At 57.4% G+C, this 57671-nt stretch carries 48 protein-coding genes, 2 tRNA genes and 7 pseudogenes (2 of these 57 running past the window's edge); 21 read left to right on the top strand and 36 right to left on the bottom strand.

What is annotated here, in order from left to right:
• The gene (locus tag ACJ2A4_RS02215; RefSeq protein ID WP_275877879.1) for an IS5 family transposase occupies positions 1-34 on the bottom strand; it reaches 723 nt to the left of the window's first position. Within the gene, positions 1-34 belong to an annotated coding region that runs on past the window's edge; the region does not span the whole gene.
• A 298-nt stretch (positions 35-332) separates the two neighbouring features.
• On the opposite strand from ACJ2A4_RS02215, the gene ACJ2A4_RS02210 reads away from it, so the two are divergent.
• Positions 333-2810, top strand: a complete 2478-nt coding sequence (locus tag ACJ2A4_RS02210) for a phosphocholine-specific phospholipase C (RefSeq protein WP_408873437.1) — start codon at positions 333-335, stop codon at positions 2808-2810.
• Between the two features lie 290 nt (positions 2811-3100).
• Here the strand turns inward: ACJ2A4_RS02210 and ACJ2A4_RS02205 are convergent, their stop codons facing one another.
• The 9 genes and pseudogenes from ACJ2A4_RS02205 to ACJ2A4_RS02165 form a co-directional block, all read right to left on the bottom strand.
• Positions 3101-4555 (bottom strand): PepSY-associated TM helix domain-containing protein, encoded by a 1455-nt coding sequence (locus tag ACJ2A4_RS02205; protein ID WP_408873436.1) that lies wholly within the window; start codon positions 4553-4555, stop codon positions 3101-3103.
• Positions 4552-4854 carry a hypothetical protein gene (locus ACJ2A4_RS02200; RefSeq protein WP_408873435.1) on the bottom strand — a complete coding sequence of 101 codons (303 nt, stop codon included), beginning with the start codon at positions 4852-4854 and terminating at the stop codon, positions 4552-4554. The genes ACJ2A4_RS02205 and ACJ2A4_RS02200 overlap by 4 nt, the downstream gene beginning before the upstream one ends.
• Positions 4838-7029, bottom strand: a pseudogene (locus ACJ2A4_RS02195) (TonB-dependent siderophore receptor). Before ACJ2A4_RS02195 ends, ACJ2A4_RS02200 begins: the two are co-directional and overlap by 17 nt.
• A gap of 179 nt (positions 7030-7208) precedes the next feature.
• A complete protein-coding gene (locus tag ACJ2A4_RS02190) occupies positions 7209-7982 on the bottom strand; it encodes an SDR family NAD(P)-dependent oxidoreductase (RefSeq protein WP_408873434.1) in 774 nt (257 codons plus the stop codon).
• Positions 7983-8000: 18 nt separating this feature from the next.
• Positions 8001-9103: pseudogene (locus tag ACJ2A4_RS02185) on the bottom strand (ABC transporter ATP-binding protein).
• A 53-nt stretch (positions 9104-9156) separates the two neighbouring features.
• On the bottom strand, positions 9157-9984 hold the full coding sequence (locus tag ACJ2A4_RS02180) for a carbohydrate ABC transporter permease (protein WP_062508894.1): 828 nt from the start codon (positions 9982-9984) through the stop codon (positions 9157-9159).
• Position 9985: 1 nt separating this feature from the next.
• Positions 9986-10894, bottom strand: a complete 909-nt coding sequence (locus ACJ2A4_RS02175; RefSeq protein ID WP_408873433.1) for a carbohydrate ABC transporter permease — start codon at positions 10892-10894, stop codon at positions 9986-9988.
• Positions 10895-10919: 25 nt separating this feature from the next.
• Complete coding sequence (locus ACJ2A4_RS02170) at positions 10920-12248, bottom strand: ABC transporter substrate-binding protein (protein ID WP_408873432.1); 1329 nt, start codon at positions 12246-12248, stop codon at positions 10920-10922.
• 82 nt (positions 12249-12330) lie between these two features.
• On the bottom strand, positions 12331-13977 hold the full coding sequence (locus ACJ2A4_RS02165) for an FGGY-family carbohydrate kinase (protein ID WP_408873431.1): 1647 nt from the start codon (positions 13975-13977) through the stop codon (positions 12331-12333).
• 286 nt (positions 13978-14263) lie between these two features.
• Between ACJ2A4_RS02165 and ACJ2A4_RS02160 the strand changes: the two genes are divergently transcribed.
• From ACJ2A4_RS02160 to ACJ2A4_RS02150, 3 genes and pseudogenes are all read left to right on the top strand, one after another.
• Complete coding sequence (locus tag ACJ2A4_RS02160) at positions 14264-15034, top strand: SDR family oxidoreductase (protein ID WP_408873430.1); 771 nt, start codon at positions 14264-14266, stop codon at positions 15032-15034.
• 133 nt (positions 15035-15167) lie between these two features.
• A pseudogene (locus ACJ2A4_RS02155) lies at positions 15168-16510 on the top strand (gluconate:H+ symporter).
• Between the two features lie 301 nt (positions 16511-16811).
• The gene (locus ACJ2A4_RS02150) at positions 16812-18284 is read left to right on the top strand and encodes a sugar porter family MFS transporter (protein ID WP_408873429.1); all 1473 of its coding nucleotides are present in this window, start codon (positions 16812-16814) and stop codon (positions 18282-18284) included.
• Between the two features lie 238 nt (positions 18285-18522).
• Here the strand turns inward: ACJ2A4_RS02150 and ACJ2A4_RS02145 are convergent.
• Positions 18523-18597, bottom strand: a tRNA-Val gene (locus ACJ2A4_RS02145).
• 75 nt (positions 18598-18672) lie between these two features.
• Between ACJ2A4_RS02145 and ACJ2A4_RS02140 the strand changes: the two genes are divergently transcribed.
• Positions 18673-19551, top strand: coding sequence for an N-formylglutamate amidohydrolase (locus tag ACJ2A4_RS02140; RefSeq protein ID WP_408873428.1), 879 nt, complete (start codon positions 18673-18675; stop codon positions 19549-19551).
• A 23-nt stretch (positions 19552-19574) separates the two neighbouring features.
• Here ACJ2A4_RS02140 and ACJ2A4_RS02135 read toward each other — a convergent pair whose 3' ends face one another.
• The 7 genes from ACJ2A4_RS02135 to ACJ2A4_RS02105 form a co-directional block, all read right to left on the bottom strand.
• Positions 19575-20585: a DUF4105 domain-containing protein gene (locus tag ACJ2A4_RS02135; protein WP_408873427.1), complete on the bottom strand. Its 1011-nt coding sequence runs from the start codon at positions 20583-20585 to the stop codon at positions 19575-19577.
• Positions 20582-21373, bottom strand: a complete 792-nt coding sequence (locus ACJ2A4_RS02130; RefSeq protein WP_408873426.1) for a hypothetical protein — start codon at positions 21371-21373, stop codon at positions 20582-20584. Before ACJ2A4_RS02130 ends, ACJ2A4_RS02135 begins: the two co-directional genes overlap by 4 nt.
• A complete protein-coding gene (locus tag ACJ2A4_RS02125; RefSeq protein WP_408873425.1) occupies positions 21340-21870 on the bottom strand; it encodes a hypothetical protein in 531 nt (176 codons plus the stop codon). Before ACJ2A4_RS02125 ends, ACJ2A4_RS02130 begins: the two co-directional genes overlap by 34 nt.
• Before the next feature lie 141 nt (positions 21871-22011).
• Positions 22012-22497: a hypothetical protein gene (locus ACJ2A4_RS02120; protein WP_408873424.1), complete on the bottom strand. Its 486-nt coding sequence runs from the start codon at positions 22495-22497 to the stop codon at positions 22012-22014.
• 217 nt (positions 22498-22714) lie between these two features.
• The gene (locus ACJ2A4_RS02115) at positions 22715-22924 is read right to left on the bottom strand and encodes a DUF2945 domain-containing protein (RefSeq protein ID WP_408873423.1); all 210 of its coding nucleotides are present in this window, start codon (positions 22922-22924) and stop codon (positions 22715-22717) included.
• Positions 22925-22928: 4 nt separating this feature from the next.
• Entirely contained in the window at positions 22929-23408 is a 480-nt protein-coding gene (locus ACJ2A4_RS02110) for a hypothetical protein (RefSeq protein WP_408873422.1), read from the bottom strand.
• Positions 23409-23419: 11 nt separating this feature from the next.
• Positions 23420-23863 (bottom strand): hypothetical protein, encoded by a 444-nt coding sequence (locus ACJ2A4_RS02105; protein ID WP_408873421.1) that lies wholly within the window; start codon positions 23861-23863, stop codon positions 23420-23422.
• Between the two features lie 255 nt (positions 23864-24118).
• Between ACJ2A4_RS02105 and ACJ2A4_RS02100 the strand changes: the two genes are divergently transcribed.
• The gene (locus tag ACJ2A4_RS02100) at positions 24119-25633 is read left to right on the top strand and encodes an MDR family MFS transporter (RefSeq protein ID WP_408873420.1); all 1515 of its coding nucleotides are present in this window, start codon (positions 24119-24121) and stop codon (positions 25631-25633) included.
• Between the two features lie 31 nt (positions 25634-25664).
• Here ACJ2A4_RS02100 and ACJ2A4_RS02095 read toward each other — a convergent pair whose 3' ends face one another.
• Both ACJ2A4_RS02095 and ACJ2A4_RS02090 read right to left on the bottom strand, forming a co-directional pair.
• Complete coding sequence (locus ACJ2A4_RS02095) at positions 25665-27260, bottom strand: cisplatin damage response ATP-dependent DNA ligase (RefSeq protein ID WP_408873419.1); 1596 nt, start codon at positions 27258-27260, stop codon at positions 25665-25667.
• The gene (locus tag ACJ2A4_RS02090; RefSeq protein ID WP_408873418.1) at positions 27257-28279 is read right to left on the bottom strand and encodes a ligase-associated DNA damage response exonuclease; all 1023 of its coding nucleotides are present in this window, start codon (positions 28277-28279) and stop codon (positions 27257-27259) included. Before ACJ2A4_RS02090 ends, ACJ2A4_RS02095 begins: the two co-directional genes overlap by 4 nt.
• A gap of 71 nt (positions 28280-28350) precedes the next feature.
• Here ACJ2A4_RS02090 and ACJ2A4_RS02085 point away from each other — a divergent pair, with 71 nt between their 5' ends.
• Together ACJ2A4_RS02085 and pdeM are read left to right on the top strand one after the other, a co-directional pair.
• Complete coding sequence (locus tag ACJ2A4_RS02085) at positions 28351-30774, top strand: ligase-associated DNA damage response DEXH box helicase (protein ID WP_408873417.1); 2424 nt, start codon at positions 28351-28353, stop codon at positions 30772-30774.
• Entirely contained in the window at positions 30771-31436 is a 666-nt protein-coding gene (gene pdeM / locus ACJ2A4_RS02080) for a ligase-associated DNA damage response endonuclease PdeM (protein ID WP_408873416.1), read from the top strand. Before ACJ2A4_RS02085 ends, pdeM begins: the two co-directional genes overlap by 4 nt.
• 33 nt (positions 31437-31469) lie before the next feature.
• Here pdeM and ACJ2A4_RS02075 read toward each other — a convergent pair whose 3' ends face one another.
• From ACJ2A4_RS02075 to ACJ2A4_RS02065, 3 genes are read right to left on the bottom strand one after another with little or no spacing between them, the layout of a single operon-like run.
• Entirely contained in the window at positions 31470-32924 is a 1455-nt protein-coding gene (locus ACJ2A4_RS02075; RefSeq protein WP_408873415.1) for an efflux transporter outer membrane subunit, read from the bottom strand.
• A complete protein-coding gene (locus ACJ2A4_RS02070; protein ID WP_408873414.1) occupies positions 32921-34099 on the bottom strand; it encodes an HlyD family secretion protein in 1179 nt (392 codons plus the stop codon). Before ACJ2A4_RS02070 ends, ACJ2A4_RS02075 begins: the two co-directional genes overlap by 4 nt.
• Positions 34100-34150: 51 nt before the next feature.
• A complete protein-coding gene (locus tag ACJ2A4_RS02065; RefSeq protein WP_408873413.1) occupies positions 34151-35704 on the bottom strand; it encodes an MFS transporter in 1554 nt (517 codons plus the stop codon).
• Between the two features lie 401 nt (positions 35705-36105).
• Between ACJ2A4_RS02065 and ACJ2A4_RS02060 the strand changes: the two genes are divergently transcribed.
• Complete coding sequence (locus ACJ2A4_RS02060) at positions 36106-37842, top strand: PAS domain-containing protein (protein WP_408873412.1); 1737 nt, start codon at positions 36106-36108, stop codon at positions 37840-37842.
• Between the two features lie 235 nt (positions 37843-38077).
• Positions 38078-38473: pseudogene (locus tag ACJ2A4_RS02055) on the top strand (transposase); the annotation flags it as partial.
• A gap of 23 nt (positions 38474-38496) precedes the next feature.
• On the opposite strand, the gene ACJ2A4_RS02050 reads toward ACJ2A4_RS02055, so the two are convergent.
• The 4 genes from ACJ2A4_RS02050 to ACJ2A4_RS02035 all read right to left on the bottom strand — a co-directional run bounded on the left by ACJ2A4_RS02050 (position 38497) and on the right by ACJ2A4_RS02035 (position 43288).
• Positions 38497-40404 (bottom strand): hypothetical protein, encoded by a 1908-nt coding sequence (locus tag ACJ2A4_RS02050; protein WP_408873411.1) that lies wholly within the window; start codon positions 40402-40404, stop codon positions 38497-38499.
• Positions 40405-40448: 44 nt separating this feature from the next.
• Complete coding sequence (locus ACJ2A4_RS02045; protein ID WP_408873410.1) at positions 40449-40859, bottom strand: hypothetical protein; 411 nt, start codon at positions 40857-40859, stop codon at positions 40449-40451.
• A 98-nt stretch (positions 40860-40957) separates the two neighbouring features.
• Positions 40958-41753 (bottom strand): IS5 family transposase gene (locus tag ACJ2A4_RS02040; protein WP_408873290.1). Its coding sequence is split into 2 segments (ribosomal slippage): positions 40958-41414 and positions 41413-41753, totalling 798 coding nucleotides; the frame shifts between segments, so codons are not numbered across the junction.
• Positions 41754-41920: 167 nt separating this feature from the next.
• Positions 41921-43288 carry an MFS transporter gene (locus tag ACJ2A4_RS02035; RefSeq protein ID WP_408873409.1) on the bottom strand — a complete coding sequence of 456 codons (1368 nt, stop codon included), beginning with the start codon at positions 43286-43288 and terminating at the stop codon, positions 41921-41923.
• Positions 43289-43389: 101 nt separating this feature from the next.
• Between ACJ2A4_RS02035 and ACJ2A4_RS02030 the strand changes: the two genes are divergently transcribed.
• Complete coding sequence (locus ACJ2A4_RS02030) at positions 43390-44007, top strand: TetR family transcriptional regulator (protein WP_408873408.1); 618 nt, start codon at positions 43390-43392, stop codon at positions 44005-44007.
• A 234-nt stretch (positions 44008-44241) separates the two neighbouring features.
• On the opposite strand, the pseudogene ACJ2A4_RS02025 reads toward ACJ2A4_RS02030, so the two are convergent.
• Positions 44242-44322 (bottom strand): annotated as a pseudogene (locus ACJ2A4_RS02025) (3-oxoacyl-ACP reductase); the annotation flags it as partial.
• Here ACJ2A4_RS02025 and ACJ2A4_RS02020 point away from each other — a divergent pair.
• Together ACJ2A4_RS02020 and ACJ2A4_RS02015 are read left to right on the top strand one after the other, a co-directional pair.
• Complete coding sequence (locus ACJ2A4_RS02020) at positions 44321-44617, top strand: hypothetical protein (RefSeq protein ID WP_408874175.1); 297 nt, start codon at positions 44321-44323, stop codon at positions 44615-44617. The pseudogene ACJ2A4_RS02025 and the gene ACJ2A4_RS02020 sit on opposite strands and share 2 nt — an antisense overlap.
• A gap of 272 nt (positions 44618-44889) precedes the next feature.
• Positions 44890-46236, top strand: a complete 1347-nt coding sequence (locus ACJ2A4_RS02015; RefSeq protein ID WP_408873407.1) for a PQQ-dependent sugar dehydrogenase — start codon at positions 44890-44892, stop codon at positions 46234-46236.
• Positions 46237-46317: 81 nt separating this feature from the next.
• On the opposite strand, the gene ACJ2A4_RS02010 is transcribed toward ACJ2A4_RS02015, so the two are convergent.
• A complete protein-coding gene (locus ACJ2A4_RS02010; protein ID WP_408873406.1) occupies positions 46318-47433 on the bottom strand; it encodes a metallophosphoesterase in 1116 nt (371 codons plus the stop codon).
• 111 nt (positions 47434-47544) lie between these two features.
• Entirely contained in the window at positions 47545-48474 is a 930-nt protein-coding gene (locus tag ACJ2A4_RS02005; protein WP_408873405.1) for an SDR family NAD(P)-dependent oxidoreductase, read from the bottom strand.
• A gap of 172 nt (positions 48475-48646) precedes the next feature.
• Between ACJ2A4_RS02005 and ACJ2A4_RS02000 the strand changes: the two genes are divergently transcribed.
• The 4 genes from ACJ2A4_RS02000 to ACJ2A4_RS01985 all read left to right on the top strand — a co-directional run bounded on the left by ACJ2A4_RS02000 (position 48647) and on the right by ACJ2A4_RS01985 (position 51098).
• Positions 48647-49228: a TetR/AcrR family transcriptional regulator gene (locus tag ACJ2A4_RS02000; RefSeq protein WP_408873404.1), complete on the top strand. Its 582-nt coding sequence runs from the start codon at positions 48647-48649 to the stop codon at positions 49226-49228.
• 138 nt (positions 49229-49366) lie between these two features.
• Complete coding sequence (locus tag ACJ2A4_RS01995; protein ID WP_408874072.1) at positions 49367-49726, top strand: LysR family transcriptional regulator; 360 nt, start codon at positions 49367-49369, stop codon at positions 49724-49726.
• A complete protein-coding gene (locus ACJ2A4_RS01990; RefSeq protein WP_408873403.1) occupies positions 49704-50234 on the top strand; it encodes a LysR substrate-binding domain-containing protein in 531 nt (176 codons plus the stop codon). The genes ACJ2A4_RS01995 and ACJ2A4_RS01990 overlap by 23 nt, the downstream gene beginning before the upstream one ends.
• 102 nt (positions 50235-50336) lie before the next feature.
• Positions 50337-51098 carry an SDR family NAD(P)-dependent oxidoreductase gene (locus tag ACJ2A4_RS01985; RefSeq protein WP_408873402.1) on the top strand — a complete coding sequence of 254 codons (762 nt, stop codon included), beginning with the start codon at positions 50337-50339 and terminating at the stop codon, positions 51096-51098.
• A 206-nt stretch (positions 51099-51304) separates the two neighbouring features.
• On the opposite strand, the gene ACJ2A4_RS01980 is transcribed toward ACJ2A4_RS01985, so the two are convergent.
• Positions 51305-52552: an alpha/beta hydrolase gene (locus tag ACJ2A4_RS01980; protein ID WP_408873401.1), complete on the bottom strand. Its 1248-nt coding sequence runs from the start codon at positions 52550-52552 to the stop codon at positions 51305-51307.
• Between the two features lie 431 nt (positions 52553-52983).
• Between ACJ2A4_RS01980 and ACJ2A4_RS01975 the strand changes: the two are divergent.
• Positions 52984-53670 (top strand): annotated as a pseudogene (locus ACJ2A4_RS01975) (IS5 family transposase).
• On the opposite strand, the gene ACJ2A4_RS01970 reads toward ACJ2A4_RS01975, so the two are convergent.
• The 5 genes from ACJ2A4_RS01970 to ACJ2A4_RS01950 form a co-directional block, all read right to left on the bottom strand.
• Positions 53641-53919 carry an Arm DNA-binding domain-containing protein gene (locus ACJ2A4_RS01970; RefSeq protein ID WP_408873400.1) on the bottom strand — a complete coding sequence of 93 codons (279 nt, stop codon included), beginning with the start codon at positions 53917-53919 and terminating at the stop codon, positions 53641-53643. The pseudogene ACJ2A4_RS01975 and the gene ACJ2A4_RS01970 overlap by 30 nt on opposite strands.
• Before the next feature lie 114 nt (positions 53920-54033).
• Positions 54034-54124: transfer RNA gene (locus ACJ2A4_RS01965), tRNA-Ser, on the bottom strand.
• An 18-nt stretch (positions 54125-54142) separates the two neighbouring features.
• Positions 54143-54799 carry a phosphoribosylanthranilate isomerase gene (locus ACJ2A4_RS01960; RefSeq protein ID WP_408874071.1) on the bottom strand — a complete coding sequence of 219 codons (657 nt, stop codon included), beginning with the start codon at positions 54797-54799 and terminating at the stop codon, positions 54143-54145.
• Entirely contained in the window at positions 54799-55509 is a 711-nt protein-coding gene (gene pyrF, locus ACJ2A4_RS01955) for an orotidine-5'-phosphate decarboxylase (protein WP_408873399.1), read from the bottom strand. The genes ACJ2A4_RS01960 and pyrF overlap by 1 nt, the downstream gene beginning before the upstream one ends.
• Before the next feature lie 8 nt (positions 55510-55517).
• Complete coding sequence (locus ACJ2A4_RS01950; protein WP_194259941.1) at positions 55518-55856, bottom strand: LapA family protein; 339 nt, start codon at positions 55854-55856, stop codon at positions 55518-55520.
• Between the two features lie 84 nt (positions 55857-55940).
• On the opposite strand from ACJ2A4_RS01950, the gene ACJ2A4_RS01945 reads away from it, so the two are divergent.
• The 3 genes and pseudogenes from ACJ2A4_RS01945 to ACJ2A4_RS01935 all read left to right on the top strand — a co-directional run.
• Positions 55941-56312 carry a hypothetical protein gene (locus tag ACJ2A4_RS01945; protein WP_408873398.1) on the top strand — a complete coding sequence of 124 codons (372 nt, stop codon included), beginning with the start codon at positions 55941-55943 and terminating at the stop codon, positions 56310-56312.
• A gap of 117 nt (positions 56313-56429) precedes the next feature.
• Positions 56430-56950: pseudogene (locus ACJ2A4_RS01940) on the top strand (protein-export chaperone SecB).
• 45 nt (positions 56951-56995) lie between these two features.
• Positions 56996-57671: the start of a glycosyltransferase gene (locus ACJ2A4_RS01935; RefSeq protein ID WP_408873397.1), read on the top strand. The gene runs 2417 nt beyond the window's last position; only the first 676 of its 3093 coding nucleotides appear in the window; its start codon is at positions 56996-56998; the stop codon falls past the right edge of the window.

The following is a 57671-nucleotide window of genomic DNA, read 5'->3' as shown; positions in this document are numbered from 1 at the left end:
TCTGCTCCTCCGTCAACCAATACAGGTCACTCATCTTCAGTCTCCTCACAGAGGCTGAATTAGATTTCCGCAATCATATCAATGGGTCCTGAGCCTAAAGACTTCGATCAACTTCTGATCGCTGGGAGCAACGCAGCTTCCGGACTGGCTGGAACGGGCGGGCATGGGATCGGTAAAACGGTCCTGCGCCCGCCCGTGTCCTATTGGGGGATGAAGTTTTTATGAAGCTGCGGAACCATGGGATGAATTAGGGCGCAAGGGCGATTACTGTTGCCGGGATCACCTTCTTTTCCGCGCAAAATGCATCCTTATGGTTTCAGGCAACGGTTGATATGTCCACTCGCAGAACCTTCCTCAAATATGCCCTGTTCGGTGGCACCGCCGCTGCAACCGAAGGCCTGCCCGCTGCAATCCGCCGCGCCCATGCCATCGCTCCCGATCCGGGGACGACCTACCTGAATGCCGAGCATGTCGTCATTCTCATGCAGGAAAACCGCTCCTTTGATCATATGTTCGGCACGCTGGCCGGCGTTCGCGGCTTCAACGACAGACGGGCGATGCGCCAGAAAGACGGCAGTTCCGTTTTCGTGCAGTCGGGCAAAAGCGGTGAGACCTATACGCCCTGGCGCCTGAATATTCATGATACGAAAGTTACGTGGATGGGTTCGATCCCCCATTCGCGCGACAGTCAGGTCGATGCCTGGAACGGGGGGCATCATGACCGCTGGATTGACGTCAAGCGGCCCCACAAGAAGGAATATAAGCAGTATCCGCTGACCATGGGATATTATACCCGTGAAGATCTGCCATTCTATTATGCGCTGGCCGATGCATTTACGGTCTGCGACCAGAATTACTGCGGCGCGATGACCAGCACGACGCCAAACCGGCTCATCTTCTGGACCGGAACCGTGCGTGATCAGCAGAATACGGCGTCAAACGTCTATATGCGCAATCCGGAAATCCTTGAAGGCGGCATGACCTGGACGACCTTTCCGGAGCGGCTGGAAAAGATCGGCGTCTCATGGAAGTTCTACCAGAACGAGATCAGCCAGACGGGTGGGTTGTCGCCGGCAGAGCGTTCCTGGCTGTCCAATTTCGGCTGTAACGTGCTGGAATGTTTCGACAGCTTCAATGTCAGCTCCAATCCGGGCTTCGAGGCGTGGATAGCGGAACGGATCAGGGAATGTTCGGAGCATATCAACCGGCTTGAGAAGCTTGAAATGCTGGTCTCCGGCAGTCGGGAGGAGCAGCTTGTCGAGGCGAAGGCCCTGATGGACGTTCTGCGCCGGCGCCAGAAGTCTGCAAAAGGATACGAGAAGCTGACGCCCGAAGAGCGCGCGCTTTTCACCAAGGCTTTCGTGACCAACCGTGCCGATCCCGACTATCACACGCTTGAAGACCTGGCATTTGCGGACGACCCGGATGCAAAGGGCATGAAGGCGCCGAAAGGGGACGTGCTTTACCAGTTTCGCAAGGATGTGCGGACAGGCCAGCTTCCAGCAGTGTCGTGGATGGCAGCGCCCGAGCATTTCTCTGATCACCCGACATCGGCCTGGTACGGAGCCTGGTACGTCTCGGAGGTCATGAACATCCTGACCGAAAATCCGGAGGTCTGGAAGAAGACCATTTTCATCCTGACCTATGATGAAAATGATGGATATTTCGATCACTGCTGTTCCTACGCCGCACCAGACCCCCAGCGTCCGGAGACGGGTCGCTCATCGGCAGCAATTGGTCCGGACGGGCTGGAATATACGACGGCCGAAGATGAGACCCGCCGTGGTGTGCCGGAGCGTCTTGCCCGCAGCGGGCCTATCGGGCTCGGCTTCCGCGTGCCGATGGTTGTGGCGTCTCCGTGGAGCCGGGGCGGGCGGGTCAATTCCGAGCTTTTCGACCACAGTTCAACATTGCAGTTCCTGGAACATTTCGTTGAGAAGAAGTTCGGCAAGCCTGTGCGGGAGACCAATATCTCGCCGTGGCGTCGGACCATCTGTGGCGATCTGACGTCCTGTTTCCAGCCCCATGATGAACCGGCACCATCGCTGGACTATCTGGACCGGAACACGCATCTGCGGGCAATCGAGGACGCGCGGGATCGTCCCATGCCGGGCGGTTTCCATTCCCTGTCCACTGATGAAATCGCAGCACTCAGGGCCGAGCCAGAGCTGTTGCACAGGACAGTGCGTCAGGAGACGGGGACGCGCCCGGCCTGTGCTCTTCCGTACGAACTCTATTGTGACGGCGGTTTTGACGTGGGACAGGGCCGGGTTGGCCTGACACTGCGGGCCGGGCAGACGGTTCATGGACAGCGGGCCGCCGGTGCGCCGTTCAATGTCTATGACTATCGCAATGGCGGCCGGGATCTTCAGGCGGGAACGTACGCGGTGGCTGCCGGAGATACGCTGGATGTCACATTGCCGGTCGTGGATGGACTGTATGACGTTGCGGTTCATGCGCCCAACGGCTTTTACAGGGCCTATCGCGGGCATCATGACCGGGTCGCACTGCGGTCGGCCTGCCGGTACGAAATTGGTGGCAAGGGAAAGGCGCACGGAATTGTTCTCTCGCTGAGCAATGGCGGAAAGGTTCCGCTGACCGTTCAGTATCGGACGGGAAATGCCGGACCGCTGCGAACGGTTGTCGTGAAAGCTGGCGGTCATCAGGAGATCAGGCTGGATCTGTCGGCCACTCATCAGTGGTATGATGTGACGCTGACATCCCCGTCAGATCCTGACTTCAGACAGGTTCTCGGAGGCCGGATGGAAACGGGACAGTCGACAGTCAGCGATCCGGCGATGGCTGGCTGAGTATCCCCCGCGTCATGATCGCGGTTTGCGCTCCCACAAGGAGCAGGCGAGAGCCGCGATCATAGTTTCGGGCCCCAGAAGCAGAACCCATTCGATGATCGTCAAAGCGGGTGGACCGTCAGACGAAACCTGAAGAGCAAAACTGAGGACCAGACCGGCGGCGGCACAGGATTTCAGGATAAATCGTTGCTCATCCATAAGCCTGTTCTGCCAGAATACCCGGTTTCCTCGTATGGAACCCGCGACCAGAAACAGCATGGCGCATTGTCCGCACAGGAGCGAAATCCAGCTCATCTTGCTTTCCGTACCGTGCGGACCATGGCGCAGGCAAAGGCTCCCGACAGGGCAAATGCCGTCATGCTGACGCCGGCAATGACCGGGCTTTGCCAGGGCAGACTGAGCAGGGCGACCAGCAGACAGCTCAGGGCGTTGCCGCCGAGCAGCTCCGGCCAGCTTCGGTCCGGACGCCGCAGGAGCGTGTAAAGCAGGGCAGCGCCCCAGACCGCGAATACATTTACCACTTCGATATGGGCCCGGTGGGTAATCGTCACGGGAAGAAGCCTGTTTGCGATGAAGAAGGCGGAGAAGGCGAGCGGGGTGCCTATCAGAACGCCAACATTCATCTGGGCGACAATGCGGTGCCCCAGATGGTGCGGGCGACGCAGCCGCTTGAGCGTCCACAGATGCATGCCGCTCCCGATGACGGCAGCAAGTGCAAGGCCCGACAGGAAATAGAGCCAGCGGGTCAGGCCAGGTGCAAACCGTCCGACATGCAACCCGTACAGGAAGGTGTAAGCCCCGATGACAGGACGGTTCTCGATATGCTCCCTGATGATCTGTCCTGAAGGGCCATCAAAAGTAATGACATGTGATGCGGTGCTGACAGTCCCGGTATTGCCCGCAATCATCGTGACCAGAGCGTTCTGGTCGGACGGGTTGAACACATAGATCTGTTCCAGACCTGTCCCGCCAAACCGTCTGTCGGCTTCCTGCAACATCGGAAGGACTGGTGCAAGGTGGGCCGGGTGTCCGCTGGCGGGGCGAGAATAGAGGGCTGCGTTCAGTTCGGTGTAGGACGCTGTCAGATCGTGCCGATAGAGGGCCTGTGTGCTCCAGGGCAGGAGCAGGGAGCCGAGTGTCACGGCGCCGGTTAGTGAAATCATCAGGTGAAAAGGCAGAGCGGCGACGCCCAGCAGGTTGTGCATGTCCAGCCAGCTTCTCTGGCCGCGTGACGGACGGAACGTAAAGAAATCCGCGAAAATCCGCCGATGGATGATGATCCCGGTGACCAGTCCGACGACAAGTGCCAGAGCCGCAACTGCCGCAATCAGCCGCCCCCAGGGATAGGGAAGCTGAAGCTCGAAATGGAAGCGATAGAAGAACTCGCCACCCAGCGTATCCCGGATGCCATCCGGACTGCCGGTGATGGGATCGAGGACGCGCTGGATGTAGGGGCCTTTTGCATCAGGCCAGAGCGCGCTGACGATAGGGCTGCGGTCATTGGCGCTTGCGACATACCAGGCGTTTGCGGTGGGGGCATCGCGGCTCAGCCAGTCCAGCGCATGCGTGTCTGCCACAAGGGGATCCGGGCATGAAACGGAGATCTCCGGTCTGGCCCAGAGGCTGATCTCCTGCCGGAACACGCTCAGTGCACCTGAAAGCGCGATGGCAAACAGAACCCAGCCGGTAATAAGGCCCAGTGTGGTGTGGACCAGAGCCATGGAGGCGCGGAAGGTGTTTCTCATGGGCGCCAGCCGCCACCGAAAGCCAAAGCGGCCACAAGAACCGCTAGGACAAACAGCCCTGCTGACAGTCGCCGGATGCTGCTGAAACCGAAGGACGCCATGAAAATGACGGGCCAGAGGATCAGGCCGAGAAAGATTCCGGCCATGGCGGCGTCTGCTCTGGAAAGGGGGAGCCAGAAGGCGATGCAGATCCCCGCCAGGGCGGAGAGGGCGTAACCGACCGGTAACGCCACGACGAGGCGCAGGGCGATGTCGTAGCGTGTGGATCTTTCGGGCTTTGGTTTACCAGCTGAAGCCAATATTGGCCTGCGCGTTACGGCGCTCTCCGTAGTAGCAGTATTCCTGACCGTAGGAGGCATAGCTCAGGCAGTTGGCGACGAAGTTCTTGTCAAAGAGATTGCGGACGCTCGCCCCCACATTCCAGCCGCGCAGGCTGTGGGACAGGTTGGAGAGATCGTACCGCACGGAGGCATTGAACACGGCATATTGTGGCACCCAGACACTCCCGTAAGATGCTTCACCACCATAGGATTTATTGGAATAGCGCATGCCGCCGCCAAAGCCGAGTCCCTTCGCTGGACCGGACGGCATCGTATAGAATGCAAACAGCGAGGCATTGCCTTTTCCGGACTGGATGAGCGGCTTGCCGGTTGAGTTGTCATGGACCTTCTGGATGCTGACGGCGGCTGTCAGGACGAGGTTGTGGAACGGCTCTGCATGGGCTTCGAACTCGAAACCATCCGAATGGACCAGTCCGCTTTCGGCGCTGTAACCCGTGTTGCCAACACCGACGAGGACATTGGTCTGCTCGATATGGAAGCCTGCTGCGGTAAGAAGCAGCGAAGTACCCGGAAGCTGGTATTTCAGGCCGCCTTCAAGCTGCTTGCCAAGGGACGGATTGGCCTGACGCACGGTCTTGCCGCCATCCGTGGAGACGCTTCCGGACTGCGGCTGGAACGACGTCGAATAGCTGATATAGGGCGAGAGGCCGAAGTCGAAATGATACAGGCCCGAGGCGCGCCAGGTGATCTGGCTCGGACTCTGGTTGGTCGTCGTGTTGTACATGTTGTCGGTCTGATGGGACCGGTACCAGTCGTTCCGGATGCTGCCCGTCAGGATCAGGCGGTGCCAGTGGATCTCGTCCTGCCCGTAGATGCCGGCCTGATGGGAGTCGGTATTGTAGTTGACCCAGGGTGAGGGAGTGGGGATGGCCATCTGATAGTTTGGGTGGAACACGTTCAGATCAGGCGCAGAACCATAATAGCCGACTTCCGAGGCGCTCTGCTGCATGTAGTCGAAACCGAACATCATGCTGTGACGCAGCGGTCCGGTCCGGACATGGCCCTTGAACTGGCTGTCGAAGGTCAGGTTGTGCGTATGCTCATTGGTGGCAATGGCCGAGCGGGCGAGTGTATCGTCCGAGACGTAATAACCGCTGTCATAGACGCTGCGGTACTGGGTCTTGATGTCGTCGTAGCGGCCGCGCGTGCTGAAGCTCCAGTCATTGTTGAAGCGGTGATTGAAGATATAGGTAATTGCACCATGACGGCGGTTGTATTTTTCGAATGATGAGTTGCCGTCATAGAAATTGCGGGGCAGATACCCAAAAGACGCGCGTTTGAGCGAACCGACGAGCGGGACACCGCCATAGGTGCCGTTTTCAGGATCGTACTGATAATTGCCGAGGATCGTCAGCGTCGTAGGGCCATCGCCACCGAACGTGAAGGACGGGCTGATGGAGAAGCGGCGGCTTCCAGTACGACTGAGCTGGCTGTGCTGCCCGTTGACCGTACCGTTAACGCGATAGCGGACAAAGCCGTTATCCGTCACATAGCCGCCGACATCGGCATCCACGCGATACAGATCGAACATGCCGCCGGTCGCGTTGACGCTGCCATAGGAGCGCTGATCCGTGGCGATCTTGCTGGACAGCGCGACAAGGCCGCCTGGGCTGGACTGACCATAAAGGGCGGAGGCTGTGGGCCTTTGAGGATCTCGACCCGATCCAGGCGCGACGTGTCGGTCTGGGCGACGGCATAGCCGGTGGGGCTGTCCTGAAGCTTCAGGCCATCAAGAAAGGTGGGAGCGGAGAAGCCGCGCAGGGCGAACTGGTCGTAGCGGCTGCCAACGCCGCCGCCGCGAAGATCCGGTGTGATGCCAGCGGTATAACGCACGGCCTGATTGAGGTTCAGGACATTGCGGATGTCCATCTCATTGCGGGTAATGACCGTGACCGACTGGGCCGTTTCGATCAGCGGTGTGTCCGACTTGGTCGCGGACGAGGCCAGCGTCGAGGCTTTGCGGGCGTGGACTTTGAGTTTTTCGACGGTCTGGGCCTGTGTTTCCGTCGTGACGGGTTTTTTGCTGCCTGACCGCTGCGGCTGTGCAGGGGTGATGGTCTGGTCGGCTGCGAAAACTTCTCCACTCATGACGAGGGAGAGGGGTATCGCGTAAAGAATCCTGCTGCGGTGCATACCCGACCTCAATGACTGTTCGTGCTGGCGCGTGATCAGAGGCAGGTATCGCTATTGCGAGTGAGTTGCAAGTAGACTGCGGCGAAAATGAGACCCTGAAATATTTCGTCTAAGAAACCGAGTGTAACGGAGTTTGCCAAAGGTGTCCGGACGCTCTGACAGCGCCCGGATCATGCGGCTCACCAGACGGTGAAACCGGCATCCACGTTGACGATCGCGCCCGTCATGAGACTGGCCGCATCGGAGGCGAGAAACTGCACGACGGAAGCAACTTCGTCGGGCTGGCCCACGCGGCCCATCGGGGTTCCGGCGATCCAGGCATCGTAGAGTTCGGGCTTTTCCATGCCGAAGCGGGTCAGGGTCGTTTCAATATAGGTGGGAGCCACGGCATTGGCGCGGATGCCATGAGGTGCCCATTCGGCGGCCAGTGAGCGGATATATTGGTGAACGCCGGCTTTTGATGCGTTGTAGGCGGCCTGCTGCTGCGGGCGGTTGACGATCAGGCCGGACATCGAGCCGATCGCGACAATCACACCTTTCTTCTGTTCAAGCATGATGCGGCCTGCCGCCTGACAGGAGCGGAACATGCCGTTGAGGTTGATATCGACCTGTTTGAGCCACTGGCCATCCGTCATATCCTCGGCCTTGACCTCGGAAATGCAGATGCCGGCGCAGGCGACCAGAATGTCCAGACGGCCTTCCTGCTCATGCACGCTGCGGATGGCGTTCTGCACACTATCCGTTTTCGTGACGTCCATGGCGACGCTGCTGATGTCATGTCCTTCCATGCGCAGGTCTTCCACGGCCTTTGCCGACATGGCTTCATCGAGATCGGCAATGATGACCCGGGCCCCGGCTTCGGCGAGGGCGGTGACGCAGGCCAGACCAATATTCTGTGCACCACCGGTGACGATGGCGACGCGGTTATCGAGGCGGAGTTTTTCCATATACATGAGATGCGGTTCCTAAAATCAGGCAGCGAGCGGATGACGGCGGCAGGCTTCGAAAGCCAGACCGTCAGGGGCGAAAAGGTGACAGTTCTGCGGGGGAGGGTCAGGCTGACATGGGTATCCACATCCGTCAGAACCGCGCCGTCCGTCTGCACGACGATAATCTCCCCATCCGACATGCGGACATGGACAAGCGTGATGGCGCCAAGGCGTTCGATGACTTCCACGGTGCCGCTGTTCGGACCCGAAGGTGCCAGTTCGACATGTTCGGGACGGATGCCGACCGTCACCTTTGTGCCCGGCAGAATGCCCGGGGACGTGACAGGCACGTAGAGGGTCGAGCCGTCCCGGAGCTGGACGCTGGAGCCCGTGGCATCGCCACCCTGAAAGATGGCCGGGAAGAAGTTCATGGGCGGAGAGCCGATGAAGCGGGCCACGAACAGGTTGCGGGGGTGATGGTATAGTTCAAGCGGGGAGCCGATCTGTTCGACCACGCCTTTCTGCAGGACGACGATCTTGTCCGCCATGGTCATGGCCTCAACCTGATCATGCGTCACGTAAATCGTGGTGGCGCCGAGCTTGCGATGCAGGGCGGAAAGTTCCACGCGCATCTGGCCACGCAGGGCGGCGTCCAGGTTCGAAAGCGGCTCGTCGAACAGGAACACCTTGGGGTTGCGGACAATGGCGCGACCGATGGCCACACGCTGGCGCTGGCCGCCGGAGAGCTGTCCGGGCTTGTGATGCAGATAAGGTTCCAACTGGAGCGTATGGGCGACGTGCTCGATCTTTTCGCGGCGCTCGGCTTCCGGCATTCCGGCCAGTTTGAGGCCGAACTCCATGTTTTTGTACACGTCCATATGCGGGTAGAGCGCATAGGACTGGAAAACCATTGCCAGACCACGCTTGCCCGGTTCGACATCATTCATGCGCTGCCCGTCGATCAGGAGATCGCCGGATGTGATGTCCTCAAGCCCTGCGATCATGCGCAGGAGTGTGGATTTTCCGCAGCCTGACGGGCCGACGAAAACCACGAATTCGCGGTCTTCGATCGAGAGGGAAATGCCCTTGATGATTTCCTCCGTCAGATAGGTTTTGCGGAGGTTCTTGAGTTCGACAGTCGCCATGGGTCAGGCCCCGTTCGTGCAGAAATGTTGGATGGAGTGAGCCGGGATCCGCGTCATTTGACGGCTCCGAAGGTCAGGCCGCGGACGAGCTGTTTCTGGCTGATCCAGCCGAAAACGAGGATCGGTGCGACGGCCAGGGTCGAGGCTGCGGAGAGCTTGCCGAAGAACAGCCCTTCCGGAGAGGAGAAGGAAGCGATGAACGCTGTCAGCGGGGCTGCGTGCGAGGAGGTCAGATTGAGGGACCAGAAGGCCTCGTTCCAGCACAGGATGAGCGACAGCAGGGCCGTGGATGCGATGCCGGGCAAGGCGAGTGGCAGAAGGACCATCGTCATTTCCTGCCAGCGCGTGGCGCCGTCCATCCGGCCTGCTTCCAGGATCGGGGCCGGGACTTCGCGGAAGAACGTGTAGAGCATCCAAACGATGATCGGCAGGTTCGTGAGCATGTCCACGATGGCAAGACCGGTGCAGGTATCGAGCAGGTGGGTATTGCGGGCCAGCAGATAGATCGGAACCAGTACGCCAACAGGTGGCAGCATGCGGGTCGAGAGCATCCACAGCAGGGTTCCGCGTGTACGTTTCGAGGGCATGAAAGCCATCGAGTAAGCCGCCGGGACGGCCAGTGCGATGGCAATGGCTGTGGCTCCTACCGAAACGATCACGGTGTTGAACGTGAAATGCCAGTAACTTGCGCGCTCGAACACCTCGGCATAGCTGCTCAGCGTAGGCATGAAGAACAGCTTCGGCGGCGTGGAAATCGCCTGGACTTCGCTCTTGAAGCTTGTGAGAAACATCCAGAAGATCGGGAAGAATAGCCAGAGCGCAATGCCCCAGCCGAGGATGGTGACGCCGATCCGGGTGCTGGTTTTGGTCTTGAGCGCCATGTCAGGCCTCCAGATTGCGGGCTACGGCGCGCACCAGAAAGATTGCAACGATATTGGCGATGATGATGGCAATCACGCCGCCGGCCGATGCGCCGCCCACGTCAAACTGAAGCAGGGCGCGGGAGTAGATCAGATAGGCGAGATTGGTGGAGGCCACGCCGGGACCACCGGCCGTGGTGACGGAGATTTCGGCGAAGATCGTCAGCAGGTAAATCGTCTCGATCATGACCACGACGCTGATCGCGCGACCCAGATGCGGCAGAATGATGTAGCGGAAACGGGCAATCGGGCCTGCGCCGTCCATACGGGCCGCCTCGCGCTGCTCACCATCCAAGGACTGCACGGCTGTCAGTAGAATAAGGACCGCGAAGGGTAGCCATTCCCACGCAACGATCATCATGACGGTCATAAGTGGAAAGCGTGCCAGCCAGTCGATCGGCGTGAGACCAACAGCCCGCATCATGGCGGAATAGACGCCATAGATCGGGTGCAGCATCAGGTTCTTCCACAGCAGGGCGGAGACCGTCGGCATGATGAAAAATGGTGAAATAACCAGAATACGGGCAATGCCGCGCCCGAAGAACTCCTGATCATACAGGACGGCCAGAAGGGTGCCCCCACCGACACTGATGATCAGGACGCCCGCGACCAGCACGAGCGTATTGAGCAGGGAATGCAGGAAGTCGGGGTCGGTCAGCAGGTACCAGTAATTGTCGATCCCCGCGAAGCCATGCAGCGTGGGGTCAACGAGGTTATAGTTCTGCACCGAGTACCACAGCGTCATGACGAGTGGGACGATCGACCAGACCAGAAGGATCAGGACGGACGGGGAAAGGAGCAGGAAGCCTGCCCTTTTCCCGCTCCGGACGCTCGCCCCTGCGGGCGGGCTGTGATCGAGAACAACCTGCATGGCATTTTACCTTGAGCGGGTCGCGTTAGCGTGCACGGCCGGACTGACGGAGCGCGCGGGTGATCGAGGACTGGGCGGATGTCAGGGCCTGATCGACCGTCATCTGGTCGGACAGGGTGGCGGCGACTGTCTGGCCGACCTGCGTGCCGATGGCCTGGAACTCCGGAATGCCGACGAACTGCGCTCCCGTATAAGGACGGGGCTGCGCGGTCGGGCCGTTCGGATCAGCCGTCTTGATGGCGTTCAGGACGAAGGAGGCGAAAGGGGCTGCCTTAAGGTATTCCGGCGCGGCATAGGTGGAGGCGCGCGTTCCCGGAGGGGCGGCGACCCAGCCTTTCTGTGCGGCGACCAGCTTGACGTAATCCTTGGAGGTTGCCCATGTGATGAATGTCTGGGCATCCGAATTTTGATGCGAACTGGCAGGAACGGCGAGGCTCCAGGCCCACAGCCAGGTCGGGCCTTTGCCATAAGGACCTTTGGGTGCGGGGGCAAAGCCGACTTTGTCCGCAACCTGTGATTGTTTTGGATCGAACAGCAGGCCGCCGGCCACGGTGGAGTCAATCCAGATCCCGCAATGGCCGCTGGCGAACAGAGCCAGGTTTTCGTTAAAGCCGTTGGAGGTGGCTCCCGGAGGACCGTCAGCCTTCAGGGCCGAGACATACCAGTTCAGGGTCGCTTTCCATGCATCGGACGTCATGGTTGGCTTCCAGGACATGTCGAACCACTGCGCGCCAAACGTATTGGCGAGCGAGGACACATACGCCATGTTCTCGCCCCAGCCGGGCTTGCCGCGCAGGCAGATGCCGTAGACCTGATTGCCCTTGTCCGTGATCTTGTCGGCGAACTGACGGATCTGGTCGTAAGTCGGCGCATCCGGCATGGTCAGACCAGCCTTCTGGAACAGGTCCTTGCGGTAATAGGTCATCACGCTTTCGGCGTAGAAGGGCAGGGCGTAGAGCTTGTTATCGACTGTCAGACTGTCACGCACGGCAGGCAGGACGTCGTTTATGTCATAGGCGGCATCGGGCTTGATCTCGGTGAGCCAGCCCTGCTTCGCCCAGATCGGTACTTCATAATTGCCGATGGTGACGACATCGAACTGACCGGTCTTCATGGCGATATCGGTCGTCACGCGCTGGCGCAGGACGTTTTCTTCCAGCGTGACCCAGTTCAGATGAATGTCCGGATGGGCTTTCTCGAATTCCTTTGAAAGCTGCCGCATGACGATCATGTCGCCGTTATTGACGGTCGCGATCGTCAGGGTGCCGGCCGCGTTTGCGCCGGAAAGGGCAGAGCCGGTCAGCAGAAGTGCGAGTGTGCAAATGGTTGTACGGGTTGTTTTCAGACGGGACATGGAATGTGAACCTCTGGAAAAGGCTGGTGCTGGATGGGCACATCAGCAGGAAGAAGGCAGGAGAAGCGGATGGGGCTTGGCTTCAGCAGGTGCCCTCCTTTTCCAGAACGTCGCGCATCTGCTGACGCCAGGTGATCTGGGCGGCGAGCATGTCATGGGCGATGTTGCGCTTGGTGGCGTGGTAGGCTGCGACGCGATCATCCGGGAGGATTTCGTCTCCCGCGTGGCTCATCTGCGTCATGGCCTGCCGTAGATCGGCGTATGTCCCGCTTGCGACCGCGCCGAGGATGGCCGCGCCGAGCAGGACGGAATCCGGCTCGGCTGGCAACAGGATGCGGCATCCGGTTGCATTGGCATGCTCGCGCAGGAAGACCGGGTTTTTGGTACTGCCGCCGGTCGCGAAAATTGTGTCGATCCGGTAGCCCTGCGCATTGAGGGCCTCGATGATATCCTTCGTGCCGTAGGCAAGGCCCTGCAGCGTTGCGAGATACAGCCGTGCAAGATCATCAAGGGTATCGGACAGGGTCAGGCCACTGATCATGCCCGTCAGATCCGGATCGGCATGGGGGGAGCGGTTTCCGTGAAAATCCGGAAGCACATGCAGCCCGGCCGTAATAGTGCCGGGCAGTTTGCCGCGTTCCAGAGCCTCGATCCGGGCGTTCAGCAGGGCATAGACACTGGTGCCCGTCTTTTCGGCGTCCTGCCTGACCGTGGTCCCGAAACTATGGCTGGAAATGATGAAATCGATCAGGGCGCCTGTTGCAGACTGACCGGCTTCATTCAGCCACATCTCCGGAAGCATGGCATCCCAGTACGGCCCCCAGACGCCGGGCACGAAACGCGCATTTTTCGAGGCCGCCATGTGACAGCTCGACGTTCCGCAGATCAGTGCGATTGAGCGCTCAAGTTGCGTGTCCGAGAGAGAGCTTTCGGTATCAAGCCCGAGAAGCCCAAGTCCCCCGGCATGGGCATCGATAGCGGAAACGCCAACAGGGATGCCGGGCTGCAATCCCATTTCCGAAGCGGCTTTATCGCTCAAGCCCACGTCCAGAATACCGCCGAGAGGACGAATGTCATTCCCGATGCGCGCAAAATTGCCGTCTGTAAGGTCTCCCAGTCCAACAGACTGGAAATATTCCTCATCCCAGCGGTTTTCGTGCGCAAGGTAGGTCCATTTGCAGGCTGTCGAACAGGCTGAACGGGACAGGGAACCGGTAGCGCGCCAGGTCAGGAAATCGGGAAGGTCAAAGAAGTGACCTGCCTGTTCATAGATCTGCGGAAGGTGACGCTTGAGCCAGAGGAGCTTCGGCGTTTCCATTTCCGGAGAAATCGTGCCGCCTACATAACGCAGGACATCATGACCGCCGCGGTTGATTTCGCGTGCTTCTTCAATCGCGCGATGGTCGGCCCAGAGAATGACATCCTGTCCCGCAGCGCCGTCCGGATCGACCGAAAGTCCCTGTCCGTTCTTGTCGAGCACGACGAGAGAGCAGGTTGCATCGAAACCGATGCCAATGATCTGACTAGGTTCCTTCAATGCGGCCAGAGCGCTGCGCGTGGCCGTGCAGACCGCAGACCAAATGTTTTCCGAAGACTGCTGGGCATAGTCAGCGCGTGGTGTCCATGTCTGGATCTTCTGGACAAAGGAGGCCTTCTTCTGTCCGTCCAGGGTGAAAAGGCCAGCGCGGGCGCTCCCTGTTCCAACATCAATTCCCAGAACAAGATCCATAAAGCCACATCCAGATCGCAATAGACACAGAACAGGCATGGGAGAGTGCCATACCCGGAAGACCATAGACTGTTCGAATGGACTCAAAAAATCACATTCGAACGATATAAACTATCAATTGTTCTGTTACATATAACACCAAGGGTGTCCAGACAGGTATAAGAAAATTTCCTTATGAAAGTTGAGGTCCACACCATGATGTGTTGCAGGCACGCGGAGTTGTGGATCCATGACGCGATCTGACTGTTACGAATGGAAGACCAGTGATTGCTCAAGGAAGACAGACATGACCCATTCTGACCTTTTTTCGCTCTCCGGCCGCCGCGCTCTTGTGACAGGAGCATCCCGCGGGATTGGTCTGGTTCTGGCGAAAGGACTGGCACGTTATGGTGCGGAGGTCGTCCTGAATGGCCGCAATGCTGATGCTCTCGATGCGGCGAAGCAGCAGTTTGATGCTGATGGACTGAAAGCCGGTACTGCGGTCTTTGATGTTACGGATCAGGATGCGGTCATTGGCGGGATCGAGACGATCGAGCGTGAGCAGGGGCCGATTGACATTCTGATCAACAATGCCGGCATACAGCGTCGTGCGCCATTGGAGCAGTTTCAGCGCAAGGACTGGGATGATCTCATTTCAACCAATCTCAACGCGGTTTTCTTTGTCGGGCAGGCTGTGGCGCGCCACATGATCCCGCGTGGGCAGGGCAAGATCGTCAATATCTGTTCGGTGCAGAGTGAACTCGCACGTCCCGGAATTGCGCCATACACGGCGACCAAAGGAGCGGTTAAGAATCTGACGAAAGGCATGGCGACGGACTGGGCCAGGCACGGTCTTCAGATCAACGGCCTCGCTCCCGGGTATTTTGCAACGGAAATGAACGAAAAACTCGTATCGGACGAAGAGTTTACCGCATGGCTGAACAAGCGTACGCCCGCCGGACGATGGGGACAGGTGGAGGAACTGGTGGGTGCTGCCGTGTTTCTGTCATCCCCGGCTTCGAGTTTCGTTAACGGTCATATGCTGATGGTCGATGGCGGCATCAGTATATCACTTTAATGTTTCGGGCTTAGTGACTGTGTCCTGTCACGAAATTTGTGTTACGGGCATTGTCTGCCGTGTTGGGGGACAGAAGGGTTTTCGTTAAATAACGGTGATCCTGTCGGACGTGTCACAGGAAAGTTATCATCGGATGAGCTCCATCTTTGCCATCTCGCTCGCAACCGCTGCGATTGCGGCTGTTATCATCCTCATTGCCCGTTTTCGGATCAATCCGTTCATCGTCCTTTTTTCCGTCTCCATCCTTCTGGCGCTGGTCGCCGGAATGCCTGCGGACAAGGTGGTGGGGTCATTCGAGGCAGGGGCAGGGCACGTCCTGGGGCATGTCGGAACGGTCATTGCGCTCGGCACCATGCTGGGGAAGATGCTCGCCGAATCTGGTGGGGCTGATCGCATCGCCCTGACGATCTCGAATATTTCGGGACGTCGTCACGTCGACTGGGCCATGATGCTGATCGGGCTGTTGGTTGGCCTTCCGGTCTTTTTCGAGGTCGGATTTGTCCTGCTGATCCCGCTGGCTTTCGTTCTGGCGGACCGGACCGACACGCCTCTGCTGCGGGTTGCCCTTCCGATGGGTGCGGCGCTGTCCATCACCCATGCACTCATTCCCCCCATCCGGCGGCGCTTCTGGCTCTAAGCGCCTATCACGCCAATATCGGACTGACAATTCTGCTGGGGGTATTGATCGGAACGCCGATTGCCGTGATTGCAGGGCCGCTTTTCGGGCGCTTTGCGGCGGCGAGGGTTGTGCCGATTGGCGTCAATCCTCTGGCCCAGCAGTTCGTGAACAGCGAGCCTCCTGCCAGTCTGCCCGGTTTCGGAATTACGGTTTTCACCATCCTGTCGCCCGTTTTCCTGATGCTCGCAGGGTCCATGTCTCAGGGCATCATTGCGCCTGACACGACCCTGGGCGCCGTTCTGCGCTTTGTCGGCAATACGGATATTGCCCTTTTGCTGGCGACGGTGCTGTCATTTTATGCGCTGGGGCAGGCCCGGGGATTTTCACGGGAGACCATCCTGCGATTTACAAATGAATGTCTTGGTCCGACGGCCCTGATCATGCTTCTCGTGGGGGCCGGCGGTGGCTTTGGCCGCGTTCTGGTGGATAGTGGTGTTTCCAAATCCATTACGGATGCCGCCCTTGGGGCCCATGTGCCGCTGCTTGTTCTGGCCTGGATGCTGGCTGCCATTGTCCGGGTGGCCTGCGGTTCGTCCACGGTTGCCATGGCCACGGTCTCCGGGATCGTCGCCCCCATTCTTGCGCGTTCAACGGGTGTCTCGCCGGAACTGATGGTTCTCGTCACAGGGGCAGGATCGGTTGCCTTTGGGCCGATGAATGACGCAGGGTTCTGGCAGTTGAAGGAATATCTCGGGCTGACAGTTCCTCAGACGCTCAAAACATGGTCCGTACTCGAAACACTGATTGCAGTCTGCGGCCTTGTTTTTGGCCTGATTGCGTCAATTTTCATTCATTAACAGTATCGGGTCGGGACAGAAACCGTCCCGACCATGCGCGATTTTCAGGAACAAGACTAAAATTATGGTTGGTCTGAATTGTAAGTGCAGATAACCATATTATTGTCGAGAACTCTGTCTATCTCGGCGGAGATGGCATTCACATGAAATTCATCATCCCAGATCATTGTTACTAACAACAAAAAGCATCCTTTTTGGGATGTTTTTCTTTTAATGGGAAAACTTTCCTTCTGAAAGACGTTCTGTTGTTCTGCGGGTTCTCCAACAGGGGCACCCAGCATTCAGTATTGTTCATGACTGCATGAAGGAGGACGACGCGCAAGCTGTCGGGTCACGAATGGCAAAACTTACTCCCGAACAGAAGTTCGTGACGAATATCGTGATGGTCGTCACCATGGGCGCACTCGCCTTTGGTTACGATACCGGTGTTATCTCTGGAGCTTTACCGTTCATGTTGCGGCCACCAGCACAGGGCGGCCTGGGTCTGACGCCTTTCACGGAAGGGCTTGTCACATCTGCTCTTATCGTTGGTGCGGCAGTTGGGTCTCTCGTCTGTGGCCATGTAGCGGACCGTTACGGCAGAAGGGACAGTCTGATTGTCCTGTCTGTCGTGTTCGTGATCGGAGCAGTCGGGACGGCCTTGTCGCCGTCAGTGGCGATCATGGTGGCCATGCGCGCGATCCTGGGTTTTGCAGTAGGCGGAGCTTCTGCCCTGGTTCCCATGTTCATCTCCGAAATGGCACATTCCAGCCGCCGCGAGCGTCTCGTCAGCCAGAACGAGATGATGATCGTTACCGGCCAGCTGATCGCCTATATCCTCAACGCCATACTGGCCAAGGTTTCGGAATCTCCCACAATCTGGCGGACCATGCTTGTGATTGCAGCGGTTCCGGCAGTTCTTCTGGGGGTAGGGCTGTTTTTTGTCCCACGTTCTCCGCGCTGGCTCGCAAGCCGGGGCCGCATGGATGAAGCCGAAGCGGTTTTGCAACTCATCAGATCCACGCCTCGGCAGGTGCGTAAGGAAATGTCCGAGATTTCCGCTCAGGAGGACAAATCCTCCGACCAGATGGGCTGGCGGGAAGCTCTTGGGAAGACCTGGATCAGAAGGTTGCTCCTGATCGGTATCGGGCTAGGATTTGCCGCGCAGTTTACGGGCGTGAATGCCTTCATGTATTTCACACCGATCATCCTGCATCAGACCGGTCTGGGTACCGAGGCTGCGCTGGTAGCGACTATTGGAAATGGCATTGTCGCCGTTGGTGCCACATTACTGGGGATCTGGATGATTAGTCGTTATCCCCGTCGCATCATGATGACGCTTGGGCTCTGCGCGGTGATCGTGGCGCATTTCGGACTGGGCAGCACTCTGCTTCTATTGCATGGTGCAACGGTTGAAAGCGCAGTAGCGCTGGCCTGCATCCTGTTCGCGCTTCTCTTCATCCAGATGATGGTTTCACCATTGTACTGGCTGCTGATGTCAGAACTGTTCCCGCTACGCGCTCGTGGTGTTCTGACCGGGCTCTCCGTAGCTGCCCAGTGGATGTTCAATGCAACTGTGGCCTTCGTATTTCCAATCATGCTTCACTGGGCAGGATCGTGGACCTTCTATGTTTTCGCATTAATCAATCTCTGTTCTCTTCTGTTCGTCATGAAGTGCCTGCCTGAAACGAAAGGCATGACTCTGGAAGAACTCGAAACTCATCTCGAACAGGAACTGACGCCAGCACATTCCGCCCACTCCAAGGCACAGACTGTTCCTACTGGGTTCTTTTGACAGGGAGGTGCAAAAAGCCATTCTGATCTATTTAAAGTGGCTATGTAGCCACCGATAAGACCTGCTCTATGACAAGTAGAATTTTATTTCTTAGAAGATGTGGCAAACGGGTTTTAGCGGTAAAACCCGATTTCATTTAATAACAAGCGGCGCAGCTCAGTTCAAAATGTTCTATAGTATCGACTGAATACGCAAAGAAAACAGGTTTAATTTTCAGGGGGTTTCTTACCGGACCGAGTGGTGGGCGCAACAGGGATTGAACCTGTGACCCCTACCATGTCAAGGTAGTGCTCTACCGCTGAGCTATGCGCCCCCGGTCCGGTGAGGCGGTTTCTAGCTGTCTCCGCAAAACCTTGCAACCCCCTCCGGAGCGAAATATGAAAAAAATATGCGACCTCCTGTGCCTCTGACGTCTTTTAGAGTGGAAAGACCGCGGAATACCGCGATCCCTCTGCTTGTTTCGTCTCCACATTCCGGGCGGAACTATCCGTCAGATTTTCTCGGGAGCGCGTCGCTCTCCTTTCAGGAACTCCAGCAGAGCGAAGACCGCTTCGTAGATCGGCTGTTTGAAACCGCGCCGGATTTCGGTGCTACGCTGATCTGTGCGGAGTTTCCCCGGGTCTGGTGCGACGTCAATCGGGACTGGCGAGAAGTGGACGCAGGAATGTTTGATCCGAAGCCTCCTGAGGATGAAGTTCTTCTCACGGCCAAGGTGAAGGCAGGCTTTGGTGTTATCCCTCGTTATGTCTCACACGGACGGCAGATCTACGGACAGTCTCTTCATCCATCGGAAATAAGGGCGCGGCTTGCGGCTGCCTGGCTTCCGTATCACGAGGCGCTGGCTGCTCTTTTGAGTGAGATGCGTGCACGCTTTGGGTATGCGGTTCTGCTCGAGACCCATTCGATGCCCAGACTGACCTATGCGCGCCCGTGCGATATCGTTCTTGGGGACGTGCACGGCAAAAGTTGCAATCCGGACATTACGGAGCTTGTCGAAGTCCTGCTTGAAGACAGGGGATATTCCGTCCGGCGCAATACCCCTTATTCAGGAGGCTATATCACGCAGTATTACGGGCGCCCTGAGCAAAATATGCACGCATTGCAGGTTGAGATTTGCCGGTCCCTCTATCTTAATTCGGCGACATTGCAGCCCGGGAGCGGGTTTGAAGAAACCAATCAGAACATGCAGCATCTGCTCGCAGGCATCGCGGGCTGGATGGGAAACGGAAGTCTGGCATCCCGAACCTGTAATCATATGGCACTTTGAAACATCATCCACCGTTGAAAAACTCAATCCATGGAACCGCCATCTCGTGGCAGACTGCGGCGGATTTCGCTGGAATAATTAGCGTCCAGCGATGCATGGGGCGGGCGATGAATGCGGCTTTGTTTTTTGAGTTCCGGGAAAGGCAACTGCGTATCCAGAAGACCCAGATCATAGGCCAGAGACGCTGTGTATCCGCTAAGCAGAACCCGCCAGTCCAGCCTATATCGCAGTCTGGCCTGCGCACGGGTCAGGATGCCTGTGGTGCAGTTGTCTGTCAGGGTGTTGTACCAGGCCGGATGATGGACCAGCGTATGGATCTCACGCAGATAGCTTTCGAAAAGCCGTCTGCGCGCCGGCGCCGAAAGATTGAGGCGATAGAGATAGACGCGCTCATGACGCACATCGGTCCGTACACCGATCAGATCGCGCTCATCCGCTGTCACATAAAACGTCTCGTAATGATGGAAAAAGCCGGCGATGGTCGAATACTGAAATTTCTTCTGGCGCCGTGTTTCGATGGAAATGGCGACATGCCGTCCGTCACGGAAGCCGAAGCTTAGGAAGACGTGCGCGATGGCATTTCCCGCCCAATAGGACGTGACGAGATCCACGGATGAAAGGTCATCCAGATTGTAGATCGCATCGTAGTAACGGGGTGTGTAGTCCTGCGTCGTCCGGTAGATGAAGTTCCGGACGTGGTGGATATGGGCAAGGCTGCCGTCCATCACGACATCGGCAGGAATTGCATACTCGCCCTGCCATTCCCGATCATTACGTGGCGGATCGGTGACGTACCAGAGGCTGAGCCCGGCACAGAGCACGCCGACACCGGTTCGGCGAACCAGTGGATTGGGCAGCCGATAAGCACAAACCACGAGCAGTGGAAAAAGCAGTGTCAGGGCAAGGCGTAGCGCGTCAGGCTCAATTGTAGAGTAATAGAGCGCAGCAGTTCCAAAGAGCACAAAGACGATGAGTGTGATGAGCCCCGTAGTCTTTCCCGCGTGTTTCCAGCGGAAAGGCCCCTTCACGCTCATTGAGGTTTACCCTGCGGCAATGGCGTGTAACTGCCTCCCAGAGACGTGACCGTTCCTTTTCCGCCCGTATCCGTGTCTGGTGGAACGGTTCCGTCCGCTTCAAGCTGTTCGATCAGGATCCGACGCACTTCGGCCGTTGTAACCGGATTGGATTGCGTCGAGTGGCCAGAATGGCGAACCACGAGTTCGGACTGCACGTCCGGAACATGCGCACTTTCATACGTGACCACTCCGTCGTCAGCCGTTTTCAGCGGGCCGTCGCCCAGGACCGGAATGATCGAATGGCTGTCGATGCCCGGTGCGACGGGAATGGCAGCGAGGGAGCGGATAAAGGAACTGCGCGGCGACATGCCATAGACACTGCCAACGCGCCATGGCCGCATGTTGAGCTTGCGGGTCTCCGGAGAGCTGGCAAAGACGGCCCGGACGACTTCCTGAACCGACACCGGGAATGTGACGAGCCGCCCCACGAGCTGGGCGACGGACAGTCCGGCGACATAACTACCGTGCTGGGGCGTGGAAATGAAGACTACGCTCCGGGCTTCTGGGAGCGGTTTAGGGAAGAGAGCATCGCGCAGGAGCGTCTCGTCGGCCGGACGCAGTTTCAGGCGATCAAGCGGCACCGAGATCATGCCGTTCCAGAGCCTGTCTCCTGTATTTACAACCAGCATCTTGGCCAGAAGGCCTCCCTGACTGTGACCGATCAGGGTGATCTTCCCGAGAGCCGGATCTGCCTTTGCGCCACCAAGCTGCGCTACCGCCTTTTCAAGAGCCTGACGGAGTTGCACTGCGGAATACGGGATTGGATTGCCGGTCGCGTAGGAAAAAACCAGAACTCGTAGTGGTTTCTGATGACCGGGTCTTCCATCAGGTCATTGACCATATTGGCCCATCGCGCGGCGCTGGAGGCCGTGCCATGCACCAGCACGACAGGCCGGTGACCAGACTGATGGGGCTCGATGGTCAGAAGCTGGGGACGGTCCCCCTGATTGAACAGGCGGCCGTCCAGAAAGCCGCGGTATTCAACCGACCAGTCCATCGCATCATTCAGGCTTTCAGCGCGGGCCGTTGTCTGATCGAACTGGAGCGGCGCGCGCTCTCCGGCAATGGTCTCGTCAATGGGCGTAAGCTGAAAGCTGGCGGAGATATGGTCCGACAGGATCTGCTGACGGGGCGCGCTCATGACCAGCATAAGGTTCATCGGCACACGCAGGGAATTGGCGATCTGGAAGGACTGGTTTTCCTGCTTGGTGAGATGGGGAAGGGCGCCAACCGGTTCGCCCAATCCTTTCTGCCGATAGATGTTTTCAAAACCACTGACGGCCAAACGGGAGACGGGGCGAATGTCGGTGACATCATGACCATGCCAGCGCAGTTGCGCCGGATCGATGGAGATATTGACCGGACCGGAGGACAGGCGCCATTGCTATGAGACGAGATTAACCGGTGCTCCCAAGGCCTCCGTCAGCCCGAACATATACAGGTCGCAGGCCTGTCTCAGATGGATGTCATAAGGGCTGGGCCGTGCGTCCGCCGTGCCATCGGGATTGATATAGGCATAGGCATACAGGGCCGCAGCCATGAAGGCGGCCCGGTCCCGATGGCGTCGTCCCTGGAGGTAGTTCAGTTCTGCCAACGCGAAGAGCTGATCCTCCAGCATACTGGTATAGAGGTGTTCACGGGTCCGGTTCTGCAGTTCGAGAAGCGCCTGGGCCGGGTGAGCCTGCCATAATGGAAGCAGGTTTCCGCGTTGCAGGACTGTGCGTGTCAGATTGGTGAGGCGGTCTCCCGCCAATGCGCTTTCGTTGCGGTCCTGATAGGCCGCAGTGAGCGAAAGCTGCCGGACGGAAATGGGGGCAGCGCATCCTTCAAGGCACAGGAGTGCTGTCAGGGAAAGCAGGATCTTCTTCATGGGGAGAGGGCAATGCTGGCCATGGGCGTATGAAATCCCCCTCCAGTTGCCTTGTAAAGATCGACCGAGGCATCCAGCCGCTGAAGCAGCGCCGATAGATGCGCGGCGTCGTGAAATGAAGAGACGTCTGATCTGCCGCGTCGCGACCGATCGCTTTCTCTTCACGCTCCAAGCTGAATGGAATCATCAGGAAATCTGCTTTGATCTGCGTTTCCGGTCACGACTGTTTCTTGAGCGCCGAGGGTTTGTGCACGGCGCGTTTGCCACTGTCGGTCTCGACCAGAAATTCGGGATTGTCTTTCGAGGCTGCCATCTTGTTACCCTTGATGGTCACAGGCTTTGTGATTTTCTTGACGACATGTCCGTGAGCCTCGCCAGCGTGACTTTTCCAGCTGACGGCATCGCCTTTTCTGAAGTCTTCGGTCATGGGATCAGTCCTCCTTTTCGGCAGTACGTGCGAAAAGCGCAATCAGAACAAAAGCGATCAGAAGCTGGGGCGGGCGAAGGCGTATGAAGAAGCGGGGAAGACGGTTTTGCCGGGCAAGGTGGACATCACCTGCCAGGGTCGCGAGCGTTCCTGCCATAGCCAGTTGTCCGGACAGCCGCGGGGGAGATATCGCCACACCAAGTCCGAAGAAATGCATTGCCAGGAAAATGACGGGATCAGAGAGTTGTGGTCCCTTTGGGTTGTAAAAGCTCGCACCACGATGCACGCCCGCGAAAAAACAGAACAGGGCGCCAGTCCATATCTGTACGAAGCGTCGCACATACGGGGTAAGAGTTTTCGGAAGAATACGCAGAGCAATCAGGCAGACACCCAGCATGGCGATGGCTGCCCAGCCGAGCAGGCCGCCTTCAAGTGGCGTGCGGGCGGCGTCTGCCTCCATTCCGTCGTGAATACGCACGGTCACGCCTGCGTCTCTCAACTCCCGGATTGCAGGGGTAATGCTCCAAACATCATTCCAAGGACCATGGCGAAGTAAATCAGCGCCATGCTCTTCTTTGAGAAAACGAGTTCCCAACCCGGAGTGAAACGCTTTGGTGTGGCCTTGTAATCCACCAGACAGGACACTGGCCCCAAGGCAAGTGTCACAAGGACCGCACGCAGAAGGCCCGGCGATCTTCCAAGTGCCCTGCCATAAAGCCAGGCCCAGAACAGGGTGGCTGCCGCGTTCGTGGCAATTCCAACCCCGGAGTGGCGCCCGTCCAGAGTTCTGACGGTTGCCGCCTTATCCCCATGAAGCCAGTGGGACGTGCAGTTGACGCCCGGACCGAATGAGCCTGTCTGCAACCGACTGAGCAACATGGCCGCACCGGATGAGGCAACCGCGCCATAGAGTGTGGTTTTCAGGAGGGGATACTTCATGTGCGGATATGCTTCTGACAGGAGGATGAAAAAGCCTTCTGCGACAGTAACGCTTTCGTAATTCTGACGTTCCCTCAGCATGTCCTCATATGCTTGCAGAGCGGTTGATCAATTCCGGTGAGTGTGTTGCGGTATTACGATATGGGCTGGTCCGTGCCGGCAACAGGTTGCGATCTGGCTGCAGACCGTGCATCGGTCCTGTCTCTTCCCACGCAAACAGTGCAACCGGTGTTTTGACTATCATGAAACTTCCCTGTGCAATCTGCTTCGACTGAGAACGTGGGCGCCTACTCGTCCTCTACGCGCATCCGCGTTTTTGCGGCCCTTATCCTGACCATGATCATGGCGGCGCTCGATCAGAGCATCGTCTCAACGGCTCTTCCCACAGTCGTCAGCGATCTGGGAGGGCTGGCGCATATGTCATGGGTGGTGACGGCGTTCATGCTGACATCCACCATTGCCACGCCACTCTACGGCAAACTGTCCGACATGTTCGGGCGGCGGCCTCTGCTCGGGTTCAGCATCGGGATGTTTCTGTTCGCCTCGCTTCTGTGTGGCCTGGCCCAGAGCATGTGGCAGCTGATCCTGTTCCGGGGCCTTCAGGGGGTCGGGGCAGGCGGCCTGATGACCCTGTCGCAGACGGTGATCGGTGACATGGTCACCCCGCAGCAGCGCGGAAAGTATCAGGGGCTTTTCACCGGGGCATTTGCTGTCAGCAGCGTGACTGGTCCTTTCCTTGGAGGAGTGCTGACCAGCGCCCTGTCATGGCGCTGGGTTTTTCTGGTCAATCTGCCGGTCGGGCTTTTTGCTTTTGTTCTGATCATGCTGAGCCTGCCCGGTGGCGGTGCGGAGAAGCGTCCCCGTATCGACTATCTGGGGGCGGGGCTGCTCAGTGTTGCGACGGCCGGATTCCTGCTTCTGTTCAATTCCATCGGGACGGCCCTGTCCTGGACGTCGCCGCTGACCTTTCTTCTTCTGGCGCTCAGTATCGCAGTTTTCCTGCTGTTTCTCTGGCAGGAACGTCGCGCTCCTGAACCTTTGGTCAGTCTGGGCCTGCTGCGGATTCCCGATTTTTCCGTCTGTGTGGCGGCAACCGGGATCATGTCATTTGCCATGATGGGCTCGATGATTTTCCTTCCGCTGTATTATCAGCTGGTTCTGGGAGAAACGCCTGCAACATCCGGCCTGATGATGCTTCCACAGGTCGGTACGATGATGATCAGCTCCATTGCAGGCGGTTATGTCTCGTCCAGAACGCAAAAGTACGAGCTTCTGCTGGTACTTGGCGTCGGGATCGAGTTTCTGGCGCTGGCCATGATTGCGTTCTGTGCGCGGCATGGCGCGCCGGCATTCTCGTTCCTGCTCTGTCTTGGGGGCCTTGGCGTCGGAATGGGGATTGGCATGCCCAATGCCACGGTCATCATCCAGAATGCCGTGCCGGGTAACGCATTGGGCATTGCCACGGCGATGATGGCGTTCATCCGTTCGCTGGGTGGCTCACTGGGCGTTGCGCTGTCGGGAGGCGTGATGGCACTGGCCTTGCGGAACAATCTTTATGCCCTGCCGGAAAAGATCGATGTCTCGGCCTTTCTGGAAAACGGCATGGCGGCAGTGCAGGCGCTTTCTCCTGCCATGCATGAGGAGGTGAGGGAGGCTTACAAGAAGTCGATCAGTGCCAGCCTGAATGTCAGCAGCAGCTTCATGTTTCTGGCATTTCTGCTGATCGTCGGATTGATGGTCAGAAAGAAAATGATCGTGGCGAGAGGATAGAGGGCTAGGGTTCAGGAAGCGATGCTACGTTCTACAGAAACGCACGGATGAAGTCTTCGAGCGTATCGGCTTCCTCTGCGGGCTTATCGGTCCGGATGCGTGCAACCCGTGGGAAACGCAGCGCCACACCGCTCTTATGGCGCTTGGAATACTGCGCGGCATCAAATGCAATTTCGAGAACCAGCCCGTGAGCGACTTCCCGAACCGGGCCGAAACGCTTGGTCGTGTGGTCACGGATCCATTTGTCCAGAAACTTGAGTTCCTCATCCGTAAAGCCTGAATAGGCCTTGCCGATCGGCACAAGTTCCCGCTTTCCGTCGACTGTGCGCCACAGGCCAAAGGTGTAGTCGGAATAGAAGCTGCTGCGTTTGCCGTGACCGCGTTGCGCGTACATGACAACCGCATCGACAGTCAGAGGCTCGCGTTTCCATTTCCACCACGGGCCGCGGGGACGACCGGGCAGATAGGGGCTGTCAGCCTTCTTGAGCATCAGCCCCTCAATGCCTTCGCTTCGCGCGCTGTCGCGGAGCTTGGCCAGATCTTCGAAGTTCCGGAACGCAATCAGATCGGACAGGACCATCCGCGGTGGATTGAGGCGTGCGAACCAGCTTTCCAGCCGCTGCCTTCTGATGTCGAAAGGCAGAGGCCTCAGATCCTCGCCGTCTTCAAACAGGATGTCATACAGCCTGATCCCGGCGGGCATGTCACGCAGCATGGAGGCCGTGGGCGATTTGCGGTTCAGTCTCTGCTGGAGATCGGCAAACGATGCGACAACATCGTCTCGCACCACCAGAAGCTCACCATCCAGAACGACCCTGCTGCCCAGATCCTGCATCGTGGCCAGCACATCCGGAAAGGCCTTGCCGATATCCTCGGCCGTCCGGGTATAGACACGCTCGCCCTGCGGGGCAGAAACAAGCTGTACTCGGATGCCGTCCCATTTCCACTCCGCCCGCCATTCAGCTGGATCGAATGCGGCAAGATCAACATTCTCCAGAGGCTGGGCCAGCATGAGAGGCCGGAAAACAGGCGCATCCTTAGCATCCGGCTTCGGGCCTTTTCCCTCGACCCACGCAAAGAGGGCCCCATAGGGGGCCTTCAGTCCATGCCAGACTTCCTCGATGTCATCGGGCGCCACGGAAGCCAGTTCGGCCAGCGCCGTTTTCGCCAGCCGGGCCGATGCGCCGACGCGGAGGGAGCCGGTAATGAGTTTGAGAAGCGCATAGCGTGATGAGGCATCGCAGGCATCGAGCCATCGCCTCAGGACATCCGGCACATCCGCCTTGGGCAGGCGATCCAGCGTATGTACGACCTCCGCCAGACCGGGGGCGGCCTCGCTCTTATGCGTCTGGCTTTCGGGCTGCCAGATCAATGCAACCGTTTCCGCAAGGTCTCCGACATAGTCATAAGACCAGGCAAAGAGTTCAGGATCGATCCGCTCCATGGCCAGGGACCGGAGCATGGCCGGTTTGGCCGCCGCAAACGACAGGCTTCCGGCCATTGCCGCCAGAGCGTATCCCCGGTCCGGATCAGGCGCCATGGCGAAATACTCTTTCAGCAGAGCAAGCTTCATGTTTCGCGAAGGTGTAAAGGCCAGACGTTCCAGAAGGGTGGCAAACTCGATCATGCCACGGCGTCCTCTTCGGCCTGCTCATCGTCTTCTTCATAGCCGATCAACCGAAGGGCGCGGCCCCGGACTCCAAGCTGTCCCAATGCATGGATCAGCGCTTCTTCACGGCCATGCGTCACCCAGATTTCCTTTGCGCCCGTCGCCTGACACGTATCCAGCAGGGCATCCCAGTCCGCATGATCGCTGATGACCATAGGAAGCTCGATCCCGCGCGCCTTCGCCCTTTGCCGGACATGCATCCAGCCGGATGCCAGACAGACAACAGGATCCGGCAGGCGCCGCGCCCACCGGTCGGCTATGGCAGATGGAGGCGCCAGCACGATGCCGCCGCGCATCTCACCTTTCTTGGCCGCAGTAGCGGATTTCAGTTCTCCCAGCCGGATACCGAAACTCTCATACAGGCTGCACATCGGCAGGAGTGCACCATGAAGCCAGAGCGGCTCGTGATACCCGGCATTCCGAAGCAGCGCGATCAGGCGCTGGCATTTGCCAAGCGCGTAGCAGCCTACGACATGCGTCCGCTCCGGAAAGAGGCGAACGTCATGAAGCAGTTTTCCGATTTCATGCGCAGGATCAGGCAGCCGGAAGACAGGGAGACCAAAAGTGGCCTCTGTCACAAACAGATCGCAGGAGACGACTTCGAAAGGCGTGCAGGTTGGATCGGGAGCCCGCTTGTAATCGCCACTGACGACAGCGCGCTGTCCCTGATACTCCATGACGATCTGTGCACTGCCCAGCACATGTCCCGCTGGCGCAAGCCAGAGCCGTACCGCGCCAACGGATATGACTTCTCCATATTCCAGAGCCTGCTGGCTTTCTCCGGCACGATCCTCGCCCATGCGCAGGCGCATGATCGACAGGGTTTCCGGCGTGGCGGTGACGTGCTGATGGCCCGGTCTCGCATGATCGGAATGACCATGGGTAATAACGGCATGGGCCACCGGCTGAAGCGGGTCGATGTAGAATGCACCGGGGACGCAGAAGAGGCCCTCCGGTTTCAGTTCAAGCCAGTCCACCCAAGTCTTCTCCGTCAACTCTTCGAGAACAGGAAAAGAACCCGCGAAACACGTATGCGTTCCTTGAAGAAATGAGCATCCATCTTCCTGAACCTTTTCAGACCTGGTTTTTACAGCAGGGCTGGACCCCACGGCCTCATCAGCTGGCCATGCTTCAGGCGGCGGAAGACGGGGTTTCCGCACTTCTCATCGCGCCGACTGGCGGCGGAAAGACACTGGCAGGCTTCCTGCCCAGTCTCATCGAGCTGGCAAAAGGCTCTTATGCTGAAGGCGGGCTGCACACGATCTATGTCAGTCCCCTCAAAGCCCTTTCAAACAATATCGCAGAGAGCCTGTCCCGACCGATCATGGAGATGGGCCTTCCTGTCCGCATTGAAGTTCGCAGCGGAGATACGTCCGCAGCCCGCCGGAAAAGACAGCAGAAAAATCCGCCACATATTCTCCTGACGACGCCGGAAAGTCTGGCGCTGCTCCTGTCCTACCCGGACGCTGCTGAATATTTTTCCACGCTCCGCGCCCTGATCATTGATGAAGTCCACGCGCTGGCCGGCACCAAGCGGGGCGATCAGCTTGCCCTGTGTGCCAGCCGCCTGCGAACGTTTGCACCTGCAATGCGATGTAGTGGGTTATCCGCGACTGTGGCGCATCCTTCCGCCATTGCGGCGTGGGTGTCCCCGACCGGGCATGCGTCAGGCGTGCGGATTGTCACAGCGGAAGACGGAGTGCGCCCCGACGTTCATGTGCTTTTGCCGGATCAGCGGGGGTATCTGCCCTGGGCAGGGCGGACCGGTCTGGGAAGCGCCACTGCAATCCTGACAGCGATTGCCGCCGCCCGCCTGACCATCGTGTTCGTCAACAGCCGCGCGCAGGCGGAACTGCTGTTTCAGGCCCTGTGGAAAGACAATACGGAAAACCTGCCGATCGGGCTGCACCATGGCAGTCTGGACACGACGAGGCGGGCGAAGGTCGAAGAGGCCATGGCACAGGGCGCCCTGCGTGCGGTTGTCGCGACATCCTCGCTCGATCTGGGACTGGACTGGGGGGCGGTGGACCAGATCATCCAGGTGGGGGCGCCAAAGCAGATCTCCCGCCTGACGCAGAGGATTGGCCGGGCCAATCACCGGATGGACGAGCCCTCGCGTGCGCTTCTCGTCCCGGCCAACAGGTTTGAGGTGCTGGAATGTGAGGCCGCCAGAGAGGCAGTTCTCCGCCATGAACTGGATGGTGCGCCACCGCGTGCAGGAACATTCGACGTGCTGGCCCAGCATGTTCTGGTCACGGCCTGTGCAGGCCCGTTCTTTCCGGACGCGCTCTATGAGGAAGTCCGGCGCACGGCACCTTACAGCCAGCTGTCACGAACCGATTTTGACGATATCATCCGCTTTGCCGAAGACGGCGGCTATGCGTTGCAGGCCTATGACCGTCACCAGCGCCTTTTCCGGGATTCACTGGGGCAGCTCTGGGTCCGCAATGAACAGATCATCCGGCAGTTCCGGATGAATATCGGAACGATTGTCGATACGCCTCTGCTTCGCGTCAAATCCCGGCGCGGCAAGACATTCGGGGAGATCGACGAGTATTTCGCCTCGACACTTGTTCCGGGAGACACGTTCCTGCTGGGCGGCGAACTGCTTGAATTTCTGGGAATGCAGGATACCACCGTACAGGCTGCCCGGGGGCGCGGCAAGGATCCCCGGGTGCCGGTCTATGGCGGAAACCAGCTTTCCATTTCACCCGGTCTGGCCCGACATGTCCGGGAAATACTGCATGCGCCGTCATCCTGGGACGTTCTGCCGCCATCCGTGCGGGACTGGCTGACCTTGCAGTCAGAGCGTTCCCGTCTGCCTGAACCGGAACAGCTTCTGGTCGAGACCTTCCCGCATCGTGGATGGCACTATCTGGTGGCATATACTTTCGAAGGACGGAATGCGCATCAGACGCTTGGACTTCTGCTGACCAAAAGGCTGGAAGACACGGGAAAAGGGCCATTGGGGTTTGTGGCCAACGATTACATGGTGGCCTGCTGGTGTGTTCATCCGCCCGGTTCCATAACGGATCTGTTCAGCAGAACCCTGCTGGAAGGCAGTCTGACGGAATGGCTGGACGAAAGCTCAATGCTGCGGCGCACATTCCGGGACGTCGCCATCATTGCCGGGCTTGTAGAGCGGAATTATCCGGGACGGGAGAAAAACCGGCGCCAGATGACGATCAGCAGTGATCTGCTGTATGACGTTCTCCGGAAATACGATCCCGATCATATTCTTCTGCGGGCTACACGTCTGCAGGCTGCTGAAGGCCTGACCGATCTCGCCCGCCTGTCAGAGATGCTGGAGCGTATCCAGGGGCATATCGAGCATGTCAGCCTCCCGCATGTCTCACCGCTGGCGGTACCCGTTCTGCTTGAACAGGGACGCGAAAAAATTCGCGGCGGAGAGGGGGAAGATTATCTTCTGGCGGAAGCGGACAGGCTTTATGAACTGGCGGCAACACTATGACATTCCGGGAGATCGAACTCGCAGACGAGCGGATATGGCTCCTTGCGGGCGGTGCCGTCTTCCTGCCGGAGACGCAGACGCTTGTGGTGGCGGATCTGCATCTGGGGAAGGGAACTTCCGCCCGGACACGCGGCCTCCTGCTTCCGCCCGGAGATACGGTTTCAACACTGGAGAAGGTCCAGTGCCTCGTCGAGGACTATAAGCCCCAGCTTCTGATTGCGCTTGGAGACAGTTTTCATGATGTCAAAGCCGGAGAACGTCTCCTGGATATTGAAAAGACAATGCTCCGGGCGATCGCCTCACAGACCTCCATTCTCTGGATCACGGGTAATCACGATGCCCTTCCGGTTCCGGAGATCGCGGGTGAATGGCTTGAAGACTATCGTTCCGGCAATCTGATACTGCGGCATATCCCGTCTGAAACAGTCCCTATGGGGAAAGCAGAACTCGCCGGGCATCTGCATCCAAAGATCAGAATGCGGATCAGAGGGCATACCATGAGCCGCCCCTGCTTCATGAAAGGGCCGGACCGCCTCATCCTGCCGGCGCTCGGGTCCTATACAGGCGGACTGGATGTTACTGACCCTGCGTTCAGCAGCCTGTTTGCAGATGGTTCAGCAGCCTATGTCTGGAGCGCGGACCGGATCAGCCGTGTCGCCTGAATTCAGCACTGAAAAGCCTGCAAACCAGCAGATCTATGAATGAGACGCCGATGAAGGCGTTTCGGCATACTGCCATCCCCCGCCCAGAGCGCGGTAAAGCGCCACAAGCGCCGTTTCCGTCCGCGTCTGGCTGATGGAAAGGGCGGACTGGCTGGAAAGCAGGGCCGCCTGTGTTGCCACGACGTTCAGATAATCAGTGGCTCCCTGCTGGTAGCGCTCACGCGCGGCGTTGAAGGCAGCCCTGTTCTGGAAGAAAGACTGTTCCGTCAGGCTGTGCGTGGACTGTGCCTTGGCATAGGCCGTCATGGCATCATCGACTTCGCGCCAGGCATTCAGGACTGTATTGCGCCAGGTCAGCACGGCTTCACGTTGAGCCGCCTTGCGGAACTGGAGTGTGGAGATCAGCCGTCCGCCTTCGAAAACCGGAACATTCAGGGTCGGGCCAACACTGAACTGCTTTGCGGGCAGGGAAAAGAAATCGGCAGCGGAGAAGGACTCCGTTCCCATGTTCCCGGCGAGCGTGATGTCCGGATAAAAAGCCGCCGTGGCCACACCGACCTCGGCAGTCGCGGCATGCAGCCGTGCTTCAGCCTGAAGCACGTCCGGACGACGACGGGTCAGTTCTGACGGCACACCCACGGGAACGCTGGCGGGAAGAGGTGGCTGGATGGCAGCAGGTCGCAGTTCGGCTTCGAGGGCACGGGGAGGTTCTGCCAGCAATAGACCGATGGCGTTGATAAGGGCCGCTTCCGAGTTTTCCAGACCGGGCAGATCCGCGCTCATGCTCGCAAGCTGTGCGGCGGCCTGTGAAACATCCAGATTTGTGGCGACGCCATTGGCAAAGCGGTCCTGCACCAGCTTCAGGCTCGTCCGGGCAAGATCAATGTTTGAACGAAGAATGGCCTGCTGCTGCTGGATACCGCGGAGCTGCATGTAGCTTGTGGCCAGGTCGCTGACAGCCGCGAGAGCCGTGGCGCGACGGGCGGCAAGGGTCGCTGTTTCGTTGGCGCGCTGGGCCTCGACGCTGCGGCGGATGGTGCCGAACAGATCCAGGTCCCAGCTGGTGCTCAGGACGTTTTCATACAGATTGAAGTTCATGCTCGAACCGGGGCGCGGCTCGGCAAGGGAGAAAATGCCCTGCTTGCTGAGCTGGCGATAGGCATAGGAGCCAGACCAGTTGGCCTGAGGCAAGCCTGCGGAGGCAGCTACCTTCATCTGCGAACGGGCCTCGCTGATACGTTCAGCGCCGATCTGCAGGTCGAGGTTCTGCTGTCCAAGGCGACTGACAAGGCTGCTCAGTTCGGGATCATGGAAGCTCTGCCACCACTGCGTATCGACAGCCCCCGCATAGGTCTGGCTCTCGCTGGCAGGCTCGGATCCCCAACTGGCGGGAGCGTTCATGGTCGGGCGATGGAAATTCGGCCCCATGGTGCAGGCCGAAAGCACCAGACTTCCGGTCAGCAATGCGGAAACAGACCGGAACTTCATGGCGTAACGGCCGGGATGGAAGATGGTGGAGGCGCCGTCACACTCGTGGGGCTCTGGAGCTGTTCGGCCGTGACGTTATCAAGATTGGTATCGACGGTGGTTTCCACCGAGAAACCAAGCCGTAGCAGACGGGCAAGCGGTTGGTTGGGCGCAAGGATGATCTTGACCGGCAGACGCTGGACGATCTTGGTGAAGTTTCCGGTCGCATTCTCTGGTGCGATCGGGGCGAAGACAGCGCCCGAGGCTGGAGGAATGCTGTCCACGATCCCGTTCAGGGTCATGTCATAGGCATCTACGTGAATTTTGACGGGCTGGCCGGGGCGCATGTGATGCAGGGCAAGTTCGCGGTAATTAGCGCGGATCCAGATCTGGTCGAGCGGGACAAGCGCCATCAGCGCCGCACCCGGAGCAACATAATTTCCGGTCTGGACGCTGCGTTCGCCGATCATGCCGTCTTCCAGTGCGCGGACCTTGGTATAGGACAGGTTCAGTTCGGCCTGATGGACATGGGCGCGATCCATCTCCACCGTCGCCTGCGCGAATTTGTGCCGGGCCTGAAGGATGGGAATCTGGGCGCGGGCTGCAGCAATACGCGCTTCAAGGGACTGGAGCGTGGCTTCCATTTCGCGCAAATTGGCCGTGGACTGCTGATGTTCCTGCGTGGAGCCAGCGCCTGTACGGGCCAGATTGGTATAACGCTGATCGTTTTGACGGGCGAAAACGAGCTGGGCCCGGATACGGGCGGCTTCCCCGACATTTTCATCAATGACGGAGGGCTGGCGTGATACGCTGGCGGCCGCGTCCTGCACGAGCGCCTCATCCCGGGCGAGCGTCGCACGGCTCTGGTCCAGTGTGGTCTGGTAATCGTGAGGATCCAGCTCAACAAGCACCTGTCCGGCCCGTACGGGCTGGTTGTCCGTCACGTCCACGGCAACGACCTGTCCGGCGATACGGGGGGCGACAACGGTGTAATGCGCCGTGACATAGGCGTCATCGGTCCAGACATGGCGGTTGGGCACGAAAATAATGGCCAGAACGACAACAACGAAGATCAGGACAATCAAGCCACCGCCGATGAACAGCCAGCGGGTGATGGTACGGTGCTTTTGGTCCTGCTTCTTTTTCTTCTCCTCTTCCTGGGGATTCTGGGAAGAGTTGTCGTTCTGATCCGCCATTCTGCGGCAATTCCTTTCTTTCCCTGCCGCCTGGCGGGAAGGCTTCTGAAGTTATTTCGACTGAAACACGATACGGGGGGGATAGGTTCGAACCGGAAGTACGCAGACCCAGATCATCAGGAACACGACGAGACTGCTGAGTACGACCCAGTCATCGCTAAAGGTCAGGGTTGCGGTCTGTCGGGTCATCTGGGCATGCAAAGCGGTCATGCTCCCGGGATAGGCAGGCTGGCCGGACGGCGTAAGAGGAGCAGGACGTTGCAGAACAGGGTTGTTTCCCTGCACCAGACTGTAGCGGACCTGACCAAGACGGTCGGCAATCCGGTCTGAATGAAGCGAGCCGCGTTCGCGATGCATAAGCTGGAGCAGCCAGATCCCGACGGCTTCTGCAACAGCACGCGGCGTATTGACCATGGCCGAAGCAAAAGGCCCTTCCGAAGCATCAAGTGTGTTAGTGGACATCATCAGCAAAGGCATGACGATCATGGCGTCCCCAATGCCCTGCAAGCCCTGCCACAGATAGAACTGGTCGCGGTTCCAGTTTGAGGTGAGGAAGAAATCACCGATGCAGGCAGTCAGGATGCAGGTCATGCCGATGAAGCTGACAATGCGGGAATCAACCCAGGTCTTGTTCAGCACAACTGCCATCAGGGGCAGCATTACGAGCTGGAGACCTGCGATCTCAAGCGTAACGGGGTAGATCTGCTCCGGACGATAACCTGCGGCAGATTGCAGAAAGGACGCTGGCAGAGTGGAAGACGACAGGGAAATGACGACGAAGGTCAGCAGGGTACTGGCGCCATAGGCGAAGTTACGACGGCCAAGGAGCTGGAACTTGAACAGGGGGAGGGGGTGGAACCACTCATTCAGGACAAACAGCGGGATACAGACAAGACTTATCAGTCCCAGAACGCAGATGAACGGACTGTTGAACCAGTCCATCCAGTCACCCATCTGGAGCATGATCGAGAAAGAACCCATTCCGAAGACGATCAGCAGAAAGCCCTTCCAGTCGAACTTCCAGAACCGCTCATGCTTCGGGGGATCAACTGGCATGCCGTACCACAGCAGCAGGAAGGACAGGGTGCAGAGCGGGATCGACTGCCAGAAGACGAACCGCCAGTCCACGAGATCAGTCCACAATCCGGCGAATGTCATGCTGAGATTGGGAAAGAACGTGGCAGTCAGGGAATAGGCTGCCAGACCGTAAAGCCGTATGGGCGGGGCGAGGACACGCAGGGCGATCGTCATCAGTAGAGGAACGGTAAAGCCACCGGTCAGCCCCTGAAAAACGCGCAGGATGTATAGCAGGGACAACGTTGAGGTGAACGGAATGAGGCTGGACGCCAGAACTGCGAGGATTGCCACGAAGAATGAAAACCGGCGCAGGGTCAGGGTCACGGCCAGCCATGGCGATACTGACATTCCGATGATTTCGGCCGTCACATAGAGGCTCGAAAACCAGCGCTGGGAGTCCATGCTGAGCCCAAGGGCACCGGCAATGTCTGGCAGGGCCTGGGCAGAGACCTGCTCGTTCATTTCTGTAGCAAAGGAAAGGGCAATGATCCCTGCAAGCCCGAACAGCGACCTCTGCTGGCTTGTCATAAGAAAGTCGGGAAAGGGGAAAGATGCCTCATTCTGATAAGTATGCGGACAGGACCGGGAGGGCTTCAACCTAATTTGTACGTATCGAAGATAAGGAAAAATTTAGAATTTTAAGAATAATCTCAACACCAAAATCGAGCGTTATAGGGTGTCAGCTTTAGAAAAGGGCTTTTATAAACCTTTATCAGCCGCAAATATCGCTGTCGATCCACACAATGGACAAACAGCTTCATCGACGCAGTTTGAGTTTCGGTGAAAGCCCTTCCAAATTGTCTCGTATCAATCTCCCCTTTTTCAGGGAGGTGATATTTATTTGAAAAAATCCTTATAGCTTTATTGATGTTGCCGGGCAGTTCATGAGATGAACAGAAGTACAATTTTCCACTTCGCTGGCGTCAATCATGAACACCCAAGATAAAAACTCTGAGGACTTTTCGTCGTCTCAGGCGTCAGCGGCTCAACCTTCCACTGACGATCTTGAAAGTCTGGGAGATCGGGAGGCCCGGCATTGGGCTCAGGCAGCAATCAGCGATCCGACCTTGGAAAACAGAAGCAATGTTTTCTTCGCAGCTGTCGAAATGACCAGAATGCCCATGATCCTGGCTGATCCAAGGCTGCCTGACTGTCCTATCGCCTTCGCCAATAATGCCTTTCTGGACCTGACTGGCTACGAAGCCAGTGAAGTCGTAGGGCGGAACTGTCGCTTTCTACAGGGCGCTGGCACCGATCCCAATGATGTCCGGCAATTAAGGAAAGCGATTGCTGATCGCAAACCAGTTGCTCTGGAAATCCTTAATTATCGACGGAACGGGAAACCTTTCTGGAACGCGGTTTTCATGGGGCCGGTTTTTGATGAGCAAGGCCAACTTATTTACTTCTTCGCAAGCCAGCTTGACGTTTCAAAGCGTAGGGAGAGTGAAATGGCTCTCCGGCAGGGCCAGAAGATGGAAGCCATAGGACAGCTTACCGCCGGACTTGCGCATGATTTCAATAATTTATTGCAGATTTTAATTAACAGTCTGCAGCGTATGCGGGAAAAACGCCTCGATCATCAGGCCTTCGATCGGCAGCATATGATTGCTGAGCAGGCGGCAGAACGTGGAGCAAAGCTTACGCGCCAGCTGCTGTCTTTTGCGCGCCGGAACAGGCTTGATCCTAAAGAAAACAATTTGAGCAGTCTGATTAATTCTTTCAGGGAATTGATAGAAATGTCTGCTGGAAGTCAGATTGCCCTATACCTCAATTTGCAACTCAGATTACCGAGCGTCAAACTGGATGCAAACTATTTCGAGATGGCTCTGCTGAACGTTATTACCAATGCACGCGATGCGTCTTCGCCAGGCAGTTCCATTACAGTCAAAACAAAACTCATCCATCTCAATGAAGATGCAGAAGCCCGTCGCCTGAAACCCGGTGATTATGTTGTTGTAACCGTGATGGACGAAGGGCAGGGCATGCCTCGCCATATTGTCCAGCGAGCAACAGAACCGTTTTTTACAACAAAGGCTTCAGGGCAGGGGACCGGGCTGGGTTTGGCGATGGTTCAGGGATTTGTCCAACAGTCTGGCGGCCGTCTGGAAATTGAGAGTGAACCAGAACACGGCACAAGCATAAGCATGATTTTTCCGATTTATACGCCAAAGGAGAGTGCTGAGCCCGTGTCAGAGGGTGCAGGTTATAAAGCTCATCCAGTTGCAGATGATTCTCACCCTCCACAAATCCTGGTTGTGGAAGATAATTCGGATATTGCACAGTTTGCAGCAGAATCTCTTACGGAAACAGGATATCAGGTGACTGTTGCTCAAAACGCAGTTGAGGCTCTGGATGCCTTTGAAAAGGCAATTTCCACGCGACAGCCCTTCAGTGCTGTTTTTTCTGACGTCATCATGCCGGGCGGCCCGAATGGTCTGGTGCTTGCAGAAAAGATCAGTGCAATAAGTCCAAATACCCCCGTCATCCTGACGACCGGCTACAACGATGAAATGTCTTTGAATGCTCCAGAAAATAATAATTTCGAGGTATTGGGAAAACCTTATCAAAGATCTGAACTGATAGATCGCATCCAGGCAGCTCTCAGTCATGGTGCGCGGACAGGTCAAAATCGTCGTGTATCTGACTTTGGATATGCAGAAGAATGAAAAAGATACTCTTTAAATGCTTTGAAGAGTAAATCCTGATTTCCTATCCATAACTTACGATAGGATTTTTGTGGATCAGCAGTAAAAAAGATACGATCGAGAGAATAACAAACCGTTACCTGTCTTAATTCTGCGTAAATTTGTTAATTATACAGGCTGGCTGACTGCCGCCCCCCCAAAGAGCCATGGCAGACGCCGCGTTGATGACTGCCGCGTGTTGAGCGGTATGATTTTTGTGAACACGAAGCTGCCTGCCGTTGTTGATCAGAACGGACGACCGTTGAGCGTCTTCATGACAGCGGGACCGATCAGTGATGATACCGGTCCGCTGCCCTCTTGGAACAGTCTTGCTGCAGCACAGTGGATGCTGGGAGACCGGGGTTATGACGCCGACTGGTTCAGGGATGCCCTGGAGGGAAAAGGGATCAGACCCTGCATTCCCGGACGGAAATCCCGTGCAGAACCTGTCAGCTACGGCAGGCGGAAATACAAACGGTGCAACCGCATCGAAACCATGTTCGGAAGGCTCAGGGACTGGCGGCGGGTCGCAACCCGCTACGACAGAGGCCCGACCATCTTCGTCTCGGCCATCTGCCTCGCTGCAACCGTCATGTTTTGGTTAAAGTCCTGAGCCTAGTCAGAATGTCAGGCGCATCAGTTACACGCCGTGGAACTACGGTAAAGCTGCCCCGACGAATTGAGGCAGGCATAGGCGTTACCGCTGCCCGTCAGCGCAGTAGTCGTGATGCTGCCGTCTGACCCGAGAACGGTCTTAGAGGAGCCACTGCCCACAATAAGCGCGTTTCCGGTAATATTCCCCGGAAGGGATAAGCTGCCGTCCGAACCGATAATGGTCTTCGTGGCACCACTGCCGGCGATGATGGCGTTCGCGGTGACGTTGTTGTAAAAAGTGGCGTTGCCATCAGAGGAAATTACGGCCTTGCCGGAAACAATAAATCCATTTGCGGTAACGTTGCCGTTTCCATCCGCAGCAAAAGTGGCATTGGTATTCGTAATAGTACCCCCGGAGACTTTTCCCAGAACCCCAAAATCCTGAGTAGCAACGGCGTTTCCATCCGCCCCGACTGTTAGAGTACACAACATGTTTGTGGATGAAGTATTGGAAGCGCAGAGCGAAACCTGTCCCGGGTTGCCGCCTATGCCAAAACCCACCGCACCCAGACCCTGACCACCGTTCTTTTCGATCAGGGGTGAAACACCCTCGGTCCCGGATTTATAACCGCCTAGATACATCTCCGTGCCATTGACACCTGTCCCTGAGGCCAGGTGATGCAGGTAGCCGATGAGCCGCATATTGTCGGTGCTGTCGGTAAAACCATCATGCTCGAACATGATTTCGTCTGCATCGGATGAGCTGACACCACCATTGCCACGCGCACGGAAACCGTTGGAGCGGATGGACCATGCTGTCGGTCCTTCTCCAAGATCGAAGAGCACCGGATACTGTGGGGCATTAATAGACCAGATAAAGCTGTCCGCGCTTGGGGCATTTCCCTGGGTGTTCAAAGCGAAAAGGCGGCCGTTATATTCGCCGGTCGGCAGGTCGTTCGTCAGATCGAACTCTGCGAACCCGAAGCCGCGTGTCAGGCTGTTGGGTCGGGCTGCCTTGGAAATGTCGAGACGCCAGTTTGCGGTTCCGACATTCGTGACCCCACCGATTGCAGCCACAGGACGGCCATAGTTGCTCCACCCTGTATCCAGGCTGGAAAAATCAGGAACCTGCCCTGACGCACCATTTCCGGCCCCGGGAATAGCCCACCCCTTCACGTCAATATGTGTCGGGTCCGCGACATCCACGACAATAGATGCGTAAGCAGGGTAGGTCGGCAAATCTGTTGCCGATGAGAACGTTACAGGAGATGATCCATCAGGGACGGAATTTGTCAGCACATACTGCCCATAGTGGATGCGCTCCATCTGTACGGGTGTCATTGCCGTTTTGAGGACAATCTGCGTCGCCGTGTAACTCGCCACGTCAAACAACAGTTCGGGTTCACGGTTCTGGGCACCCAGATACTGGATTGAGCCATCTGCAGGTGCATAAGACGCGATACCGGTTGGACCATCGACCCATGCCGTATTCAGGCCGATGCTGTTCTGGGTTACCGACCCATTTGTGTCCACGACACAGAGAAGGCATCCCTGTCCCCCGATGCCATCGGCGGCACCGAAAGTATAAAGCTGCGAGTTCGCACCAAAATCGCCGTTTGCGAGCGTACCGATCCGCGTGCCACCCACCAGCACGGCACCGGGTTTCATGAGGTTCCAGTAATTGCGCCCTGGGAGAGTGTCACTGCTCTGGCTTGGATTTGCTACCAGGATCGGAACACCGTTGGGATCGAGCAGGGAACTCGTTCCCTCCGACGCGAGCGGGGCTGTCACATTTCCATTCGTATCCAAGCCCGCCACGCCGTTAGCAATGTTTTTTTGGAGCGCACCCATGATGGTAGCAAGGGTCTCGTTGTTCCAGGATGTACCCGCTGCATGGATGACGGTATCAATAGACAAGCCAGATAGCGGTTTGAACTGGGCATGCGCCACACCAGCACTTGCGAGCAGCATCCCGGTAAAAAAAGCCAGTTTCCTCATGAGGATTTCTCCGTATCCTGAATGACGCCGTCGTTTTTCTGGAAGCCCGCTAGTGTAGCAGATGCTCCCATGAGCGGGAGAGCTTCCATTAGATTGCGAAGCGATGCAGCCATTGCGTCGACAGTCAGCGGGGCGCCGCTGACGGTTCCTGTTACAGGCGAATAGGCCAGAGAACCGTTATCCATCCACAGACCGCCACCTTCAGGCGCGGTAGTAGGCAAATTGGGCAAGAGCGTGAGAAGTCCGAGTGACGCAATTACCGGCGCAAAATCGGATATCAGAATATTATAAGGTTGGTATTCTTTTATGCCACCAACGCCGTTGGTCACGGGTTTCAGGCAAAGCAATAGGTCTGACGCAGAAACCGTATTTTGGTTCAGCGCCGGGTTCGACCAGTTCTGATTCATATTTTCTTATCCCAAAAGGAGGATTTCACCAGCGCTATCTGTAACGAATGCACCCCATGCTTGTGCTGCGTTGGGAGCATAAACGGGATTAGGGCCTGTTAGGGCTTGATCCAGTCTGCTGCGGCAGCGATGTGGATGACCGCGAGGAACGACGTTGCTGTTTTTTCATATCTGGTTGCGACAGCGCGCCACTCCTTGAGGCGAGCCCAGAGGTTCTCGACAAGATGTCGACACCGATAGGCCCATTTTGGGCAGGCGACCGGGCCATCGCGTCGTTTCGCAGGAATGGCGGGCCGGGCTCCCATGTCCCATATCCGTTCACGAAAGGCATTTGACGCATAGCCCTTGTCCGCTACTACCCACAGGGGAATGGCGGGAAGGTTGTCGAGCATGGCTGGTGCCAGGGGCAGTTCATGAGCCTGTCCGGGGGCCAGCGCAAAACCGAAGGCTTTTCCATGTCCATCAGCGATCACGCAGACTTTCGTGCCATAGCCGCCGCGAGAGCGGCCAAGTGCTTCACGATGGTCCCGCTCTTCGAAAGAGGCCCCTTTTTTGGGCTCCCGCCGCCTTGTGGTGAGCCCTGATGTTCGTACCATCCAGAAAAGTCATTCCGAACGCCACTCCCTGTTGTTCCTGAACCAGTTCGAGCAGGCGTTCCCATACGCCGAGCTTCGCCCAGCGGATGAAAAGCTGCGCAGCCCGCCACCACGGACCCAGTTCAGCGGGGATGCTCCGCCATTTCGCGCCATTCTCATGACGCCAGAAAATCGCTGCTATCGTCCGCCGCAGATCATGTGGCGGCGTCTTGCCCCTCGGGCGAACCTCCTCAATCAGAGGTTCCCAGATCGCCCATGTCTCGTCCGTAAAGGTGCCTGTTCTGTCTCCTTCTTCCATCCCTACAATATGGGAAGAAATTCAAGATCTAACAGGCCCTAAACACCTAGGGTTGTCATTATGTCCGCTGTTCAGCTCGTTTTATTCCATTACAGACATTCGGCTTTCCCCCGTTCCCGACTAATTCTCTATTAACGCGTATGTAGAGCCTGGCTCTGGCAGAAAGCCTATGTCTGTTGACCCGCCTCATACCGAACAACCCGACGCGAAACACTGAGCATAGCTCCGAGAAGCGCAAATCCTGTGGCCAGTTCAAGGCAATGGACGGCCCCACCGCTACCTTGAGACATGCCAAAGACCAGGGCCACTAATGCAGAGCCAAGCGCCCAGCCTATTGTACGTGCGACAGCCAGCATACCACTTGCGGCGCCACTCCGTGTTGCCGGGCCTGAAGTCATGACCGTCAGATTATTCGGCGTCTGATAAAACCCGAAACCAATGCCGCAAAGCGCCATTCGCCAGGCAACATTCCAGAAAGCCGGGTGAGGCGGCATGACGCTCAGTGTGGCTAATCCTATGGCCAAAATCGACAGACCGATGCTACTCAAAAGAGACGCAGGGTGCCGGGTAGCCAGACGTCCAGCAAAAGGGGCCGCCGCCGCAACGAGTAGTGGCCAAGGCGTCACAAGCAGACCTGTCGTAACAGCAGACTGGTGCATGACTGTCTGGAAAAGAAAAGGCAGGGCGACATACGCCAGAATTTGTGCCGCATAAGCGCAGATGGAAGTCAGAATTGACAGCGAAAACAAGGGTATAGCCAGCAGATCGAGAGGCAGCATAGGCGTCTGCTGTCTTTTCTGTTGTCCATAGAGGAGAAGGGTGCAAAGCAGGCCCGCTCCAATTTCGATCATTGCCAGTTCATGTTGCTTCTGCCCCAACGCATCAACGCCCAGAATGCCCAGCCCCAGAGCCCCTACGTTCAGCAACGCTCCGACCCAGTCGAACGAGAGTGGGGTGCGGGGGCTTGCAGGGGCGGCTCGCAGAAAAAGCGCGACAGCCATCAGGCCAATCGGCACGTTGATCAGAAACAGCCAAGGCCAGGTCGCAACTGCCAAAACTACCGCCGCCAGAGTAGGTCCAACTGCGGCTGAAATCGCAACCGCCAGTGCGATGATAGCAAAAGCTTGATGCAGCATGCCTCTGGGGTAGACACTGCGCACAAGAGCGCCACTCAACGCCGCCATACACGCTGCCCCGAGCCCCTGAACAACACGGGCTCCGATGAGGACCTCAAGAGAGCCAGAAAGCGCACAGGCGAGGGACGCTGCTGTAAAAAGCATCATCCCGAACCCGTAAACCCGTTTAAGGCCCAGTGAATTTGCCAGAGCCGCAGCGGGCAAGAGACTGACGGCAACCGTCAGATGATAGACATTGACGATCCAGACCGTCAGGGTCTCGCTACAGTTAAGGTCGCGTGAGATTGTCGGGAGGGCAATGTTGGCAATCGCTCCGTCCAGTCCTCCCAGAACAATGCCCAGCACGGCGCAGAGCATGACCAGACGACGCTGCGCATCGGAAACAGGGGGGACGGCCATAAAATATTCCAGTAATTTGATTCTGACAGAGTGGTCTTGTGCCCAGCCTGTAAAATATCAATACTTCGTATTCTTCGACAATTCGCGTTCCCGGACCCCTTATGCCCGCACCGGTTTCTGTTTCATATTTACAGAGAAAACAGCCAAAACAGGCACGATCCACACGGCTGGTTGAAACGATTTTGACGGCAGCCATTCGCGTTTTGGAAGAGGAGGGAGTAGAGCGTTTCACGACTGCGCGGGTGGCAGAAAGTGCCGGGATCAGCATAGGGTCGCTCTACCAGTATTTTCCCAGCAAAGCGGCAATTCTGTATCGCCTGCAAACCGATGAATGGCGCGACACGGCGGAGCTGACGCGCTCAATCTTGCAGGATCACACCCATCCACCCTTTGCTCGGCTGCGCAAGCTGGTGCACGCCTTTTTGCAATCAGAATGTAATGAAGCCGAGATGCGGACGGCTTTATATGCTGCTGCCCCCTTCTTTTGCCAGACTGCAATTGCACAGAAAAAAGACAGCGATATCGGCCGGTTTCTAAACGATGCGTTTCCTGAGATTCCTGCGGCTGGTCGGGCTCTTGCCGCGGAATTGATTGAGGTCACTCTCAAGAGAGGCGGAAAGTCATTTTCCGAGACGGCACGCAGCGCTCAGGACATTCTCGAGTATTCAGATGCTATGGCTGATATGTTCGAAGCCTATCTGAAGCAGCTTTGCCCGTGAAAGTCTTCTCCTTCCGTTCCGGCTGATGCCTTGAAAGCGGGGAGGAGCGGTGAACCGCTACATCGGAAAAGGGGCGCTCCTTTTATCTCATGATCTCAAGAAGACAAGAGGAAGACAGCCCACATTCCAGACAATTATCCCTTCTATTTCATGGAAGATACTGCAGATGCATGTAAAATTAACAAATTTAAAATCCGGCGTTTGATATCAAACACAGCAGAGAATGACGGATGTTCAGATAGCCTGTCCGCCCGAGACTTCAATCCGTTGCGCGTTGACCCTTCGATTGTCCTCGGACAGTAGCGAGGCGATCATGAGCAATGTTGCTCGGGAACGGTCGGGGAAGGCTTCGGGCTGCGGAGAGGGGTGTGGGCATCCTCTGGAATTTGCTGATGCTATCGTCGCAGGAGATCTGTCCGATGCGCTCGCCGGACGGGGAAACGTCTCTCGCAATCTGGCTATCAAAAAGGCCCATCACGCCTTCGCTGATGGTTTTTCAATAACCCTTCTGGTCGCAGCAGCCTTCGCATTGTTCTCGTCTATCCTGGTGTATGCACTGATGCGACCGCGCAAGGTCAATGCGCCACACGATGCCTCTGCGTCTGGTTAACTGAGAGCATTGGGTCTCGGGGAAATTACTTTGCGAAGCTGCATCTTCTTCTTTGACAGGAAAGGGGATCGATTAGGTGTACTCGCCCTTTCACAAAGCCAACCAGTTTCTGGAGCTGGTACCGCGTCCGACGTCTCTCGCCACGAACGTCATAAGGATCCCCGCGTGGACGAGACGACAGTATCTTACCATGCTCATCCGGGAGAGGGTCTTGTTCTGTCGAACGACACGGATTGCAGGGGTTTGCGGCAACATGGAACAGGGAAGTTGATATGAAAACATGGATACGCTGGAGCGGGGCCGGAGTGATGGGACTTGCTGTACTTGGCGCCATCACCTGGAAGACAGTACTGCATCCGGAAGCCGCCATGCTTCCCGTTTCGGCAGGAACCGGCTTTCATCCAGAACTCCCACAACCCAGGCATACCCTGATTCCCACCGTAAATATAGCGACGCCTATAGGTTGGTCGGCCAACCAGACGCCTGTGCCCGCAGCGGGACTGGCGGTTTCAGCCTATGCAAAAGATCTTGACCATCCCCGGTGGCTTTACCGATTACCGAATGGGGACATTCTGGTTGCTGAGAGTAACTCGTCAAAAACGGACATTTCGACCCTTAAAAATCGTGTTGCAGGACTGGTGATGGGCCAAGTCGGTGCAGGGGAGAGCAGTCCGAACCGGATCATCCTGCTGCGTGATAGCGTGGGCTCAGGGATCGCAGATACTCGTACGGTGTTCCTCGATCATCTCTACTCACCCTTTGGAATGGCGTTGGTGGGCAATGATCTCTATATCGCCAATGCCAATGCGATCTTCCGCTTTTCCTATCATGAAGGAGCCACGCGGATTGATACGCCGGGAACCAAGGTCGCGGATCTGCCGGCGGGCTACAACCACCACTGGACCAAAAACCTGCTCGCCAGTCCTTATGGCCGCTTCCTTTATGTGACCATCGGTTCCAACAGCAACATCGCTGATAACGGGATGCAGTTCGAGGAGGGGCGGGCACGGATCGACCGGCTCGATCTGACTACAGGGAAACTCACGCCCTATGCGACCGGGCTGCGTAACCCGAACGGTATGGCTTTTGAGCCGAAAAGGGGTGCCCTGTGGGTGGCAGTCAACGAGCGTGACGAAATCGGTAGCGATCTCGTTCCGGACTACATCACGTCGGTCAAGGAAGGCGCGTTCTATGGCTGGCCTTACAGCTATTACGGTCAGCACGTTGATACACGGGTTTCACCGCAACGGCCGGATCTCGTCGCGCAGGCGATTGCGCCGGATTATGCGCTTGGACCGCACACGGCTTCGCTTGGCATTACTTTCTCCCAGAATGCCACCAGGCTTCCGGATACCTGGCGTTACGGGTTGTTTGTTGCACAACACGGATCGTGGAATCGCCGCCCGAAAAGTGGCTACAAGGTCATCTATGTGCCGTTTTCCAACGGAAAACCATCAGGGCTGCCGGTTGACGCACTTATGGGCTTTCTGACACCAGATGAAACGCATGTGCATGGTCGGCCAGTAGGCCTCACGATTGATAGCTCAGGGGCATTGCTGGTTGCTGATGATGTGGCAGGCGTCGTGTGGCGCGTGACAACATCACAGGATCACGAATAAAGCAGCCGGGATGAAAAGCTGGCCTGAACCAGGGCCATAACAGGTTTACGCCTTCTGTCATGATATGCGTAGCGCCGCGCTCTATCCGGCCCGCAGATGAAACCGCGTGATCTCGGACGGCACGCCCAAACGGAGCGCGAAGCCAGGCCATAGACCGGTTCCGTTACTGACATAGAGCGTCATACCGCCCACCTGGTAGCGTCCGGAGACAAAGCCGTTATTGCCCCGTGCCACGAGCCGGTCGAGGCCGCGGATCATCCCGCCACGCGTATGGCCCGAGAGCTGAAGCGCCACACCTCGGGCCGCCGCGGCCCGGGCGTCTCTAGGCTGATGATCGAGCAGCACAACCGGCGCATGGGCAGGACAGCCCGCCAGCGCGGCGTCAAGATCCGGGCCCACCTGACCGTGCCCGCGTGCCGAGCGATCCGTCACCCCAGCGATCACCAGATGGGCCGTGTCGCGCGTGATCACCCTGTGGTGGTTTTCCAGCATATCGATACCCAGTGCCGACAGATGGCGCATCCAGGCCGCATAATCGAAGAAATATTCATGATTGCCCGGAGCGGCCAGTACGCCATCGGGCGCGCGCAGCTCCGCGAGCGGTGCGACATCGGCACGGCGCATGTCCACCGACCCGTCGATGAAATCCCCCGTCACGACGATCAGATCGGCATCGGCCGCATTGGCTCGTGCCACGACACGAGCGGCCCATCCCGCGGAGAAGAGCCTCGTAATATGCAGATCACTCAGCTGGAGCAGTCGGTATCCATCGAACAGCGGGGATAATCCGCGTATGGTGACGGTCACATCCCTGACAGGGGGCACCCGCAGAGCATTGGTGACACCGATGGCTGCGAGCAGCCCGGCCAGTCCACCTACCGTGACGCGGGCTTCGATGCCGATATGAACCGGCTGCCAGGTAACTAGCGCAACCACCAGCGCGCCGAGATCGAGTGCGAGCTGAAACAGCGTGAGAAACAGGATCGTTCCGACCGCCCAGTTGAACAGAATGATAAGCGGTTTCGGGAACTCCGGTGCGAATATCGAACCGGAAGAGAGCCTGCTCCAGAACTGGAATTGCGACGCCACGATGACGAAGACGGCCACCAGAAGTTTCACGGCAACCGGAAGAGGAAGGGGCCATAACCAGTTCAGGATCACGATCGACAGAAGCAGGCCGAATACGATAATGCGCAAGAGTGTGGTTATCCTCATGGAGAGAGGGAGCCGACGGCTTACGGTGGACGTCGGCGTCCCCGGCACAGCTGTGAGCCTGTGCTGACCCGAAATGTTGTTCCTGCGAACGCGTCAGGCGAAGCGTTCTCCGACCATCTCCTCGCTTTTTGTCCACAGGGCCTCGGCGTGTGCCGGATCGAGAGCGTAGGCGCGGACCCCTGGATTGACCAGACTGATCGGCTGGTCGTCGGGGATCACATCGCTGACGTGACAATCCTCGCAGTAATGCGCACCCACTGCATCGGCATCAGCTATGACGCCGGCCCACACCGAGGTTGCAGCACCCTGAGGGATAGTCTTGAACTGGAGCGGCTCATGACCCTCGGCGATGGCCTGTTCGTTGATCTGGCTTGCCATGGCGTCAATCTCGCCAGGTGCCATGTGCCGCACCAGTTCCGTCATGATTGCACCGGGGTGAACTGCCGTTGCCCGCACGCCCCGTGAGCGATGCCGCGCATCAAAGGCGACGGCAAAGAGAATATTGGCGGTCTTGGAGCGTCCATAGGCCACGAACGGCACGTAAGGCGTATGGTCGAAATTCGGGTCGTCCAGATCAACATCGGCGAAGCGATGTCCGGCCGAGGACACAGTAACCACCCGTGCACCATCGCGCAGCAGGCCGGCGATCCGGTTGATCAGGACGAAATGTCCCAGATGGTTGGTGCCGAACTGCGTCTCGAACCCGTCTTTCGTATGTCCGAACGGCGTCGCCATGACGCCCGCATTGGCGATAACCAGGTCAAAGGGCGCGTCTTGTGCGTTCAGACGGTCGGCGCAGGCGCGCACGCTCGCCAGATCCGCAAGGTCCAACGCGGTAAGTTCGAACGCACCGCCTCCCTGCGCCGCAGCCTCGTGGACCTGATCGGTTGCGTGCTCCGCTTTTGCCAGATCGCGCACCGCGCCCACGACATGCGCGCCATGAGCGGTCAGCGCCCGGGCTGTTTCGACACCCAATCCGGCGGAAACGCCGGTCACGAGAACGCGCTTGCCCTTCAGGGACACGCCGGAGAGAACATCATCAGTCGTTGAGGTTGCGCCAAAAACCTAAGTCATGGGTGGAACTCCCTGAAATGGTGCATCCATTCCTTGCCGAAGCGGCATGGAATGTCTTATGTGGAGCATCGCTCCGCTTTATATATACGGAGCATTACTCCGTTTAACAAGGGGAGGACAGGTGACCGACGTGAAAAAACCCCGTCGCCGACCGCGCAGCGATGGACAGCGCAACCGGGAACAACTCCTGGACGTGGCCAAAACCGCATTTACGATGGGGGAAATGGACATTCCTCTGGATGAAGTCGCACGGCGCGCGGGTGTGGGTATTGGCACGCTCTACCGGCACTTTCCCAATCGCGACGCTCTTATCGAAGCGGTGTATCGCGCTGAACTGGATCGCCTTGCTGAAGCGGCTCCCGTGCTGGCCGCGCAGTATCCACCGGTGGAGGCGCTGCGCGCATGGATGCGACTGTTCGTGGATTACATCGCCGCCAAGCAGGTCATCGCCCCCGCGCTCAACGGGTTGGTTGGGGGAACAGGGGCGCTCTATGCGCATTCCGGCGACGTTCTCAAAGCTGCGGTCAACAGCCTTGTTTCCGCTGCCATCGCTGCCGGTGAGTTCCGCGCCGACATCGAGCCTCTGGATCTGCTCCGCGCTCTGGCGGGCGTTTCAAATTTCTCGGCCGGTCCCGGCTGGGAGAGCAGTGCGAAACGTCTCGTCGATATTCTCATCACGGGCTCACGGTCGTCAGCATCGTAAAGACGCATCCTGTCTACCTGTTGGAACGGCCGACCGTCTGTATCGCGCACAAAATGGCCGCAAGACCGAACCAGGACAACGCGGTTCTTGTGCTAGGGAAAGGGATGTCCCGACCGATATTATTCTGATCTTCGGGGACTGCGCTGTATTATCGATCGAGGCAGTTTCGTTGCTGCTGCCAGAGAGCTTGGCGTGTCGCGTTCGGCGCTCAGTGAAACGATCCGTCGACTGGAAGATTTTGTTGGCGTTCAGCTTCTGAACCGAACAACACGCAGTGTCAGCCCCACGCCCGCAGGGGAGCGTCTGGCAGCGCGGTTCGGTGTGGCGTTTGAAGAAATCGGGGCCGCTTTAAGCGAAGCCGGTGCGATGAGCGGCGAAATTGCTGGTCCGGTGAGGGTTCACGCGCAACGTCTTGGTTACGAGCTTTTTCTAAAACCGCTCCTGCCTGATTTTGTCCGACGTTTTCCCCGGATCAGTGTCGAGGTGCAAGATCGATGATGCCGGAGTAGATATCGTACAGGAACGGTTCGACGTCGGCATACGGCTTGGGGAGATGCTGGATCAGGATGCGATTGCGTTCCCGCTTCAGCCCGGTTTGCGGCAGATTGCCGTTGCCGCCCCGTCCTATCTCGAACGACACGGGGCACCACTCCATCCGCGGGAGCTCCGCGATCACCTCTGTATCGGTTTTCGCTGGCCGGGGCATGCTGCTCTGTATAACTGGGAATTCTGCGAAAACGGCGTCTGGTTCTCCGTGGCCGTCTCCGGTCCACTGACCTTCAATGATCAGCGGGCAGCACTGGATGCCGCCGTTGCTGGCGCGGGCATCGCATTATGGGTTGAGAGCGAGGTCCAGCCGCTTATCGAAGCCGGGCATCTTGTTCCCCTGCTGACAGAGTATTCCGCCGCTTTTCCAGGCTTTGCGCTCTACTATCCCCCGCATCGTCATCGCTCGACTGCGGTCAAGACCTTCATTGCCGCCGTGCGCAGTGCGAAGCAGCCGTGACCGATTGTACCTGCCCAGCCGTATAACCCATTCCGAATATCCGGTATTAAACTTACGACCCGGTCACTCCAGATGATGTCCTCGACATCACAGGAGGTTTGTATGGATCCGGAAAACACAGCAGGCAATTTTGCAGGCAAAGTCGCGATTGTCACCGGCGCTGCAAGCGGGATCGGTCGTGCGACTGTGGAGCTGCTTCATGCACGTGGTGCATCGGTGATCGCGGAGGACTGTGATCCCGGTGTCAATGCTCTTGCCCGGCCTGGTATCGTCCCACTCGTCGGGGACGTGACAGAAGAAGGCGCTGCCCGACTGGCCGTGGCAACGGCGGTCGAGCAGTTCGGTCAGCTGGATATTCTTGTGAACAATGCGGGCATTATCATCAACAAGCTGGTGGTGGACATGACTCCTGAGGACTGGGACCGCATCTTTGCCGTCAATATCCGGGGTGTGTTTCTGCATTCGCGCGAGGCGATGCGTGCGATGATCCCGAACGGGAGCGGCGCTATCGTCAATGTGGGCTCGTATGCCTGCTTCCAGACCTTTCCATCGATTGCAGCCTATGCTGCGTCAAAAGGGGCCCTTGCCCAGTTCACCCGGACACTGGCCGTGGAAGCAATTGGTCATGGGATCCGGATGAATGCGGTGGGCGCGGGAGATACCGTGACCAATATTCTCAATCATATTCATGCAGACGGCCCATCTGCCCTTGCGGATTATGGCAAACATGCTCCCATCGGACGTGCGGCTCGACCAGAGGAAATCGCCAGGGTGATCGCCTTTCTCGCATCCGACGAGGCCAGCTTCATGGTCGGGTCGATCGCCATGGCCGATGGTGGGAAAAGCGTAGTACTTCCCACCTGATCAGATCATTTTCGCTTTCGGCTCTCTCCCTGCTCGTCATGGCCATGTCTGTTTTGTGGAACGGGCTGTGATCGAGCGGATGACGGGGATGAGGCGCAAGCGGACCTGCTGCTTTTGTCCTATTCCGGACGTAGACATGCCTTACTAATGTTTCTGAAATCGGGCGCTGCCGAAACGAAACGGCTGCCAAGCTAAATGATCCAGGATCAGTTTCCTTGAGGCGTATAGTTCTGCCATAGCCATAACAGGGCTTCGGGCAATGTCTGCTCAATCGTGGGACCGTCCACATGACCAGCATTACGCGACAGAACGAACTGGTAATCATACCCTTTTGCAGACAGCACACGAGCCATGTTTTCGCTGGCCAGTACCCAGTCATGCATACCATCGGGCATGGCGGGAGCAGGATAGAACAGATCCCTGTCTCCTGCCTCGAACCAGAAGCGGATCGGCTTGCGCGGGGCATTGGGTATAAGGGCTGCACCGGGCTGACTGCCTGTTGCTGTCGGGTTGCCTGCCCATGGTGAATGATACTGCCACGCCCCACCCGGTATGCCATCAGCATGCGGCCATTGCTGGTTCGTCAGCGTAGGAGAATAGGCCAGTACACGGTGGTACAGTTCCGGATGGAACCATGCCATACCGAATGCCGCACCGCCACTCGAACTGATACCCATTGTGGCGCGACCATCAGGGTCATGGGTCAGGGCAACGCCGGCATGCTGCTGTACCAGCGGCAGGACCTCACGCTCAACCCATTCAGCATAAGTGCCTGACACCGTGTCATATTCCCGTCCACGCTCGCTACCCTGCGCATCCTGTCCGCCAGAACCGATACCAATCGCGATCAGGGGAGGGAGCCGATGGCTGGCGATCAGCACATCCAGGACTGCGAACAGGTCACGACCGGGATAAATACCATCCGTCCCGCCATCGCCGAATACAAGAAACGGTGCTCTGGTCCCTGGTTTGTACTGAACAGGCACATACACATCCACCTGTCGTATCCATGGACCCGAATGGCTTTCTGTCAGCCGCAGGTTGGACGGATCGCCGGGAGCGGAACGGGACGTGTAGATCGCGCCATTAGGACAGTTGTCGGGGTCGTCACGGACAATGCCAGGATTAAACAGGACGCTGTGTCCGGACTCCATGGTGAAGGATACAATCCGTCCGGAAGGCACATTTGCCGTCATGGCAAACTCGGGTGCAAACGGATGGGTCGGTCCCAGCACGAAATTACCATTGGCTGTGTCTGGCGGCACGGCTTTGTCGGGCAGATCGTGTGCAGATGGATAATGCGGGTTATGCGGATCACGCCGGGGCGACATACTGTCAGTCGTCAATGCAGAAAGATCAATGAAGAATGGTGCCAGGAGATGTGTTGTATTGGCGGTCGGCGGTGGCGGAATATGCAGGGACTGGCAATCGGCATGAGCGGGGAAAACAGGCATCGCAAGACAAACTGTCCAGACTGCCACGAAGAAGGAAACCGGTATTCTGAAGTCCAACGCCAAGAGTTTGTATCCCGTCCTGCATTAAAAACTGCGTCTCTAGGCAAGCACGATACCCGTTCCATATCCACCCTTCACAAAAGACTGTCCGGAAACATGTCTGACCAGCCATGGAGAAGTTTTTTAGTTTTTATGAAAAGCAGATAGGTGGCCCTCGTCCTCATGTCGGTCATTGGAACCGACTTCACATTTTCCCGAAACCTGACATAGCTACAAAGCGCCGTTCTCGATCAAGCTAGGTTGCAGAACAGACGAGACATATGATCCGAATATGTAACGTCTACGTAATAGACACTCGCGTTAGGCTCAGGACTCATTGATATGAGTGGCCGGATGTGATTCAGGCTCCTTGAGGAGACTGAAGATGGCAGATGGAGCGTCTGCGGCCCTTTTTCCCGAAGAGCCATGGCAAACCTCGCGTTGATGACCGTCGTGTGTTGAGTGGGATCATTTTCGTGAACAGAAATGGTCCGCATTGGCATGATGCATTCCGGGAATACGGTCCACACAAGACCCTCTCGGCAAGGCAGAGCCTCAGACGATCATGATTGATGCGGCCTATCTCAAAGCACTTCGCACAGCTTCTAGCCTGCGGTTAAAAAAGGGCTCCAGGTCATCTGATCGGGCGCACCAAAGGCGGGATGAATACGAAGCTGCATGCCGTCACCGACCGGATCGGACGTCCGCTCGACTTCTTCATGATAGCAGGACAGATCAGTGATGACACCGGTGTGGCTGCCCTTCTGGACGGTCTCCCACCAGATGAATGGATGCTGGCAGACCGAGGCTATGATGCTGACTGGTTCAGGGATGCCCTAGAGGAGAAAGGGATCAAACCCTGCATTCCGGGACGGAAACCCATAAAATATGACAAGCGGAAATGCAAAAGACACAACCGTATCGAGATCATGTTCGACAGGCTCAAGGACTGGAGACGGGTCGCAACACGCTATGACAGATGTCCCACCGTATTCTTCTCGGCAATCTGCCTCGCTGCAACCATCATCTTCTGGCTATCAGTCCTGAGCCTAGATGCGGTTGCGGCATTTTGTATTTAACAGGTCTGGAACCTGAAGATCTCGTCGGTATATCTCCCGCGCGCGCCTGGCATTGATAAGGCTGACCTTGGGATACGCACCGAAAGACAGAACCTTTTCCTTGCCTTCGAAGCGATATTTCAAGCGCCAGAGCTTTGTCCCGTTCGACTTTACCAGCAGATAGAGACCCTGCGCATCCCTGAGCTTATACGGTGATTCTTTCGGTGCGGCCTTGCGTACGGCGACGTCTGTCAGCACCGATACCCCCATTCACATTTCAGTTCATGGTTTGTTCTTGTCATTAATGGACACAAACCAGATGGAGGAAAAGGGCAGATTTGGCTTCCCTCGGCCAATAACGGTCACTAATGTTGAGGGTATCGCTGGCGGAGAGAGTGGGATTCGAACCCACGGTACGCTATTAACGTACACACGCTTTCCAAGCGTGCGCCTTAAGCCGCTCGGCCATCTCTCCTGTCGAGCGAGGCGGTGTTTACGAGAGCTTCCGCGTCAGATCAAGTCCCTTTCGGGCATTCTGGACAAATTTTTCAATAAGTTCGGAAGATTTATGGCCTGGTGACAACTCAACGCCCGAGGAAACGTCTACTGCCGGCGCTTGGCTTTCCTGTATGGCGCATTGGACGTTTAGCGGATTCAGTCCCCCGGCAAGCATCCAGAACGACGGAGGTGTCCAATTCCGGGTCAGGGACCAGTCGAACGTACGACCAAGCCCTCCAGGGCGGCAGTCCTGTTCCTGTTGCGGTGCTTCAATAACGTAACCTGCTAGTCGGGGATCAGTGGGGAGGTCGGATTGGCTGGCAATGCCACAGGCTCGCCAGACAGGACGTCCAAACTGCGACTGAATTTCCAGGCTGCGCGCTGGTGTGTCGTAAATCTGGAGAACATCCAGGGGCACTTTTTTCAAGGTCTGTTCGATCAGCCTGTTATCCGGCTTTACAAACAGACCAACGCGGGAAGGACCGCCTTCAGTCGAGACTGGCACGCTGTCGTGGAGAGCCAAAGCCTCGTCAGCAGTTACAAATCTGGGGGAGGCCTCACAGAAAACAAAGCCCACCCAATCAACCTTCAGGCGCGCACAGAGCTCCATCATTCGGGTGTCACGAATGCCGCAGATCTTGACACCCGTCATCATGCGCCAGCCAGTTCATCCATGATCGCTCTGGCGGCCTGCACCGGATCAGCCGCCTTTGTAATGGGCCTGCCTACCACGACCCAGTCTGCGCCCGCCCGGGCGGCCTGTGCAGGCGTCATGATGCGTTTCTGATCATCACTGGCAGTGCCAGCAGGCCGGATGCCCGGAACAACCAGAACGGGAGCATCACCCAGCGCATCCCTCAAAGACGCGATTTCATGGGCCGAACAGACCAGTCCATCCGCACCGGCCCTGATGGCCAGCTTTCCGAGCCTGACGACCTGCTCCTGAGGTGTGGCATCAACGCCGATTTCCTGAAGGCCGGCGGCGTTCATGCTGGTCAGAACCGTAACAGCCAGAAGTTTCGGACGTTCCGTTCCGTCCGGAAATGCTCTTTCGAGAGCCTCCCGGGAACGGGCAATCATTTCCGTACCACCACTGGCATGAATCGTTGTGAGGGCCGGGCGGAGCGGAGCAAGAGCAGAAAGGCCCGATGCAACAGTGTGGGGAATGTCGTGCAGTTTCAGGTCAAGAAACAGCTTGTGCCCTTCAGAGACCGTCTTCACCGCATCCAGCCCGCAGGCATAGGTAAATTCGAGCCCCAGTTTAATGGCGTCGACATCATCTTTGAGTTTTTCTGCCCAATGCAGCGTCTGGGATCGGGATGCCGTATCGAGGGCAGCAATGAGTTTTGTACGACGCAACATGTTGGCGCTCAGACCTTCTGCTCTGGCTGAACCGGGACCGTGCCGGGGAGGGGGGTGCCAACCGGGTTCTGAAGGCGATCCAGACGCTGATGAAGCTCCACAAGCTGGCTCTCCAGCGTGCGGACATGCTGCTCGGCGCGGCGGGCGCGCGAACGCTGCTGCATGTCACCGATCAGGCCGATCAGGAAGCCGAACAGAAGGGCGACAACGCCAACACCCAGCACGAGCGTCCCGATGGACAGATGCCAGCCGAAAGACACAAGCCAGATGGGTTCCAGATCCGTATTGCTCAAGGCAAAAACGATCAGGACCGCGAGAAGAACGACGAGGATGAGCAGTCTGAGCATAAACATGGTCCTATCGTGCTACCTGCAGCGCAACAAGACGTGCGGGCAGGAAGATTGATTCCCTGTCAGCAATCATGATGTCCTGTGCAGGCGGCATCATGCGCCGGTGCTGACATTGCGCAGGATGGCGATATCATTCCCAACGTATCACCGAAAGGGATCGCGGTGTCTGAAATCATTCCATTACGTCCGGCTCTTCCGAAAAGTGATACGTTCTGGGCCGTTCTTGCGTCGCAGGGAAAACGCACGGTCATCGCGAACATCTACACGACACAGAAGGAGGCTGAGGCGGACCGACAGTGGCGTGTCGGGCAGGTCAGTGCCTACAGCGTGTTTCTGCGGACCGAAAAACAGGACGTCCCTGTATACCGGATCGAGAAGATAAAACGTGCGGATCTTCCACGAAACTGGAGGCCACTTCCGGCACTGGGAATGCTGCGTGGCAGGCTCATCTGAAAATCGCCCCGCTGGTCAAAACACAAACATCGTGACAGACTGCCTGATGCCACATTTCCTTGCATTTCAGTGCAATACGAAATGAATGATTTGATGACCGCATGAGGATGCAAGCCAATGGATCAAACATATACCGACACCGTGACAGGCAGTTCCGAAGGCCTGGATGTTACAGATTCCCAGCCTTCTTCCTCATCTCTCATCGTTGGTTCGCAGTATCTCCGGGCCATGTCCATTGATGTGCAGAACACCCCGGACGTCTATAGGGATCTTCCCTCACAGCCTCATATCGGAATGACGGTTGATGTTACGGGACGCCAGCTCGGAGATCAGCCAACATTCGAAGTCAGCCTTGTCATCCGGGCACAGGGTCTGGAGAACGCCCCTACACAGGAGGCTCCCAATCCGAAGGTCCTCTATGAAATCAGCCTGGCCTATGCAGGGCTGTTCGGTCTGACAGGACGTATTCCGCAGGAAGCGGTTGAACCCCTGCTGCTGGTTGAAGCTCCGCGCTTCCTGTTCCCCCGGCACGCAGCGCCATGCTGAATACCGTCCGTGAGGCCGGTTTTCCGTCTCCCAACATCCAGCCCATAGACTTTCATGCGCTCTGGCAGAGCCGACGGGCACAGCAGCGGTAAAGAGCATATCCGTTCTGCAGGCAGCTCCAGAGGGACCCAGCATCAATGAAAGATCATATCCTTGCATCCCCGGCTTTTGCGGGTGATCGGCCGCCCCTTTGGGCAGCGTTTGATGCAGAATGGTACCGCACCCGCTATGGACTGCGCCTGCGTGAGGAAGCCAAGGAGAGCGGAGAAGCTTCGGAACTCGATCTGAGCGACGAAGGACTGGAACGTCACTGGAAAAAGAAGGGAGCCAGAGCCGGGCTGTCTCCCAACCGTTTTTTCGACGAGGAATGGTATCTGCGCCAGAACCCGGATGTCCGCGAGGGCATCAGTCTGGGGATTTTCGACAGTGGCTTCCTGCATTACTGCGAAAGCGGTTTCCGAAGCCGCTCGCCGCACTGGCTTTTTTCCGAAGAAAACTACTTCAGCTGTAATCCGGATCTGAGCCCGCATGTCCTTGCATCGCAGGGGTTCTGTAATGGCTATGACCATTATCTTGCGATAGGCGATCAGGAACACCGCAAGTCCCACGCTTTCTTCGATCCTGAGGTCTTTCGGTCCGCCAGCATGGCCGAAAGACAGCACTATGATTTCGGGATCGGTGATTTTGTTCAGTTCATCCGGTTTTCGGCAGCTGGGAGGCGGCGCAGTTCCTGGTATTTCGATCCGAAATGGTACCTCGAACGCTACCCGGATGTTGCGGAGGCTCTGGAAAACAACAGATATCAGAGCCCGC

It is taken from the genome of Gluconobacter roseus, from assembly GCF_046058915.1.
GTDB lineage: Bacteria > Pseudomonadota > Alphaproteobacteria > Acetobacterales > Acetobacteraceae > Gluconobacter > Gluconobacter roseus_A.
This window is presented reverse-complemented; position numbering and strand designations above follow the sequence as displayed.

Excerpts from the sequence above, each read along its gene's own strand:
- ACJ2A4_RS02095 (WP_408873419.1), bottom strand. The coding sequence starts at position 27,260 with ATGATCGAGTTTGCCACCCTTCTGGAACGTCTGGCCTTTACACCTTCG.
- ACJ2A4_RS01950 (WP_194259941.1), bottom strand. The coding sequence starts at position 55,856 with ATGCTCAGACTGCTCATCCTCGTCGTTCTTCTCGCGGTCCTGATCGTT.
- ACJ2A4_RS02135 (WP_408873427.1), bottom strand. The coding sequence starts at position 20,585 with ATGAGCGTGAAGGGGCCTTTCCGCTGGAAACACGCGGGAAAGACTACG.
- ACJ2A4_RS02075 (WP_408873415.1), bottom strand. The coding sequence starts at position 32,924 with ATGAAGTTCCGGTCTGTTTCCGCATTGCTGACCGGAAGTCTGGTGCTT.
- ACJ2A4_RS02205 (WP_408873436.1), bottom strand. The coding sequence starts at position 4,555 with ATGAGAAACACCTTCCGCGCCTCCATGGCTCTGGTCCACACCACACTG.
- ACJ2A4_RS02035 (WP_408873409.1), bottom strand. The coding sequence starts at position 43,288 with ATGGCCGTCCCCCCTGTTTCCGATGCGCAGCGTCGTCTGGTCATGCTC.
- ACJ2A4_RS02160 (WP_408873430.1), top strand. The coding sequence starts at position 14,264 with ATGACCCATTCTGACCTTTTTTCGCTCTCCGGCCGCCGCGCTCTTGTG.
- ACJ2A4_RS02020 (WP_408874175.1), top strand. The coding sequence starts at position 44,321 with ATGAGCAATGTTGCTCGGGAACGGTCGGGGAAGGCTTCGGGCTGCGGA.
- ACJ2A4_RS02045 (WP_408873410.1), bottom strand. The coding sequence starts at position 40,859 with ATGAATCAGAACTGGTCGAACCCGGCGCTGAACCAAAATACGGTTTCT.
- ACJ2A4_RS02105 (WP_408873421.1), bottom strand. The coding sequence starts at position 23,863 with ATGAAGTATCCCCTCCTGAAAACCACACTCTATGGCGCGGTTGCCTCA.
- pdeM (WP_408873416.1), top strand. The coding sequence starts at position 30,771 with ATGACATTCCGGGAGATCGAACTCGCAGACGAGCGGATATGGCTCCTT.
- ACJ2A4_RS02165 (WP_408873431.1), bottom strand. The coding sequence starts at position 13,977 with ATGGATCTTGTTCTGGGAATTGATGTTGGAACAGGGAGCGCCCGCGCT.
- ACJ2A4_RS01970 (WP_408873400.1), bottom strand. The coding sequence starts at position 53,919 with ATGGGGGTATCGGTGCTGACAGACGTCGCCGTACGCAAGGCCGCACCG.
- ACJ2A4_RS02030 (WP_408873408.1), top strand. The coding sequence starts at position 43,390 with ATGCCCGCACCGGTTTCTGTTTCATATTTACAGAGAAAACAGCCAAAA.
- ACJ2A4_RS02060 (WP_408873412.1), top strand. The coding sequence starts at position 36,106 with ATGAACACCCAAGATAAAAACTCTGAGGACTTTTCGTCGTCTCAGGCG.
- ACJ2A4_RS01960 (WP_408874071.1), bottom strand. The coding sequence starts at position 54,799 with ATGACGGGTGTCAAGATCTGCGGCATTCGTGACACCCGAATGATGGAG.
- pyrF (WP_408873399.1), bottom strand. The coding sequence starts at position 55,509 with ATGTTGCGTCGTACAAAACTCATTGCTGCCCTCGATACGGCATCCCGA.
- ACJ2A4_RS02175 (WP_408873433.1), bottom strand. The coding sequence starts at position 10,894 with ATGCAGGTTGTTCTCGATCACAGCCCGCCCGCAGGGGCGAGCGTCCGG.
- ACJ2A4_RS01980 (WP_408873401.1), bottom strand. The coding sequence starts at position 52,552 with ATGCCTGTTTTCCCCGCTCATGCCGATTGCCAGTCCCTGCATATTCCG.
- ACJ2A4_RS02150 (WP_408873429.1), top strand. The coding sequence starts at position 16,812 with ATGAAGGAGGACGACGCGCAAGCTGTCGGGTCACGAATGGCAAAACTT.
- ACJ2A4_RS02115 (WP_408873423.1), bottom strand. The coding sequence starts at position 22,924 with ATGACCGAAGACTTCAGAAAAGGCGATGCCGTCAGCTGGAAAAGTCAC.
- ACJ2A4_RS02085 (WP_408873417.1), top strand. The coding sequence starts at position 28,351 with ATGAGCATCCATCTTCCTGAACCTTTTCAGACCTGGTTTTTACAGCAG.
- ACJ2A4_RS02120 (WP_408873424.1), bottom strand. The coding sequence starts at position 22,497 with ATGAAGAAGATCCTGCTTTCCCTGACAGCACTCCTGTGCCTTGAAGGA.
- ACJ2A4_RS02140 (WP_408873428.1), top strand. The coding sequence starts at position 18,673 with ATGCGACCTCCTGTGCCTCTGACGTCTTTTAGAGTGGAAAGACCGCGG.
- ACJ2A4_RS02065 (WP_408873413.1), bottom strand. The coding sequence starts at position 35,704 with ATGACAAGCCAGCAGAGGTCGCTGTTCGGGCTTGCAGGGATCATTGCC.
- ACJ2A4_RS02015 (WP_408873407.1), top strand. The coding sequence starts at position 44,890 with ATGAAAACATGGATACGCTGGAGCGGGGCCGGAGTGATGGGACTTGCT.
- ACJ2A4_RS02190 (WP_408873434.1), bottom strand. The coding sequence starts at position 7,982 with ATGTATATGGAAAAACTCCGCCTCGATAACCGCGTCGCCATCGTCACC.
- ACJ2A4_RS02180 (WP_062508894.1), bottom strand. The coding sequence starts at position 9,984 with ATGGCGCTCAAGACCAAAACCAGCACCCGGATCGGCGTCACCATCCTC.
- ACJ2A4_RS01985 (WP_408873402.1), top strand. The coding sequence starts at position 50,337 with ATGGATCCGGAAAACACAGCAGGCAATTTTGCAGGCAAAGTCGCGATT.
- ACJ2A4_RS02210 (WP_408873437.1), top strand. The coding sequence starts at position 333 with ATGTCCACTCGCAGAACCTTCCTCAAATATGCCCTGTTCGGTGGCACC.
- ACJ2A4_RS02170 (WP_408873432.1), bottom strand. The coding sequence starts at position 12,248 with ATGTCCCGTCTGAAAACAACCCGTACAACCATTTGCACACTCGCACTT.
- ACJ2A4_RS02070 (WP_408873414.1), bottom strand. The coding sequence starts at position 34,099 with ATGGCGGATCAGAACGACAACTCTTCCCAGAATCCCCAGGAAGAGGAG.